Raw genomic sequence first — 57671 nt, 5'->3', positions numbered from 1 at the left:
GGCCGCACCACTTCTACCGGCACGCCCCACATGAAGATGGAAAAAACCGACCATAGCCGGTTGATTTTCGGGATTATCCAGCGCCACGACGGCACCTTGCTGGCCACCCATTGTATCGGAAACGTTACCAGAAACGGAAAGATAAACCACCAGGTAGCCCAGGCAGTATAAATCCCCCGGCCGATAAAACGAAGAAGTTGGCGCATGACTGCAAAGGTAGGTTATGAGAGTAAGAAGGCAGAAAGCACCTTTGCCCTTACCCCCTCTTATCCTCATACCCTATTTTCCTCTCCCTGCCAGCACCTTTTCCGCCTTCAGCAGCCCCGCCACGCTCACGCCATCAGTAATGCGGTCGTCCATCACCATTTGCACGGCTTCGGCCAGCGGCAGCTTCCAGAGGCGCAGGTCTTCGGTTTCTTCGGGCTCGGTGTCGCCGGCTTCCAGGTCTTCGGCCAGGAATACAAAGCCCTCTTCGTCAGTTACCGAGTTGGATGTGTGCAGGCGGGCAATGCGCGTCCAGCGGCGGGCACTCAGGCCGGTTTCTTCCTTGAGCTCGCGCTGGGCCGATTCCAGAATGTCGAGTTCTACCAGACCGCCGCCCATTGGAATTTCCCAGCTGTATTCGTTAAGGGGGTAGCGGTACTGGCCCACCAGCCAGGTATTTCCCTCGGCATCGATGGGTACGATACCCAAGGCTTTGTTTTTCATCGTTACCACGCCGTAGATGCCGCGTCCGCCGGCAGGGTTCAGCACCTGGTCTTCGCGCACCGAAATCCAGGGGTTGTGGTATTTCACCTCCGAGCTGAGCGTTTGCCAGGGGTTGTAAGTTTCATCGAAATCGGACGTGCGGGGGTTTACCATATAAATGTTGCAGCGGGCTAAAAGGCCACGCAGCATACAAAAATACAGGTGGGCAGGGGCGCAATTGTGCTCCATTAGCCGTTTTATCAGCTCCATCCGTCGTCTTTCTGGCCTTGTTGGACGGGAGAAACCATTAATTAGTCCAAAACTTATTGGTATGTTTCGCCGCAGTCGAGTAATTTTGAGACATAAGTAAACCCCGCACGGGCTGGAAATGTGGAAAGGAAGGACCTCTCGTGCGGCGGCGTTCTGGGTAGCAGCGGTGGGGTAGACACCTCTGCGACCAGAGCCGCCACTTTAAGGTCGTTGTCTTCGGATGACGGCCTTTTCTGTTTTTGGGCCGATTGACACGAGCTGCGGGCCGCCGTCCTAACCCTGCTTTGGGCTCCCGCGTACCACGGAGTATTCCGGCCGTTTATTTCCCGGCCGTCCCTTCCACACCATGGCACAGTCCAAAGCCAACACTCCCGACAACGAACACGACCCGCTCTTCAACCTCAAGCACGCCCAGGCCGAGGCTGAGCTGGAGCAGCACACTCAGGGTCTCGGCCCCGTCACCAACGAATACGTGAGCACCGACGAAGACGCCGAACTCGACGAAGGCCCGCGCGACAGCCAGGGCCAGCGCCGCGGCGAAACCGACCCCAGCGACGAAGGCAGCACCGCCGGCCGCCATTAGGGCCAATGAACAAGCAGGAATGAACAATGGGCAATGCAAAGGCTGATTCTACCTTTGCATTGCCCATTGTTCATTCCTAGTTGTTCATTGCCCATTGTTAATTGCCTCCCACACCGGCCAGCCCCTCGAAGCCGGCCTCGATGAAGCCGGGCGCGGCTGTCTGGCCGGGCCGGTTTTCGCGGCGGCCGTCATTCTGCCGCCCGATTTTGCCCCGCGCTTTCTCAACGACTCCAAAAAACTCAGTGAGCGGCGGCGCGACACCTTACGTCAGGAAATCTGCGACGAAGCCATCGCCTGGGCCGTCGCCGAGGCCTCGCCGGCCGAAATTGCTGCCATCAACATCGCCCAGGCCAGCTACCTGGCCATGCACCGTGCCGTGGAAGCTCTGAAAATCAAACCAACTCACTTGGTAGTCGACGGCAACCGCTTCCGCCCACTCGCGGGTTTCGAGCACACCTGCATCGTGCGTGGCGATGGCGTTTACCGCAACATTGCCGCCGCCTCCATCCTCGCCAAGACCTTCCGCGACGAGCACATGCGCCAGCTGGCCGCTGCGCACCCGCACTACGGCTGGGAGCAGAATGCGGGCTACCCCACGGCCGTGCACCGCGCCGCCATCCGCGAGCACGGTCCCTGCGAGCACCACCGCATGGGCTTCCGGCTGCTGTAAAGCAGCAATCAGTCCTTCATCTTAATCAAGTCCAGAAACAAGCTGAAACCATCGACGCTGGTACCGCCTTCGCCGAAGCTTTCAAAGCTCAGGGGCTTGATGATGTAGCCGCTCACGGCGAGCTGCTGGGCCTTGAGACGGTCCGACTCCAGGTCGGAAGTGGTCATGATAAATATGTTCAGGCCTACAAACTCAGGGTCGGAGCGCAGAACTTCCAGCAGTTCCAGGCCATTCATGCGGGGCATGTTGATGTCGAGCATCACGAGGCTGGGCTTGGCAATTTTGGGCTCGCCGCCTTCGCCACGCAACAGCTTGAGGGCTTCGCGGCCGTTGCGGGCATGAATGAGTGGTACGTTGATGTTCTGGCGACGCAACTCACGCTGCACGTTCATGACATCCATTTGGTCGTCTTCGACCAGCAGGATGCTGGGTGCGGAATGGTCTGAGGGCATAGAGAAAGGTAAAGAGCGGCGGTATCAGGCCGCAAGAAAGCATATATCAGGCAGACGAACCCGCTGGCCCGGCCGCCACCGCGTGCCCGTTAGTAGCAACCGTCTTCTGCACCAACGGTTTTTTGGGCCAGGTAAAGATGAATTTAGCCCCCTGTCCCTCGGCCGATTTCACGCCGATGGTGCCACCCTGCCGCTCCACTATTTTTTTCACGATGGCCAGTCCCACGCCCGTACTCTCGAACGTATCGCGCTCCACCAGGGTCTGGAAAATCACAAAAATCCGCTCGTGGTATTCGGGGTCGATGCCGGGACCATCATCAGCTACCGAAAACAAATAGTAGTCGCCCGCATCGTCGCAGCCGATGCGAACGGTGCCGGTTTCGGGGTGGTCGTGGTATTTGATGGCATTGCTTATCAGGTTGGTGAATACCTGCTGCAGCTGCACGACATTGGTATTGAGCGTCGGCAAAAAGAAGGGTAATTCCACCTCAAAGCCCGGCGGCGGGTTGAGCGAATCGATAATTTCGCGTAGCAGAGTGCGTACAAACACCGTTTCGTTGGCCTGCTCCACCCGGCCCACCCGCGCCAGCTCCAGAATGCCGGTGATGAGGTTTTCCATGCGGTGCACCCGCTGCCGCATCATCCCCAGAAACTCCTGAATAGTAGGCGAAAGCTGTTCGCGCCCAATATCTTCCTCAATCCAGCGCGAGGCGCTTTCAATACCCCGCAGCGGCGCTTTGAGGTCATGCGATACCACGTAGGCGAACTGGTCGAGTTCGCGGTTGCGGTTCTCGAGTTGGGCAATGTTGTTGCCCACAGTGCGGGCCATCACGTTCAGGGCGGTGGTCAGCTCGCTTACTTCGTCTTCTTCAGTGTCTTCTATCTGAGTCTCGTAGTCGCCACCAGCCAAGCGGCGGGCCAGTTCCAGCATGCCACTCAGGCGGCGGGCCAGCAGCCGCACAATATATACGGCCCACAGCAAACCCAATATCAGCGCTGTGCCGGCCACTGCTGCCGATAGCCACTGTGCCTGCTGAATGCTGCTGTTCAGCTTCTCGCGCAACTGCTGGCGGTTAGCAGTTTCACGCTTGTCGAAGGTGCCCAGCAGCCGGCGCACATTGTCCATCACCTGCTTCCCGGCTAGGCCCTCGGCCAGGCGGCGGTGCGGCATACCCTCAAAACCAGCCTGGCGCGGAATGCGCTGACGGGCCGTGCGCTTTTCACTGATTAGCAGGTGCGAATAATTAGACCACTGTTGAAACATGCGCTGGCTTTTCTCCACCAGCTCCACTTGCTCCGCATCGTCGGCCACTAAGCTCCGCAATTCGGCAAAACCGCCAACCAAATCCCGCTCACCATTGTAATAAGGTTCCAGTGCCTGCTCATTGCCGATAAGCAGGTAGCCGCGGAAACCCGTTTCCATATCAATCACCCCGCGCAGCAGCGCATTACCCTGGTGCGATACCTGCTGTGAAGATTCTACCGCCAGTGAATTGCGCAGTACCTGCCCGGCCAGTTGATAATAGATAGCCACTACCACCGCAAACAAAGCAAGCAGCAGCACGAATCCAGCAAATAGCTTGGTTGTAAGGTTTATTTTCATCTGAATAGTAGCGCTTAGGCACGCCACCGCTAGGCATCGGTACGCAGCCGCCTCTCAATGGTTCGAAACGACTATGTATCAGCTTGAGCCTGCCAGCAATATTAGGGAGCTGTTGCGCCAGCTAAGGAAGAATTGGGTACTTTCGCGTTTTACGCTGGCTGCAGCCTTGCGAGGCTCTACCACTTTTTCACTGCCAGCTTCATTTTTCTCTCACCCATGACCCAAGACCAGATTAAGGACTTGAAGGGCCGCGCCGAGGCCCTGAGGAGGTATCTTTGACTACGATACCCGCAAAGAACAAGTAACGGCCGCCGAAGCCGAAACCCTCTCCCCTACTTTCTGGGACGACTCGAAGGCTGCCGAAGCCAAACTCAAGGAAATCAAAGGCATTAAAACCTGGACTGACGACTACGAGGCTGTGCAGCAGGCCGTGGGCGACGTCGAGGTGCTGTTTGATTTCTACAAGGAAGGCGAAGCCAGTGAAGCCGAAATCCAGGCCGAGTACGATGCCACCCAGGCCAAGGTAGAGGCTCTGGAATTCAAGCGCATGCTCTCGGATGAGGAAGACCAGCTCGCGGCCATCGTCGAGATAAACCCCGGCGCCGGCGGCACCGAAAGTCAGGATTGGGCCGAAATGCTCATGCGCATGTACATCATGTGGGGCGAAAGCCACGGCTTCACGGTGCGGCAGGTGAGCTACCAGCCCGGCGAGGGTGCGGGCATCAAGTCGGCCTCGCTCGAAATCGACGGTCCGTTTGCCTATGGCTACCTCAAAAGCGAAATCGGCGTGCACCGGCTCGTGCGCATGTCACCCTTCGACAGCAGCGGGCGGCGGCATACCTCGTTTGCCTCGGTGTTTGCCTATCCGGTGGTCGATGACACGATTAACATTGAAATCAACCCCGCCGACATCAGCTGGGATACCTTCCGGGCCGGCGGCGCGGGTGGGCAGAACGTGAACAAGGTGGAAACTGCCGTGCGCCTCACGCACGCGCCCTCCGGCATCATCATCGCCGTCCAGATTGAGCGGAGCCAGCTCATGAACAAGGAGCACGCCCTGCGGATGCTCAAGTCGCGCCTCTATCAGATTGAAATGGACAAGCGTCATGCCGAGCGCGACAAAGTGGAAGCCACCAAAAAGCGCATCGATTTCGGCTCGCAGATTCGCAACTACGTACTGCATCCCTACAAGCTTATTAAGGACCTGCGCACTGGTATCGAGCGCACCGATGTGCAAAATGTGCTGGATGGCGACCTTGACGAGTACATCAAGGGCTTTTTGATGCAGAACTAGGGACGCGATGTATTTTTTGTTTACTTTTCGGTTGTTTCACTGAAAAAGGCGTACGGGTTGACCTCCGCTTGCGGCCACCAAAAGTTGTTCTTTTTTGAACTGTACAACTTTTCTTTTTTCCTTTTTAAGGATTATTCAATTTTGTCGGCTTGCATAATAACTGAATCGGCTTTTTTGCCCTATACTTGCCACCTTCATCTAATTCTCCACTACTTTTTCCCATTTTCACTCACCAAATTTTTTTTCTAATGAAAAAATCCCTATTCATGATTCTGTTTCTGATTACGGTGCTGTTGCAGCAGGCCGTAGCGCAGGACAGAACCGTATCGGGCCGGGTACTAGACCGGACCACTAACGAAGGGTTGCCCGGGGCAACCATTCTGGTAAGAGGCACCAGCATCGGCACGGCAGCCGGGGCCGATGGTTCGTTTTCGCTCACCGTACCGGCGACGGCTACTGAGCTGGATGTTCGCTCGGTAGGATACACTAGTATCGTCCAAGCCATTACTGATGGGGTAATGACCATTGCGCTGGCCACTGATTCGCGTCAGTTGAACGAGGTAGTCGTTACCGGTTACGGTGGCTCGCAGGATGTGAAAGACATCACAGGTTCCATTGGACAGGTAAAGGAAGAAAAGCTGCTACTCCAACCGGTGCAGAGCTTCGACCAGGCCCTGACCGGCCGCGTGGCCGGGGTGCAGATTAACACCTCGGGCGGCGCACTGGCCGACCAGACCGCCATCCGTATCCGTGGGGCCAACTCCATCAGCGGCAGCTCACAACCGCTCGTCGTAGTAGACGGTGTGCCGATTAACACCCGCGACAATGCCAACGTTTTCAACAGCGGCAACGGTACGCGCTATAATCCTCTAGCTGACATCAACCCTAATGACATTCAGAGCGTGGAAGTGCTGAAGGATGCTTCGGCTGCCGCCATCTACGGTTCGCGCGCTGCCAGCGGCGTACTGCTCATCACCACCAAGCGGGGCCGCAACGGCCAGAACCGCATCAACTTCAACTCTTACATTGGTTTCCAGAACCCGGTACGTACGCCGGATTTACTTGGTGCCGATGATTTCATTGCCATCAACAATGAAAAGGCTGCCAACTCCCGTGCCGGTGGCAACAGCGGCGGGGTTGGTAACACGGCTATTCCGGCTACTATTGCCGGCTACCCCGACCTGAATGGCGACGGCCAGCCCGACCGGGTAGAAACCGATTGGACCAAGGAGATTTTCCGCACCGGTTCGATGCAGAACTACCAGCTCTCGATGTCGGGTGGTAACGATAAAGCCACCTACTACGGTGCCGGCGACTGGACTGACCAGAAAGGCATTATCAGCAACAACCGTCTGCGTCGGGGCTCGTTCCGACTCAACCTGGACGTAACCCCCAAAACCTGGCTGAAAAGCGGCATCAGCGCCAGCTATGCGCGCGCCCTGAACAACGGGGTACTGACGGACGGCTACCTTGCAGGTGCCACCGTATCCGGCTACAATGCTCCACCGAACGTACCGGTGTACAATGCCAACGGCTCGTATTACCTGAACACCGCTGGCAACCTGGGCAATGGAGGCAACAATATTTCTTACATCCTCAACAACTACAACCACCCTCGTGCGGTACTCGACCTGCAGCGCAACGACAACACCTCGCAGCGCACCATCGCCAACGGGTATCTGACCGCGCTGCCGCTGCCAGGCCTGAGCCTGACTTCGCGCTATGGCATCGACTACATGCGCAACTTCGAGCACCAGTACAGCAGCCCAGTAATTTCGGGTCTGGGCCGGGCTTTCGGGCCGGGCACCGGCTTGGTGCAGGACAACGACCTAGAGCGTACGCAGTGGAACTGGCAGAACTACGCCAACTACGATAAGACCTTCGGCGAAAGCCACAACGTCAACCTGACGGTTGGTCTGGAATACCAAGAGGAGCAAGAGCGTCAGACCTACACGCCTGCTGCTGACTTCGCCGACCCCAAATTCAAGGAAATTCTGGACGGCCTGTTTGCTTCCGAGCTGTCGGGCGGCGGTACGCGCTTTGCCCGGGGCTTTGCCTCGTACTTCGCCCGGGCCAACTATAACTTCGCCAACCGCTACTACGCCTCGTTCACCATCCGTCGCGATGGCTCGTCGGTATTTGGTACCGACAATCAGTACGGCATCTTCCCCGGCGGCTCCATCGGCTGGCGTATTTCGGAAGAAAGCTTCCTGAAAAACCTCAACACGGCTAACCGTCTGTCGGACCTGAAGCTGCGCGCCAGCTACGGCCAAGTAGGTAACTCTAATCTGGGTGGCAACGCCTCGAATGGTTACGGCGCGTACGCTTCCGGCACCCTGATTGGCGGTGGCCAATACGCCAATGTTAACGGTTTCAGCCTAAGCCAGGTGGGCAACTCCGGCCTGGAATGGGAAACGTCGAAGAAGCTTGACGTCGGCCTTGATGTGGCGTTTTTCAACAACCGCATCTCGATGACCGTTGACTACTTCAACAACCAAATCAGCGGCCTGCTGCTGGCAGCTCCTACCCTGCGCTTCCTAGGCTTGCCCAACTCGTCGGTTAACCGCAACGTGGGTGAGATGTACAACCGCGGTGTCGAGCTCAGCATCAACACCCAGACCCTGCGTCTGGAGAACGGCTTCCAGTGGAACACCAACTTCAACGCCACCTGGATTCGCAACCGGGTAACGGCCCTGGCTACGCCCAACGATATCATCGCCGGGGTGCAGCGCGCCAGCGTCGACCGTCCGCTGTCGGTTTACTACCTGCCTGAGTGGGCTGGGGTTAACCCAGCTAACGGCAACGCCCAATTCTATGCCGCCGATGGCAGCATCAAGCAGTATGACGCCGCCTACTCCGCCAATGGCACCACTACGGCTGGTCGCTGGCTGAACGCAGCTGGCGAGCCGACCACGGCCATCGGCACGGCCGATTACAAATATCAGGGCGACAAATCCGGCTATCCAACCTGGTTTGGTGGCTTCGACAACACCTTCTCCTTCAAAGGTGTTGAGTTGGGCATCTTCATGCAGTACAGCGGTGGCAACTACATCTACAACTCGACGCGCGCAGGCCTGATGACCAATTACCTCAACAACAACATTGAGGAAATTAAGGACCGCTGGACCGCTCCCGGCCAGAACACTGACGTTCCGAAACTGGTGTTGCGCGACAACGTATCGACTCAGGCTTCGACGCGCTGGCTGGAAAAAGGCGACTTCCTGCGTCTGCGTCAGGTAAGCCTCGGTTACAACCTACCCCAGGCGCTGAGCAGCCGCCTGGGCCTCTACAGCCTCCGCATCTACGGCTTGGTACAGAACCTGTATACCTTCACGGGCTACAAAGGCACCGACCCGGAAGTAAACTCGAACCGTAACTCGGTAACCGACGCCCTCGGCTACGGTGCCAGCAGCATTGGCTATGGCATCGACAACCGCTCGGTACCGCAGCCGCGCAGCTTTACTTTCGGCATCAACGTAGGTATTTAACTTAGACAACAACTTCATCATGTCAACCTATTCTTCTAACCTACTGAAGCGGCTTTTACTGGGCACGATGCTGCTTGGCAGCATCTCGGCCTGTGAAGTCATTACTCAGGACCCCCCGATTGCCCTAACGCCCGACCAAGCGTTTGGTGATGCTGACCGCATTGGCAAATCGGCTGTCGGCATGTACGACGGGCTACAGAATCTGGAATTTCTGGGTGGTCGCGCCCTCATCTATGGTGACGTTCGCAGCGACGACACTGCGCTGTCGCCTTATTTCAACACGGTGGCCGACCCGGCTGCGCTTCTGGCCAACAACGCCTATGCCCGTGACGCCTGGACAGGAGGTTACCGTACCATTTTCGGGGTAAACTACTTCCTAGACCGTCTGGCGGAGAACACCGGCAAGACCACGGCAGCTCTGGAAGCCCAGTATATCGCTGAAGGCAAGTACATCCGCGCCCTCACGTACTTCCACCTATTGAACCTGTATGCACAGCCGTATAATTTTACGGCCAATGCTTCTCACCCTGGCCTTCCCATGCCGCTGAAGGCATCTGCCGATGTAGTGCAGGCCTTTGCGCCTGAGCAGCAACTGGCTCGCTCTTCGGTAGCAGAGGTATACACCCAAATCATCAAAGACCTGACGGAGTCGATTGCGGGCCTGCCCGAAACCTCTACCGACGACTTTGCCCGGGTTGGCCGCGCTACCAAAGACGCCTCACGGGCCCTGCTGTCACGGGTATACCTATACCAAGGTAACTATACCGCCGCCGCGGCTAGTGCTGCCGAGATTATCAATGGTGGTCGCCACTCGCTTGAAGCCAGCCCCGCTACGCCATTCACCGATGGCTCGTACAACAGCAACACAGAGTCTATTTTCTCGGTGGCGCACAATACGGCTGACAACCCCAATACGAACAACGCCCTAGGCCAACACTATGGCCCTGACAACCGAGCCGATATTTGGGTAACTCCCTACGCCCGCATTGACGCCAGCCTGTTTCCAGCAACCGACCTTCGCCGCACGGAACTGCTGACTTCAGAGGGCAATATCCCAGCGGCAACCGAGCGGGTATATACCTTGAAGTACTCTAACTCTTCGTTCGACTACGCTCCCATTTCGCGTTATGCCGAAGTGTTGCTCAACCGCGCCGAAGCGCTGGCGCAGCTCGATGCCGGTGTAAGCGGTGATGCCATCACGCTGCTTAACCAAGTACGTGACCGCTCAAACCCTACTGCTGCTCCAGCTTATGCCGCAACGGATTTTGCGGATAAACAAGCGTTGATTGATGCTATCCTGCTTGAGCGCCGTCTTGAATTGGCTTTTGAAGGCCATCGCTACTACGACTTGCTGCGTTACCGCCGGAACCCGCCGCGGGTAAATTACGGCGAAGACAAGGCTGTTTTCCCCATCCCGCTGATTGACCTACAGCAAGACCCTAACCTGGTTCCAAACCCTGGTTATTAAGCTGTTTGCCAACTAAAAAAAATCCCCGTCCGAAAAATCGAACGGGGATTTTTTTAGTTTACCATAAATACATATTTCAAATTACTTATTATACATACCTAGAATACCCTTGGCAAACTGAATAACTGGCATTAAAAAGCATTCTCCGATGCTGGATTTAAAATCATGCCCGACGACTCGCCTCGCAAGCGCTGTAACAACGCCCTGGGTGAAATTTAATTTATCCTACTCGTGTGCATTTTCCCGGTGAAAAGCATCTGTTAAAGTGTCTGCTACTTCTAGCCCAGGCTAGCTGCTGCCGGGTTTTTACAATTTTTGCCGTAATTTGGCCGACGGGTCACGCCTACATTAGGAGCGCCATTTGCCATTTCCACCCATTTTAAGTTCTTTTTTCAATCACCCATCTTTAAATTTCAATGAAAAGACCCCTACTGTTGAGTCTGCTGCTGATGCTGGCTCTAGTCGGACGCGTCTGGGCCCAGAACCGTACGGTTTCGGGCCGCGTCATCGACAAATCAACGAATGAAGGCTTGCCCGGTGTAAGCGTTATTGTGAAGGGTACCACCAATGGTACTGCTACCAACGCCGACGGCCAGTATTCGCTTGCTGTACCAGCTGATGCGGCTACGCTGCAATTCAAGTATCTGGGCTACGTGACTGTAGAGCGTCCCATCGGCGGCTCGAATACGATTGACGCTGGCTTGGACGTTGATACCAAGCAGCTGAATGAGGTAGTAGTAACTGCCCTCGGGGTACCGCGCGAGAAGCGCGCACTGGGCTACGCTACATCGGAAATTAAATCGGACCAAGTGGTTCAGAAGTCAGAGCCTGACGTTCTGCGCGCTATTTCGGGTAAAGTTCCGGGGGTTGCTATCACCAGTTCGAGTGGCATTCCCGGTTCTTCGTCGCGTATCACCATCCGTGGTAACTCATCGCTGCTGGGCAATAACCAGCCGCTATTTGTTGTGGATGGCGTGCCATACGACAACTCGCAGACGGACTCGGAGAGTTCACTGGTACGGGGCGCTGGTTATTCCAGTCGTACTGCCGATATCGACCCCAACAACATTGCTGACATCCAAATTCTGAAAGGTGCTGCTGCTGCTGCTCTTTATGGTTCGCGAGCTGCCGGCGGGGTAGTAGTGATTACGACCAAAACCGGCAGCGGCCAGCGCGGAGCCAAAGGTGTGCAGATTGGCTATAGCACTGGCTATGCTTTCGAAAAGATTGCTGCTCTACCCGAATACCAGAACTCGTACGGTAACGGCGCCAACTTCACTGGCCCGTATGTTGCTAACGGCTCGTGGGGACCACGGTTCGGCAGTGCCCAAGCTCCTACGGTATTGCCTCACCCACAGGCAGGCAACGTTAATCTGGGTATTCCGATTACGGCTACTATTCCGTACCAAGCTTACCCGAATAACGTAAAAGACTTCTTCAACACAGGTCACGTATTCGAAAACTCTGTCTCGCTGACTGGCACGGGTGACAATGCAACGTTCTCGACCATTATTTCGCGCGCTGATAACCGCGGCATTATTCCAAACTCGTTTTTCACCCGTAACAACGTGAGTGCCGGGGGTTCGGGCAAGTTCAACAAATTCACCGTTTCGGGTTCAGTAGGTTACACTAACTCTGCCCAGCAGGGCCCCCAACTGGGTGCTAACAATGCTGTAGGCAACGCAACTGCTTTCGCTCGTACGCTCTTCCTGCCGCGTAACCTTGACCTACAGGGACTGCCTTATATCGACCCGGTCACCAAGCAATCCTATTTTGCCTGGCTTAGCGCCAACAACCCGGTGGATAACCCCATCTGGAGCACCGAAAACAACACCTACGTATCGCGGGTAGACCGCGTGACGGGTAGCGCCAGCCTTAGTTACGCTTTCAAAGATTGGCTGACCCTGAGCTACACTGGTGGTATCAATACGTATACGGATAACCGTCGTACGACGGTACGTCCAGGCTCTATCGGCTATGGTGGCGTTGGTAACGTACTGGAGGACAACATACAAAACACCGAATTGGAGCAGACACTGCTCTTGACATTCAACAAAAACCTGACTGAAGATATCAGCCTGCGCGCCTCGATTGGTCAGAACATTAACCAGCGCCAGCAAAGCTGGCTCGCATACCAAGGTAGCGGCATCGTGGTATTCGGCATCGATAACATCGAAAACACGACCGACAAAAACACCAACGGCTACGATTACTTTAAACGCCGCCTGATGGGTGTGCTGGGCGACCTGACGATAGGTTACCAAGACTGGGCTTTCGTTACGGCCACGGCCCGTAACGACTGGTCGTCGACGTTGAATAAGGGTGGAGTAGTTGGGCAAAGTGGCCGCTCGTTCTTCTACCCGAGCATTAGCGGTTCGATAGTTGTCAACGAAGCCCTGAAGCTCGATGCCCCTTGGCTGTCGCTAGCTAAGGCCCGCGTCGCCTATGCACGCGTAGGTCGCGATGCGCCCCCCTACACGGCTGGTCCGACGCGTTACATTATCAACCCGGCCTTCGGCAACCCCAGCCAGAAGCTGGGTAACGAGTTCCCTTTTGACAATGGTCAAACTAGTACTGCTGTTACTGGCCTCGGCCTTTACAACTCCATTGGCAACCCTGCGCTGACGCCGGAATTCACGAATGAGCTGGAAGTTGGCACCGACCTCAACTTTTTCAAGAACCGCATCTCGATTAGCGCTTCGTATTACGACCGTCGCTCGACCGACCAGATTGCTACGGTGTCTCTGCCCTACTCCACGGGCTTCGGTGGCCTGACGACTAACTTCGGCGAGGTATCTAACAAAGGCTTCGAAGTAGCTTTCAACGCCATTCCCGTAGACACGCGCGGTTTCCGCTGGAGCAGCACTGCTAACTTCACCCGCAACAAAAACAAAGTCGAAAGCCTGACGGCTGGTCTCGACCAGCTTTCTTTCGGCTCGGGCTTCTTGGGTGGTATTCAATCTATCCTGAAGCCTGGACAGGATTATGGCGTATTCTATGGCACGCGTGCCGCCCGTTATACTGCTCCTGATGGTAAAACCTACCGTCTCATCAACCCGACTGATGGCCGTATGATTGAGGACCCAAACCCGACCATCATTGGCAACCCGAATCCCAAATTCCTGCTGAGCTTCATTAACCAGTTCACCTACAAAAATTTCACCCTGAATACGCTGATTGACTGGCGCCAGGGCGGTGATTTGTATTCCACCACGATACAGTCGTACTTGGGCCGTGGCGTAACCAAGGACACTGAAGACCGTGAACGTCTGGTTATCATGGATGGCATTATCGGCGACCCGACGACCCGCCTGCCAGTGCTGACCGACCAGAACAACCCCAGCAGCTTCGTGCAAAACTCAACGGCCATTTCGTTGAACGATTACTACTTCGGTGTTGGTTCTGCAGCTGTTAACTCGGTTGATGAAGTGTCGGTGTATGATGCTACAACTATTCGTCTGCGCGAAATCACGCTGGGCTATGACCTGCCTAAGAACCTGCTCAACAAGACTCCTTTCGGCTTGATTAACATTTCGCTGTCAGCTCGCAACCTGTACTGGTATTCGCCCAACATTCCGAAGTATACCAACTTTGACCCCGAAACCAGCACCTTTGGCGCCAGCAACCAGCAAGGCTTCGAATACACCAATGCTCCAACGACCCGTCGATATGGTGTAAACCTCCGTGTTAACTTCTAATCCTGCATCTTCGCTTTCCATGAAATTTCGTCATATTCCTCCTTATCTGGCAGCGCTGGGCTTATTAATGGCTGCCCCAGGTTGCAAAGACTTCTACGACGTTAACGTCGACCCGATTCACCCTACTGCAGCGGAGCCGCAACAATTGCTACCCGTTGTTCAGCTAGCAATGTCCACTCACTTGGGTTTCAACATCCAGGGCTTGGGGCAACCGGCCGCAGCTTTGGTGCAGCAACTGTCTAATGGCCGTGGTACTGGTGCTTATCAGCAGGAGTCCGACTCATTCCAATCGTCTTGGAATGGTTTGTACTCCGACATGCTGGCCAACAACGAGCAGCTAATTACGCAGGCGACGGCCGCTGAGCAGTGGGGCTATGTGGGCATTGCCAAAATTCAGAAGGCCTACGTGTTCAGCCAACTGGTTGACGCCTTTGGCAGCGTCCCATACTCGCAAGCGCTAAAAGGCGTGGCCAACCGTGCTCCCCGCTTTGACCGCGATGCTGACATCTACAACGGCGAAGCGTCGTTGGGCATCCAAAGTCTTTTCAGTCTGATTGATGAAGGCATTGCTGACCTAGACCGTCCTAATGCTAGCGTGCCGTCATCTACTGGTGGCGACATCATTTACAAAGGCAATAAGCAGAACTGGCAGGCCTTGGGCCGGTCGCTGAAGCTGAAGCTCTACAACCAGATTCGGAAAACGACCGATGTCAGTGCTTCTGTACGTACGCTACTCGGCCAGCAACTGCTGACTTCTAACTCCGATTTCGAGTTGAAGTACGGGACTTCGACGCAGCCGGAAAATCGTCATATCGGCTTCCTTTCTGACTACGTAAATAGTGGTCGCGAAAATCAAATCGGGCGGTACTTCTATCTGTTGATGAAGTACGGTAATGGGTTTGAATATGCAGCTCCTGTTGCAACTCCTTATGCTGACCCGCGGATTCCGTATTACTTCTACCGCCAAAGCAACCCCAGCTACAGCACGTCCCTGTACGACTACCAGGATAGAAACAATCCTAGCTTCGTCACGACTCGCTTAGGCAGCCGTGGTCCGGCAGCGAGTGCTGGCAACGCGGGTGACCGTACCCTGCCGGGCTTGTACCCTTATGCTGGGCGCTACGATGATGGGAAGTTTGGTCTTGCCACAGGCACTTCGGCCTCAGGGGCAGGCACTCAGCGCTTCATCACCTATTTCACTCAGAAATTTACCGAGGCTGAGTTGCAGCTGATGGTATTGAATAATGAGTCTGCCGCTCAGACCGCTTATCTGGAAGGTGTTAAAGCGGCGTTTGCTAAAGTCAACGCTTTGGCTACTGGAACGGGAGCCCCTTCATTCACTCAGAATGACTCGGTTAGTGCTGAGTTGTTTGGTGGTAGCTACACACGCACCCGCAATGGCACGACGACGACGACAACGCGCACTGGTTACTATAACGACCTGTTTACCACACGTAATGGCCAAGCCACGACGCAGGAGCAGAAGCTACAGGCTATTATGGAGCAGAAGTATATCGCCAGCTTCGGCATGACACTGGACGTGTACACTGACTTCCGCCGGACGCACTATCCATTGCTGCCCGTACCGGAAACCTCGCAGGCAAACACTGCGCTGGGGCTGTTCGATGACCAGGACGGTCAAACTGTCGGCACGGGCCAGCCTTTCCCGCGCCGCCTTTTCTACCCGCTGGACGACCTGATTTCTAACACCAATCCGGACGCTCCGAAGGCACAGGTTCCGTATTCGCTGACCGACAACAATTACCGTATCTTCTGGGACCGCTAGTCCATGTCCATGCTCAATACCGCAAATTCCATGAAAAAAGCACTCATCGGGCTGTTGCTACTTGCATCGGCCTCGGCTGCGTTTACCTCCTGCAAAGACGAGGACAAAGACCCCCAGCCTTCGGTAGTTAGCGTACCTTTGTTCTTTCCTACGCTCACCACTGACAGTGACACGGTACTGAACCTTCAGCGTACCCGCGCCAGTGATAACGCGCTGGCTAACTTGCCTAACCCCACACGGCCTCAGATTAAATTCACGATTAACATCACTGACCAGCGTGACGTGAAAATCAAGGCCGTGCAGGTGTACAAAAGCTACCGGGCAACCTCTGGCGCTTCATTAGGGCCTCGTATTCTGGCTGGTGAGTACCCTACTTTCCCCACTACGGTTGAATACAACAGCCAGGAAATCCTGACAGGGCTGCTCAGTTATACCCCCCCTACCCCCCCGGATACAGTGGGAACTGTTCGTCCTATCAAGGGTGCTACGGCTAGCGCTAACAATACTGTTTTCTCTGGTAGCACTATCCTGTTTACGTTCGAGTACGTGCTGGAAGATGGCCGCCACATCATCTTGACTCCAGTGAATAAAATCAACGCGAGGCTTCAGGGCTCGACTGACCCGTTCAAAACTTACGAGGTAGTGACGGGTACGCAGACTAATGCTCCTTACGCACTACCCATCGTAGTCCGCAACTAGGCAGGGTATGATGAATAAAAAGCCCCAGCGGTGCTGGGGCTTTTTTTATGTTTTGGGGTCGGTCGACTCACAAAATATATTGACTCAAATCGCGGTTTTTCACCATGTCGCTGAGCCGCTCGTCTACCAGCTCGGCGGTGATTTGCAGGTGAGCGTGGGGACCGATTTTGTCGGGCACGTCGAAGAGCAAATCGTTGAGCAGGCGGCTCATGACGGTGTGCAGGCGGCGGGCACCGATGTTCTCGATTTCACTATTTACCTCGAAGGCAATTTCGGCGACGCGGTCGAGGGCGGCGGGGTCGAAGGTGAGCTCCACATCTTCGGCTTGCAGCAGGGCCTGGTATTGCTTGGTGAGGGCGTTTTTGGGGTCCTGCAGGATGCGAACGAAGTCGGCCTTGGTGAGGCTCTGGAGCTCGACGCGGATGGGGAAGCGGCCCTGGAGTTCGGGTATGAGGTCGCTGGGCTTGGCGACGTGGAAGGCGCCGGCGGCGATGAAGAGGATGTGGTCGGTGTTGACGATGCCGTACTTGGTGTTGACGGCGGAGCCTTCGACGATGGGGAGCAGGTCGCGCTGCACGCCCTGGCGGCTCACGTCGGGGCCGCTGCTCTTGCCGCTGCCGCTGGTGGCTACTTTATCGATTTCATCGATGAAGATGATGCCGGCGTTTTCGGCCTGGCGGATGGCTTCGTCCCTGACGTCGTCCATGTCGATGAGCTTGGCGGCTTCTTCGTCCAATAAGAGGCGGCGGGCTTCGGCCACAGTGACTTTGCGCTTGCGGCTGCGCTTGGGCATCATGTTGCCGAGCATGTCCTGCAGGCCGGAGAGTGAGGCCTCGTCCATGCCGCCAGGGGCACCCATGATGCCGACGCTGGGGCCGGGTTGCTGCACATTGATTTCGATTTTGCGCTCGTCCATTTCGCCGTTGCGGATTTTCTCGCGGAACCGCTCGCGGGTGCGCTCGTTGAGCTCGTGGTCGGCGGTGGGCACTTCGTCCCCTCCCCCACCGCCGAAGCCGACGCCGGGCTTACTGCCGGCCGGCGCGGTGATGGGCGGGATGAGGGCGTCGAGAATGATTTCTTCGACGGCCTGGGCGGCTTGGGCTTTGACGGCTTCCTGGCGGCGGGCTTTGACGCGGTTGACGCTTTGCTCGGCGAGGTCGCGGACCATGCTTTCGACGTCGCGGCCGACATAGCCGACTTCGGTGAACTTGCTGGCTTCGACTTTGACGAAGGGGGCGTCGGCGAGGTGGGCGAGGCGGCGGGCAATTTCGGTTTTGCCCACGCCGGTGGCCCCAATCATGAGGATATTGTTGGGCACGATTTCGGCCTGCATGGCGGCGGGAGCGTGCAGGCGGCGCCAGCGGTTGCGCAGGGCGATGGCCACGTAGCGCTTGGCTTCGTGCTGGCCGATGATGTATTTGTCAAGCTCGGCCACGATTTGGGCCGGGGTGAGGAAGGAGTCGTTGAGCATTCGGGGATGGGATGGTAAGAAGAACGTCATCCTGAGCTGACCGAAGGGAAGCGAAAGGACCTCGCCCGCTTCTCTGTGGTGGTGACTTTAATCGTTAAAACGAAAAGAAATTACCATCCCAACGAAGCGGGCGAGGTCCTTTCGCTTCCCTTCGGTCAGCTCAGGATGACGTTTTGTTTTGACGTTCTAATTTGACGCAGGTTGCTCGGCTTTCTTTTTAAAGAGCGAATCGAGGTTGCGCGCCAGCGTGAAATACTCGCTGGAGCCGGCGGCTTGCAATACGGCGTGGGTGTAATCGAGCTGGAAGCCGGCGATTTTGAGCATGGCGCCGAAGCTGAGGCCGGCGCTGCCGCTGGTGTTGACCAGGGCGAGCTCGCGGCGCTGGAGGTGGTTGTAGCCCACGCGCAGGTGGAGGTTTTGGCCCAGAAGGAGGGCGGCGCTGGCGGTGAAATGGCGGGCGAGGTTGTCACCGAAGCTGCGCTTCTGTTTGATTTCCTCGTTGTTTTCATCGAGGGAGCCGCGAGCGTTGGGGTCGATGTACTGGATGTCCCACTGCTGGAGGTGGTGGGCGGTGAGGGAGAAGCGCACCGGCATATGGGCGGGCTTGATGGTGGCGCCGAGCTGCACGTCGAGGGGCAGGTCGCCGCGGGAGGTGCCGGGGTAGGGCGAGAACTGGTAGCCGGCGTTTTTCACGGCCAGGCCCACGGTAAAGTCTTCGGTGGGGTGCTTGTAGACGACGCCGGCATCGACGACGCCGGCGGTGGAGCGGCTGCCAGCAATGCTCGACATGGCAAACTTGAGGGTGGCGCCGTAGGTGAATTTGCCTTTGGTGTAGGCGTCGGTGACGCTGAGGGTGTACTCGTTGGGGTTGAAGGTGCCGAGGCTGTTGCCGGCGGGGTCGTAGCTTTCGAGGTCGCCGTAGCTGAAGTAGTTGACGCCGATGCCGAGGCGGCCGAGCTTCTGGGTGTTGAAGACATAGGCGGCGGTGCTTTGGCGCATCTGGCTGACGTAGGCGATGTAGCTGATGGCCAAGCGGCCGTCCATGTCGGCGTTGACGAGGGCGGGGTTGGCGAAGAGCATTAGCGGGTCGTCGTTGCGGTTCGACACGTTAGTGCCGCCGAGGGCGGCCTGCTGGGCGCTGGCGGGCAAATCGAGGAAGGGGAACACCTTGCTGCCGCCCAGCTGCTGCGCGGCGGCGGGCAGCGTCGTCATCATTGCCAGTGAAAAACCCAGGCCGAGAATCCGGTGTGCGAAAAGCTGCTTCATACGGTTAAAGATACGGCCGGGCGGCCGCTTGTTCGGGCTCAGAACGGCGGAAGGGGCGTTTTCGTGCGCGGCGGAAGCCCTGATTTGCTCGACTGCCTCACGAGGGTGCTCGACGGCGTCTCGGATATGCTGGACGGTCCCTCGGACGTGCTGGACAACGTCTCGGGCTTGCTGGACGGTCCCTCGGAGGTGATGGACAATATCTCGGACATGCTAGACTGCTCCTCGGACATGCTGGACAGCCCCACGAGGGCGCTCGACTACGCCACGTGCGTGCTCGACGGCCTCGCGGGGCTGCTGGACAGAATTTCGACAGACCTACTGCACCTCCACGCTGGGGCCCACGGCAGGCGCGGGCTCGTCGCGCACGGGGAGCTTCTGGGGGTGGGGCACTAGTTCATCCAACAAAGCCACGCGCAGCACGTCGTCCACTCTATCAGCATAGTGGATGGTGAGGCCTTTGAGGTAGTCGGGCTCGATTTCCTCGATATCCTTGCGGTTTTTGGGGCAGAGGATGATGTCGGTCATGCCGGCGCGGCGGGCGGCGAGGAGCTTTTCCTTGATGCCGCCGACGGGCAGGACTTTGCCGCGCAGGGTGATTTCGCCGGTCATGGCCAGCTTGGCGCGCACGCGGCGCTGGGTGTAGGCCGAGGCGATGCTGGTGAAGATGGCGATGCCGGCGCTGGGGCCGTCCTTGGGCACGGCGCCCTCGGGGAAGTGAATGTGGAGGTCGTACTGCTCGAAGAGGCGGAAGTCGATGCCGATTTCATCGGCCCGCGAGCGCAGGTAGCTGAGGGCGGTGATGGCGGATTCCTTCATCACGTCGCCGAGCTGGCCGGAGAGGGTGAGCTTGCCGCGGCCCCGGCTGAGCAGGCTTTCGACGAAGAGAATGTCGCCGCCCACAGAGGTCCAGGCCAGACCGGTGACGACGCCGGCGGTGTCGTTGTCCTGGTACTGGTCGCGGTCGAAGATGGGGGCGCCCAGGATTTTACGCACTTCGGTGGGCTCCATGGTGGCGGGCAGGTCTTCCTTGCTGGCTTTGCGGCGGGCGAGGTTGCGGGTGAGGGCCGCGAGCTTACGCTCGAGGTTGCGGACGCCGCTTTCGCGGGTGTAGTCGTCGGCCACGCGGTGCAGGGCGGGGTCGGTGATTTTGACTTCCGTTTCGCCCAGGCCGTGCTCGCGGAGCTGCTTGGGCCAGAGGTGCTTTTTGGCAATCTGGACTTTCTCCTCCTGGGTGTAGCCGGTGAGGTCAATGATTTCCATGCGGTCGCGCAAGGCGGGCTGGATGGTATCGAGCGAGTTGGCGGTGGCGATGAAGAGGACTTTGCTCAAGTCGTATTCGACTTCGAGGTAGTTGTCCACGAAGGTGGAGTTCTGCTCCGGGTCGAGCACTTCGAGCAGGGCCGAGCTGGGGTCGCCGCGGAAGTCGGAGCTCACCTTGTCGATTTCGTCGAGGATGATGACGGGGTTGGAGGCGCCGGCTTTTTTGATTTGGGCGATGATGCGGCCGGGCATGGCGCCGACGTAGGTTTTGCGGTGGCCGCGGATTTCGGCCTCGTCGCGCACGCCGCCGAGGCTCATGCGCACGTATTTGCGGCCCAGGGCGGTGGCGATGCTACGGCCGAGGCTGGTTTTGCCCACGCCGGGGGGGCCGTAGAGGCAGAGAATGGGCGCCTTGAGGTCCTGCTTGAGCTTGAGCACGGCCAGGTACTCAATGATGCGCTCCTTGACCTTTTCGATGCCGAAGTGGTCGGCGTCGAGGATTTTTTTGGTTTGCTTGAGGTTGAATTTGTCCTTGGTGTACTCGCCCCAGGGCAGGTCGAGCAGGAACTCGACGTAGTTCATGCTCACGGCGAAATCGGGGGCCATGGGGCTGGTGCGGGCCAGCTTTTCCATCTCCTTTTTGAAGTGCAGGGCCACGGCCTCGGGCCACTGCTTGGTGAGGGCGCGGGCGCGGAGGCGGTCGACGTCCTGCTCGGGGCCGTCGTGGCCGAGCTCATCCTGCAGGGTTTTGAGCTGCTGGCGCAGGAAGTATTCGCGCTGCTGGGCGTCGATGCCGGTGTGGGTTTTGGCCCGGATGTCGTGCTTGATTTCCAGCAATTCAGCTTGGCTGAGCAGGGCTTCGAGGAGCTGGTGGGCTTGCTGGACGGGGTCGGCCTGTTCGAGCAGCTTCTGCTTGGCGGGCACGTCGAGCTGCACGTTGGACGAGAGGAAGTGCGTCAGAAAGGCCGGCGACTGTATGCCGTCGAGCATGGCGCGGGCTTCGACGGGGATTTCGGGGCTTAGCTCCAGGACTTTCGTGGCGGCCTCGCGCAGGGCCTGCAGCAGACCGAACTCGCCGGGCACGTCGGGGTTGAGGGAGTTTTCCTCGAAGTAGCGGACGCGGGCGGTGAGCTGCGGCTCGTAGCTCAATTCTTCTTCGAGCTGGAAGCGCACCTGGCCCTGGAGGATGATGGTGATGTGGCCGTCGGGCTGTTCGAGGAGCTTGAGGATGCGGGCGAGGGTGCCCACGGGGTATAATTCCTCGAGGTTCGGCTCGCTGATGTCGGGCGAGAGCTGGGCCACTACGCCGAGCAATTTGTCGGCGGCGTGGACTTTGCGCACCAGCTTGATGCTCTTTTTGCGGGTGACGGTGACGGGCAGCACCACGCCGGGAAAGAGGACGGTGTTGCGCACCGGCAGCAGCGGCAGCGTGGCAGGCGCGTCGTCGCCGCTGAGCAGGTGGTCGGGGTCGGCGGCCATGATGGCAATGGCTTCGGGCTGAGCGGAGTCGCCCAAAAGGTGAGCCGGGCGAACCGCCGAGCGGGAAGAAACAGACAGATGAGGCATAAGAGAGGGTAAGCCAGAAACGGCCGGGCGGGTGCCATAGTGGCAGCCAGCCGCTGGTCGGAATACGGAAACGCCGTGCGTTCGCCGGATAATGCTACGGCGACAAGGGCCGTGCCACTCGTTGCAATCCGCCAAAGCGGCGGCCTGCAACGAGTAGCGCGGGTTTAAAGATACGCGCTGGCCTGATTTTTGGGATTTACAGCAGTAAAGAGCGGTAAATTTGCCATCCTAAACGCTTTCTTTCCTACTGCGGCGGCTAAAATTGCAAATTTGTTGGCAACTTGCAGCCTTATTACCTACTTCACTTCGTTTTATGCTCACCGGGTCACGTTGCCGCTTGCTGCTGTTGCCACTGCTGATGCTGCTGGGAATGGCTACGGCGCCCACCGCCCAGGCCCAGCGCCGCCCCGTGAAGCGCACGCCGGCAGCCGCTTCGCCCTCGGCCGATACGACCAGCGGCGGGGCCTCGGCCTCCCCTACCCTCAAGGTAAATAAGGCGGCCAGCAAGCCCGCCATAGCCCCGGGCACTTATAAAGTACAGGGTCTCAACCAGCGCATCGTGCGCAAGCTGCGCCTGCGGCCGGATGGCACGCCGGATTTTGTGTACATCAACCGGCGGCCGTATTTCGAGGATAAAAAGAGCCTCAAGCTCATCGCCAAAGCCGAGAAGCGCCAGAACTACCGCGAAGCCCGCGTGCTGCTGGAGAAGTACGTGGCGCAATTCGGCATCGAGAATTTCTACCGCAATACCAATCTGCTGTGGCACCTTGGCCAGCTCTTCGAGCGCGATAGCAACCAGGTGGAGAAGGCCAAAGCCTATTACCGCCTGGCCCTCAAGCACCACCGCACCGATATCAAGAAGGTACAGCTGTACTACGACTCGCTGGAGCAGAAGGACACCGACCTGTACGTGCCGCTGAAAACGTACTATGAGTTGGTGGAGTACCGCAAGAATCTCAACACCTTCCACCCGCCCAAGGGCGTGTACACGAGCATGGGCGACGCCGTGAACAGCAAGGCGCCTGACTACGGCCCGGCGCTGGCCGGCAACGACTCGGTGATGCTGTTCAGCAGCAAGCGCAAGCGCCGCGGCGTGACGTCGCAGGTGGATGAGGACTTGTACATGTCGCGCCGCGAGGGCGTCAGCTGGGCCGATGCCGTGCCGCTGCCAAAGCCCATCAACTCGCCTTATAATGAGGGCTCGGCCTGCCTGAGCAAGGACGGGCGAACCATCATTTTTGCCCGCTGCGAGTGCCCCGGCTGCGGTGGCAACTGCGACCTTTACACCGCCAGCATGGGCAAAGACGGCAAGTGGGGCGCGCCCAAAAGCCTCGGTCCCACCGTCAATTCGCCGGCCTGGGATTCGCAGCCCACCTTCTCCCAAACCGGCGACACGCTGTACTTCGCCTCCGACCGGCTGGGCGGCTTCGGGCTGAGCGACATTTACTTTACCCGCAAGCTGAAAAACGGGCAGTGGAGCCCGGCCGAAAACCTGGGACCCATCGTGAACACCCGCGAGAGTGAGGTAAGCCCGTTTTATCACCCACTTTACCACGTGCTGTATTTCAGCTCGCGGGGGCAGCTGCTGAACTTTGGTGACTTCGACATTTACAAAACCTACCGCGTGCTGGGCCGCTGGCAGGAGCCCAAAAACATTGGTCCGCTGGTGAATGGCAAAGGTTCGGAGTACTACTTCACCATCGACCGCGAAAGTAAAAACCTGTACTACGCCCGCTCGGAAGCCACCGAGATGCAGAATCTGGACCTCTTCTCCTTTCCATTGCCGATGGAGGCCCAGCCGCTGGCCACTACCAAGGTGGAGGGTACGCTGATTGACTCCGTGTCGCAGAAGCCGCTGAATGGCATCGTCAGCATCATCGATACCGACAACGGGATTGAGGTAGCCAGCAAGTACATCCGGCCCGACGGCACGTTTGATTTTGAGCTGATTGAGGGCTCGCACTACGCGCTGATGATTCAGAGCCCGGACTTCTTCTCGGTTGATAAGCAGTTTGCGCTGAAGGGCGACACGGTGATGACGCTGCTCACGAACAGCATCGACTATAAGCTGCCGCTGATTTTCAAGAACATTGAGTTTGAAGCAGGGAAGTCGACTATTCTGACGGCCATGCAACCGACGCTTGACCGCATTGCACTGTTTCTCGTCGACCATCCCACATTCCGCCTCAGCATTGCGGGCCACACCGACAGCAGCGGCGACCCCGACGTGAATGAGAAGCTCTCGCAGGACCGCGCCGAGGAAATCCGACGCTACATTGAGCGTAAGGGCAAGCTGGGTAACAGTCGCATCGAGAGCTTCGGCTACGGCTCCACCAAACCGCTTAAGGATGAAATGAGTGAGGCCGATGCCAAAGTAAACCGCCGGGTTGAGTTCAAGCTCATCAAGCCCGATGATGACAAAGCCGCCCCCGCCGGCGGCGGCGCCGATGGCGGCGGTGAGTGGAAGTAGCGGCGCTGCTACAAGAAGTCCCACCACACCTCGCGATGCGCCGGGCCGCCTAGTGCGTAAGGCTCGCCGATGCGGGGCACCGTCACGGTTAGGCCGAGTTTGTCAGCCTGGGGCAACAGCAGTTTAATGGGCTCATTCCACGGATGGTAGCCAAGCGTAAACTTGGCCCAATGCACTGGCAATAAAGTATGCGCGCGCAGGTCAATAGCGGCCTGCGCAGTTTCGTGCGGCAGGGTGTGGATGGTCTGCCAGAGCTCGTTGTACTGCCCGTTTTCGAGGATGGCCAAATCGAACGGCCCATACTGCTCGCCGATGGCCTTGAAATGGCTGCCGTAGCCACTGTCGCCGCCGATGAACAGGCGCACGCCCGCCACGTCCAGCACGTAGGAGGTCCACAGCGTTTGCTGCGGCGCCAGGCTGCGGCCCGACATGTGCTGCGCGGGCGTAGCCGTGAGCTGGACGCCGGGCACGGGCGTGGCGTGGTCGCCCCAGTTTAGCTCGGTTAGCCGCCCGGCAGCCCAGCCCCAGTGGCGGAAATGGGCCGCCACGCCTAGCGGCAGCACCACGTGCCGCACCCGGCCGCGCAGCTGGTTGATGGTGGCGTAGTCGAGGTGGTCGTAGTGGTCGTGAGTGATAATAAGCACGTCAATCGGCGGCAGGTCGGCCACCTGGTAATCATTGGCGCCGGCAAACGCCCGCACCGAGCCCGGAATGGGCGAGGCATTGCCGCTGAAAACGGGGTCAACCAGTAAGTTGAGTTCGCCGGCCTTGATGAGGTAGGACGAATGACCGAACCAGATGACTGTGGGTTGTTCGAAAGCTGGGCTCCGTAAATCGGTGCGTACCGAAGGGATGGGTTGCGAGGGCCGCACCGACTTGGGGCGGCGCCAGAAGCCCAGCATCAACTCGCGCACCGACATATCGCCCACCCGGTATGCCACCCCGCCCAGGTTCTGGAATTTGCGGTTGTGATAGTTAGCAAGGCTTGCAAACTGGGCCAGTTGCTCGGGCGCGGGGCTTTTACCCAGGATTTTCATAGAATGCGAACGCAGATTTTGTGGCCCCGCAGACGCGCCGGGCCGCCCGATATTTTACCCGCCGCTACTGCACCGCCAGCACGCTTAGCTTCTTGCCATTGAATACGGTTTCCTCCCCGGCTCGCAGTCCCTTGAGGGCCAGCGCCACCGGCGCGGCCGCCGATACGGCAAAGTACTCCTGCCCCTCCACCACCAGCTTCCCGGCGCTGATGCCGAGGTAAAACCAGCCCATACTGGTGTGCACCAGCGCGCCGGGGCGCACGGTGTCGCAGGCTGCGTCAGGGCTGATGCGCAGCAGCTCGGCCTGCAATTGCTGGGCCTGCTGCAGCTGGGCGGCGTTGCGGTCGCGCTCGGCGTTGGCCATTTCGCGGCCGGTTTCATACTTGTCGCCGGCGCTGCTCTTGGTTTCAGAGCTCGAGGATTCCTGGGCGGCCTGCATGGCGGTGCGGGCGGCGGCCATGCGCTGCTCGACAAAGGCGAGGCAGGCAGCGTGGAGAGCGGGTTTGATTAGCTGGTCTGGGCTTGCCATGTGATTTCGGGTGAGATATCGGGTTGCCAATTCACCAGCATATGTCCCAGTTGGTTAAGCGAACCCGCTTCGGCAGTTATTGAAAACTCAAGTTTGACTCTGTGCGGATTGGCAGCATTATTATCGGTGATGACGCGCAATGCGGTATGGCCTTGCCAGTCATAGCAGTAAGCTTCGAAGCGTATTGAATTGTGATACATGCCATAAAAACCGGCATCAAATACCAGAACTTCATCCACATTCCTGGGAAAGATAATAAGCTGCTTCCCAAAATCTTTCCAAGCAGCGTCGTGCATATAAAGATGCACCTGTGTCTCTAGACTCTGGCTTGCGATAGTGACGTCAATAGTACCGTCTCCTTCATAATCTAGATTAGCAGCAAACACCACCGTTCCTGTTACCATTTGATTTTAAGCCGTTAATGACTCCATTGTTACTTTCACTTTCTCTACCCACTGCGCATCCTCCGGCCGCACCACCAGCACCCGAAAGCCATGCCGCTCGCCTTCCAGCCATACGCCTTCCGCGTCATCAATCAATAAGTCAATACCGAAGCTCGGCGGGTGCTTGGAGCAGCGGGCCTGCGCTTCGCGGCCGTGCCGCTGCTGGTTAACGATGCCATCGAGCCGGATGCCGTGCAGCCAGAACAGCCGCCGAATATGCCAGGCGCTGCGGTGCGAAGTAGTGTACACCCACACTTCCCAACCCTGCTGGCGGCAGTGCGCGGCTGCTTCTACAATGCCTTGACGCAGGCCTTCAGGGCGCAATAACCAAGCCCAGAATTTGCGGTGGGGAAGTGCCAGCGGAAATTCATAGCCGCAGCGAATGAGCGTATTATCGAGGTCGAAGGCGATGCGCATGCGTAAGAGGCTACTGCAACAAACCCTCAGCCAGCGCCCGGTCGTTGCTCAGGCGCGGCACCTTATTCTGCCCACCCAGCTTGCCTTGGCTTTTCATGTAGCGCTGAAATGCGCCGGCTGGCAGCGCCGTGAGCTGCAACGAAACCAGAATACTACCCTGCCGCAAGTCGTTGTAATAAGTATTGCGGCGGCGCAGCGCCCCGTCCAGTTTCTCGCCAAACGCCGCTACATCCTGCGGCGGGCGGCCAAACTCCACCAGCCACTCGTGGCGCGAGGGCGTCGCCGGGTCGCTGCTCACCAGTGGGGCCACGGTGAATTCGGTGACCTCCACTCCCGGAAACTGCGTCATCACTTCGCGTAGCGCCTGCTCCACTTCTTCGCCGATAACATGCTCGCCAAAAGCCGATAAAAAGTGCTTGATGCGCCCCGTCACCACCACCCGGTGCGGGTGCAAGTCGACGAAGCGCACGGTATCGCCCAGCGAATAGGCCCAAAGGCCGGCGTTGCTGGTCAGCACGATGGCGTAGTTCTTATCTAGCTCCACGTCGGCGATGCTGAGGCGGGGAGGGTTTTCGTCAAAAAACCGCTCAGCGGGAATGAATTCGAAGAAAATGCCGCTACTGAGCAGCAGCAGCAGGCCGGGGTTGCCGGGCTGGTCCTGGAAGGCCAGGAAGCCCTCGGAGGCGGGGAAGGTTTCGAGGCTATCGACGGGGCGGCCGATGCTTTCGAAGAGCTTGGCGCGGTAGGGCCCGAAGTTGACGCCGCCGTACACGAACAGGTTGAAATTCGGGAAGATGTCCTTGATGGGCCGGCCGGTAATAGCAATGAGCTTGTCGAAATACATCTGCACCCAGGGCGGAATGCCCGAAATCAGCCGCAGGTCTTCGGGCAGGGTTTCTTCCACAATATGGTCGAGCTTGGTTTCCCAGTCTTCGATGATGTTGGTCTGAAACGTGGGCAGTTGGTTACGGCGCAGGTAGCCGGGCACGTGGTGGTTGGCAATGCCGGAGAGGCGGCCGGTATGGATGCCGTGGTGGGTTTCCAGGGCCGGCGAGCCCGACAGGAAAATCAGCTTGCCATCCAGAAACTCACTGCGGCCGGTGCGCTGCACGTAGTGCAAAAGCGCATCCTTAGCGCCATTGATGTGGTTGGGAATGCTGGCTTTGGTGATGGGAATGTACTTGGTGCCGGAGGTGGTGCCGCTGGTTTTGGCTAGGTACAGCGGGCGGCCGGGCCAGAGCACGTCGGCTTCGCCGGCCTGGGTGCGGTCGAAGTACGATTTCAGGCCTTCGTAGTCGCGCACGGGCACCTGCCGGGCCAGGTCGGCGGGGGTTTGGATGCGGCCCAGCTCGTGCGCCCGGCCGAAGGCGGTGCCAGCGGCGGTGGCTGTGAGTTGGCGGAGCAGCGCCAGCTGCGTGGCTTCGGGGCGGCGCTGCCACTGCTGGTAGCGGCTCACGACGTAGGCCGCCAGCGGGCGGCTAAGGGCAGATTTTATTCCCATTCGATTGGCAAAAGCAGCCGTTCATCGGCGCATAAAGGTACCTTCGCCCTACGAAACCGGCCCTGGCCTAAACCAAATGGCCCGGGTCACGTTTCGATTTCCACCATCTATCCCAACCACAACACCCCCATGATTAACCAACGTGGCAAAGCCGTCTGGAACGGCGACATCAAAGGCAGCGGCGTCATCAGCACCCAAAGCGGCACCGTCGAGGCGCCTTATTCCGTAGGCACCCGCTTCGAAGGCCAGAAGGGCACCAACCCCGAGGAGCTCATCGGGGCGGCCCACGCCGGCTGCTACACCATGTTCCTGACCAGCATGCTCACCAAAGCCGGCTACCAGACGGAGCAAATCAATACCGAATCGAAAGTAACCCTTGATACCAGCGGCGACGTTCCCAAAGTAGTTAAAATCCATATCACTACCGAGGGCAAAGTGAGTGGCATCTCGGCTGATGAATTTCAGAAGCAAGCCGAAAACGCCAAAGAAAACTGCCCCATCTCGGTCCTGCTCAGCGCCGTGCCCGAGATGACGCTGGAAGCGAAACTTTCGTAGAGTTATGAGTTAAAAATCATGAGTTATGAGTTGGTATCGGTTCGTCCGGCCAACTCATAACTCATAATTTTTAACTCATAACTCGTCCTTACCTTTGTCCCATGCCTGCACCCACTACCCGCATTCGCCTTCGCCCGGCCAACTCTTCCCGCGTCAACTTCTGGGGTCAACTGGCCATCGGCACCGGCTGGATTTTATACGCCCTGTTCTCAATGGAGCGCGACAGTGATACCTTACATGGCCCGCTCTGGTACACGCACTGGCTGGTGTTGCTCTTCGGCGTTATCTACCTGGGCTACGTACTGATTCACAACGCACCAGTTTTCGGCACCCAGAGCTACCTGGAATTTACGCCCGGCTACATCGTGCATAAAGCCGGCCTGTTCCGCCCCAAGCAGGTGTTTCCCACCGAAAATATGTCGGCGCTGGAGCTCGACCCGCAGCTGCTGCGCGTGCGCCAGAAAGACGGCGAAATCTATTCGCTTAGCCGCCGGCAGGTGAAGGGCAAGCGCCGCAAAGCCCAGTTCCGGGCCAAGCTGCAGGAGTTTGCCGCCCAGCACGGCGTGGAGCTGAAAGACAGCTCCAACCCCGCGAAATAAAAAAGAAAGCCGGCTTAGCAGCCGGCTTTCTTTTTTATTCTACTTCTTTATTCTACTTCGCGAATTTCTTCCGTAGCTCGTCCACCTGCTCGCGGAATTTCTTATCCGAATCCACCAAGTCCGACACCGTTTGCACCGAGTGCATTACGGTGGTGTGGTCGCGACCACCAAAGTGGAAGCCAATGGTTTTCAGCGTGTGGCTGGTGTGGTGCTTGGCGAAGTACATAGCCACCTGCCGGGCCGTCACGACTTCTTTCTTGCGGGTTTTGTCCTTCAGCAAATCTACGGAAATGCCGAAATATGCCGCCACGGTCTTCTGGATAAAGTCGAGGTTTACCTCGGCCTCTACTTCTTCGATGATGTGGCGCAGGGCCTGTTTCACCATCTCCAGGTCAATGTCGCGGCGCGAGAGGCTACTCTGGGCCACTAGCGAGGCAATGACGCCTTCGAGCTCGCGCACGTTGGTATGCACGGAGTTAGCCAGGTAATCTACCACGTGGGGCGGCGGAATGTCGATGCCGTCCTGGTCCATCTTGTTGCGGATGATGGCCACGCGGGTTTCGAAATCGGGGCTTTGCACGTCGGCCGTCAGGCCCCATTTGAAGCGGTTCAGCAGCCGGTCTTCCAGGCCCTGCAGGTCTTTGGGCGGCCGGTCGGAGGTCATCACAATCTGCTTACCCGACTGGTGCAAGTGATTGAAGATGTGGAAGAACATCTCCTGCGTCTTGCCCTTGTTGGCCAGAAACTGGACGTCGTCCAGAATCAGCGCATCGACCTGCAGGTAGAAGTTGGCAAACTCCTGCACGGCGGTACGCTGCACGCTGTCGATGAACTGGTTGGTAAACTTTTCGGCCGATACGTAGAGGACAAAACGCTCCGGCGCCGTGGCCTTGATGTGGTTGCCGATGGCCTGCACGAGGTGCGTTTTGCCCAAGCCCACACCGCCGTACACCATCAGGGGGTTAAAGGAAGTAGTGCCGGGCTTGTTAGCTACCGCAAGGCCGGCCGAGCGGGCCAGCCGGTTGCAGTCGCCTTCAATGTAGTTATCAAAGGTATAGGAGCCGTTGAGCTGCGAAGGCACGAGGTTGCCATCCATGGGCTTCACCGACTCGAAGGGGTTGCGGGGCACCGCAAACGTGGTTTGCGCGCCCGGCGCGGCGCGGCGCGTGTCGGCCGAGGAGACGTAGCGGGCGGCTGCGGCCCGGCCACTGCCGGCCAGCGGGTTGCCCATGGGAGCCGACGGCGGCGTGGGGTGCGCCACGGCGGGCGTATCGTGCGGGTCGGGGGCGGCGGCCTTGCGGGTGGTGGGCAGGTGCAGGGTGCGGGGGCGGGCCTGCTCATTGCCCTGGTCTACCACTACACTGTATTCGAGGCGGCCTTCGCGGCCGAGTTCCTGGTAGAGGGCGCGGCGCAGCTCGTCCACGTAATGCTCCTCCAGCCAGTCGTAGAAATACGCGCTGGGCACCTGAATGGTGAGCACGTTACCCTTGAGCTCAACCGGGATGATGGGCCGGAACCAGGTCTTGAAGCTCTGCTCGCCGATTTCTGCCGCGATGGTGCGCAAGCAACCAGCCCAAACCGTGCGAAAATCCTTGAGCATGATGGCGATACAACAACCACCGGCAACCCGCCGGGAGCAAAAACACGATAGAATACGCCGGTGAACGACCGGCCGTTTGGTTTTGGGGGGTACAAAATTGTGGAAAACTCCGCAGTAAAAAAAGTCCCCCGGCTATTGTTTTTGTCCTGCTTTTAACAGGCCCTTAACATACGTCGCGCACGGGCACCACGGCCGCCCCGGCTAGGCCCGGGCGCTTGCTGCCGGGCGCAAATTCGTAGTCGAGCCGCCCCAGGTTGATGCCCGACCAGCCTACTTGGTTAATCAGGGTTTTGTGCCCGCCGGGGCCTTCGATGGCTTCCGGCTTTTCCAGAAAGGTATGGGTGTGCCCGCCTAGAATCAGGTCGATGCCGGCAACCTCGGCGGCCAGCTTCAGGTCGTGGATTTTGTTGGGCGAGTTGTCGAACTTGTAGCCCAGGTGCGAAAGGCAGATGACGAGGTCGCAGCGCTCGGGGCCGCGCAGCTGCGTCACCATCTTCCGGGCCGTTTCTACTGGGTCGAGGTACACAGTTTCGCCGAAGTTGCGCTCGCTCACCAGGCCCGCCAACTCAATGCCCAAGCCGAAAACGCCGATGCGGACGCCCTGCTTCTCAAACACTTTGTAGGGTTGAAAGCGGCCCGCAAGCGCGGTTTTCGAGAAGTCGTAGTTGGCAATCAGGAACGGGAAATTGGCGTGGGGCAGCTGGCGCTGCAGGCCTTCGAGGCCGTTGTCAAAATCGTGGTTGCCGAGCGTGGTGGCGTCGTAGCCCATCTGGCTCATGAGCTTGTATTCCAGTTCGCCACCGAAGAAATTGAAGTACGGCGTGCCCTGAAACACGTCGCCGGAGTCGAGCAGCAACACGTTAGCTTCCTTGGCCCGGATTTCCTTGATGAGAGCCGCCCGGCGGGCCGCGCCGCCCATGCCGGCCCACTGCCCACTGCCCTCGGGGAAAGGCTCGATGCGCGAATGTACATCGTTGGTGTGCAGAATGGTAAGCTTGATGGGCGCTTTAGCTACACCGGCTACGGCGGCGGTGGTGGCGAGGCTGCCGAGGGCGGTGAGGCCGGCGGTACCCAGCACGGAATTACGGAGGAAGCTGCGACGATTCATTTCTTGAGTTATGAGTTTTGAATTATAAGTTATGAATCATAAGACTGAGCAAGCGTACCGTTTAACAACAGCTAACAGCTTCACCCCAACTCATAATTCATAACTTATAACTCATAATTATTCAATTGGCCTTCACCCGGCCATCAACCTTCCCTTCTACGGGCTTGCCTTCCTTGGTGAGCAGGCGGATGTGGTCGGCAATGGCATTGCGGAGCAGGATGTTGGTGTGGCGGGGCGTGATAGACTTGAAGAACACCATGTTGTCGCCGCCGCTGGCGAGGTAGTCGGAAATGGCAATGGGCCAGAGCCGCTCCTGGTTGACGTCGAACAGCTGGTCGCCGATTTTGATGTCTTTGGGCATGCCGTCGAAGGTGACGGTGTAGGTGGCGCCGGAAATACCCATTTTGATGCGGGCGGCGTAGTCGAAGAGCTGCTGCACAACGGGGCCGGGCGCGTCGAGCACCACGATTTCATTTTCGAAGGGCATGAGCTCGAAGATGTTGCCCATCGTGACGGGGCCGGCGGGCAGGGCCGAGCGCAGGCCGCCGTTGGTCATCACGCCCAGCGCGACGGGCTGGCCCAGGGCCTGGCTGGCGCGGGTGCGCTGCAGGTCGGCCACGAAATTGCCGAGCGGCGACTCGCCGGGGTTTTTGCGGATTTCGGTGGGGGCCTGGCCCAGCACCTCGGTCATCTGGGCCGTCACTTTGTCGTGGTAGGGCGCGATGAGGGCGGCAATGACGGGGTCCTCGGCCTGGGTTTTACTAACCCCTTGGCTGGTAGTCGGTACAAAGTGGGCCGTGGCCGTGTAGGGCGCGCGCTGGCAGGCCGTGGCCAGGACCAGCAGCACGAGTAGCGCGCCCCGGCGATAGCGCAATGAATCAAACAGGACCATGCTTAGGGTAGGTGACGAGTTATTATTTAAACAAGGTGTATCCCAAAAGGCCTTGCACAGTCGTGTTGTTCGTACTGACACGCCCATTCGTGACGAAGTCGGAGATAAGACCTTTAGTCTGCTCATAGCGCAGCTGCGCGGTAAAATGATGACCGGATGCCTGATGAAGCTGCACGCCTAGTCCGACCAGCCACCCTCCTTCGTATTCAGTACCGGGCTTGAACAACGGTTTCGTTTCGGGGGGATAATTATAGGGCGCGGCGTAGTAGGTGACATATTCATTGCGGTGTTGCTTTAGCACCAGCTTAAAAGTGCCGCCAGCTTCTACGAAGGGGCGCAAACGTCCCCGGCCAACTTCGTAACGCAGCACCAGGGGTGTGCGCAGCGTACTGATTTCGTAGGCCATTGTGTAGCGGGCATCGCTGGGCGGGCTGCCCGGGCGGGCGGTTTCGGCCCCGGTGTAGCTGCTGCGTTGATACAGCACGCCCACATATCCCCAGAGGCGCGGGCTCAGCCGGCGGGAATTATACCCCAACTGCAGCCCGGCAATGGGTGATGCCGCCGCCCGCAGTGAGGTGTTCAGATAAGCAATTGTCGAGATGTGGCTCAATTGCAGCTGCTGGCTCATGCCAATTCCGGCCACCACATCGAGCCGGGTAGATACATTACGTTCTGACAGTTGAGCAACCGCAGTAGCCGGAGCCACACAGGCGTTGTATTGCTGCACGATACGGGTGAAGGCATCTTCGCTGAAACCAAGTTTCGGCACTTTGGCCGTCACGGCCGGGCAATCGGCAAAGGCCACCGTCAGCGTTTGCTGATATTGCTTGATTACCTGTGTAAATGCCTGGCCATTTACTTCTACCCGGCGCTGCAGCTGGACTAGCTCCGCCAGCGGCTTGCTCATGCTGGGAAAAGGCGGCTGCAGCTGTAGAAAGAAATGGCCCTTGCCCTCGTTATCCAGCCCGTAGAGCAGCGACGCCTTGCCCGCCACCAGCACTTCCATGAAGCGCAGCACAGTTACCGAATCGGTTTCGGTGCGGGCCAGGCGGGCCCGCCGAAACGCCGGGCCCGCGCTCAGGCCGTAGCCTAGTAGCTGGTTGGGCTCAAAAGAGGTAGCTGGTGCCGTCGGGCTGGTCCGAAACACACATTCGCGCTGAGCCCGCTGCTTGCCCTGCTGCCGCACCTGCCCCCGGGCGGTGTCGCCGGCGGGGCGAATGAGGTAGCCGGGCTGGAAATCGTCCTGGGCCTGGGCTTGGGCCGGCCGGCCCAACAGCAGTAACACAAAGCCTAGCATGCCCAGGTGTAGTTTATTCGGCATTGTATGGATTAGTGGCGGGATAATTCGAACCACGAAGATAAGACAGCCGCTGCGGCCGGGTGTCGGGCGGTGGCTGGCCGGGTTCCCGGCCCCGGCGGTATCTTTCGGTCCGTTTTGTTCCCGCCTCATGTCTGATACGTCTGCCGCTGCGCCCGTTTCCTTTTCCGAATTTCCGGCCGTGACCACGGCCGAGTGGCAGGCCCGCCTCACTCGCGACCTCAAGGGCCAGGACCCCGCCACGCTGCGCTGGCCCCTGCCCGACGGCTTCGCGCTGGAGCCCTTTTACCACCGGGAGGCCCTGGCCACGCTGCCCCACGAGCCCCAACCCCTGGGCCACCCGCTCACGCCCTGGCTCAACGTGCCCACCCTGCACGTGCCCGCCGACACCGACGGCCACCCCCAAATAGCCCAGGCCGCCGAGGCCCTGCTGAAAGGCGCCGACGGCATTCATTTCGAGCTGGCTACCACCGGCAGCTTCGACGTGGCGTACCTGGCGGCCACGCTGCCGCTGGCCAGCACCTTCGTTGCCTACACCGTCACCGAGGGGCCCGACAAGCTCCTGACCAGCCTCATCACCAACGCGCCCGGCACGGCCCTGCGCGGCTTTCTGCGCTTCTGCCCCAGCGGCGAGCCCGAGGGCGCCGAAGGCTCGCTCTACCAAAGCACCCTGCGGCGCTGCGTGGTGCTCACCCGCGCCATGCCCGACTTCCGGGCCCTGGCCATCAACGGCGCCTACTTTGGCAACCGCGGCTCCACCCCTACCCAGCAGGTGGCCTTTAGCCTGAACACGGCCGCCGCGCTGCTCAGCGAGCTGCCGAATGCGGAAGTGTCGCTGGAAGAAGTAGCCCGGACGATGCACGTGCACCTGGCCATTCTGCCCATCTACTTCCAGCAGATTGCCAAGCTGCGGGCCTTCCGCCGGCTGTGGGCCACGCTGCTGCACGCCTTCGGGCTGCCGACCGAGGTGGCCCGGGAGCTGCGCCTGCACGCCGTCACTTCTACCTGGACGCTCACCACCCTCGACCCGCACACCAACCTGCTGCGCCACACCACCGAGGCCATGAGCGCCGTGCTCGGCGGGGCCGACTCCTTGAGCGTGGCCCCCTTCGATGCGCTGTTTGCCGAGCCCAACGACTTCTCGGCCCGGCTGGCGCGCAACCTCTCCATCATGCTGCGCGAGGAAAGCCACCTGGGCCAGGTGCAGGACCCGGCCGCTGGCTCCTACTACATCGAAACCTTCACCGACCAGCTGGCCCGCGAGGCCTGGACCACCTTCCAGCGCCTGGAGGCGGCCGGCGGCCTGCCTAAGGTGCGCGGCCAGATGCTGGAGGAAATCCGCGAAACGGCCAACGCCACATTTCGCCGCATTGCCAGCGGCCAGCAGGTGGTGGTGGGCACCAACAAATTCCAGAACCGCGACGAGCACTTCAGCTTCCACCCCAAGAAGCTGCTGCGCTCGGCCACCTTCGACACCACCCGGGCGGCTTACCCCACCGAGGTGCTGCGCCTGGCCACGGCCATGCACTTCGAGCGCCGCGAGCGCAAGAGCAAGCGCGCCGCCGTGGTGCTGCTGGGCGCCAATACCAACCAGATTATCCTCGACAATTTCCTGCGCACCCTGAATCAGGAGGAGCAGCCCGAAATTGCCGCCAGCCACCCGGCCGGCACGCTGTCGCTGCTGTTTTCCTCGCCCGAGGAGGCCACGCTGATGTACGCCACGCCCGAGCAGTTCCGCAAGTTTGCCCGCTTCATCTTCCAGATTCCGAACGACAAGCAGCACTTCATTCCGCCGGTGCTGCTCACCTCCGACCTCGCCACCATGCAGGAGGCCGTGCGGGTATTCGGCTTTCAGGAAATGAAGGTGCAGGGGTATTCGACGGAGGAAGTTTTGGCCCGTTTACAAGGAAGGTAACCGGAGAAAACAGAACGTCATCCTGAGCGACGAAGGAGCGAAAGGACCTCGCCCGCGCCGGTTGCAGCACTAATTAATTACTACCCCAACGAAGCGGGCGAGGTCCTTTCGCCTCCCTTCGGTCGGCTCAGGATGACGTTCTTTTCTGACCGCCTCCGCCCCCTTTCCCATGCGTCCCGACTTCTCCACCATCCCCTACAACGCCGCCCACCCCGCCGCCCCGGCGGCGGCCACCACGGCGCCCACCCTTACCCCCGAGGGCATCGACCTGAAGCCTACCTACACGGCTGCCGATGTGGCCAACCTCGACCACCTGGGCTTCGGCGCGGGGCAGGCGCCCTACCTGCGCGGGCCCTACGCCAGCATGTACGTGCAGAATCCCTGGACCATCCGGCAGTACGCGGGCTTCAGCACGGCCGAGGAATCGAACGCCTTTTACCGGCGCAACCTGGCGGGCGGGCAGAAGGGCCTGAGCGTGGCCTTTGACCTGGCCACCCACCGGGGCTACGACTCGGACCATCCCCGCGTGGTGGGCGACGTGGGCAAGGCCGGCGTGGCCATCGACTCGGTGGAGGACATGAAAATCCTCTTCGACCAGATTCCTCTGGACCAGATGTCGGTGTCGATGACCATGAACGGGGCGGTGCTGCCGGTGCTGGCCTTTTACATCGTGGCGGCCGAGGAGCAGGGCGTGGGGCCCGAGAAACTGGCGGGCACCATTCAGAACGACATTCTGAAGGAGTTCATGGTGCGCAACACCTACATCTACCCGCCCCTGCCGAGCATGCGCATCATCGCCGATATTTTCAGCTACACGGCGGCACACATGCCCAAGTTCAACTCGATTTCTATCTCGGGCTACCACATGCAGGAGGCCGGCGCCACCGCCGACCTGGAGCTGGCCTACACCTTGGCCGACGGCCTCGAATACGTGCGCGCCGGCCTGGCGGCGGGCATGAAAATCGATGAGTTCGCCCCGCGCCTGTCGTTTTTCTGGGCCATCGGCATGAACCACTTCATGGAAATTGCCAAGCTGCGCGCCGGCCGCCTGCTGTGGGCCAAGCTCATTCAGCAGTTCAACCCCGCCAACCCTAAGAGCCTGGCCCTGCGCACGCACTGCCAGACTTCGGGCTACTCCCTCACCGAGCAGGACCCCTTCAACAACGTGGCCCGCACGGCCATTGAGGCGCTGGCGGCCGCGCTGGGCGGCACCCAAAGCCTGCACACCAACGCCCTCGACGAGGCCATTGCCCTGCCTACCGACTTCTCGGCCCGCATTGCCCGCAACACCCAGCTCTACCTCCAGCACGAAACCGACATCACCCGCGTGGTGGACCCCTGGGGCGGCTCCTACTACGTCGAAACCCTCACCCACGAGCTGGCTAACAAGGCGTGGGCCCTCATCCAGGAGGTGGAGGAGTTGGGCGGCATGGCCAAGGCCATCGAAACCGGCCTGCCCAAGCTGCGCATCGAGGAGGCTGCCGCCCGCAAGCAGGCCCGCATCGACTCGGGCAAGGAAATCATCGTGGGCGTAAATAAATACCGCCCCTCCGAAGAGCAGGAAATTGAGGTGCTCGACATCGACAACGATGCCGTGCGCGAAAGCCAGGTGGCGCGGCTGAAGCAGATTCGGGCCACGCGCGATGAGGCGGCGGTGCAGGCGGCCCTCAAAGCCCTCACCGAAGCCGCCGGGGAGAATTATGAGTTAAAAGTTATGAGTTATGAGTTGGAAGGAGCAGCCGCCAGCGCCTCACCCGAGCCAACTCATAACTCAAAACTCATAACTCATAACTTACTCGCCCTGGCCGTCACCGCCGCCCGCCACCGCGCCACCCTGGGCGAAATCTCCGATGCCCTCGAAGCCGTGTATGGCCGCCACCAGGCCACCACGCGCACCGTCTCGGGCGTGTATAGCAGCGAAATGGACTACGACCAGGAATTTGCCAACGCCCGCGCTGCCGCCGAGGACTTCGCGGCCCGCGAAGGCCGCCGCCCCCGCATGATGGTGGCCAAAATGGGCCAGGACGGCCACGACCGCGGCGCCAAAATCATCGCCACCAGCTTCGCCGACGTGGGCTTCGACGTGGACATTGCCCCCCTCTTCCAAACCCCCGCCGAAGTAGCCCGCCAGGCCGCCGAAAACGACGTGCACGTGGTGGGCGTGAGCAGCCTCGCCGCCGGCCACAAAACCCTGCTGCCCCAGCTCCTGGCCGAGCTCCGGGAGCTGGGCCGCCCCGATATTCTGGTCATCGCCGGCGGGGTGATTCCGGCCCAGGACTACCAGTTTCTGTACGAGGCCGGGGTGGCCGGCGTGTACGGCCCCGGCACGGTGATAGCGCGGGCGGCGCAGGAGATACTGGGGAAGCTGGGGGAGTAGTTAATGGGGACCAAAATGCAGTTGAGCACATCCTCTTTTCCGTTCGAAGTTTCAACCACCGACGACCAGGAACTGCCTTACCAGTTGCTAGCCAAGTTTGACGAGCCGGCGCTAGCCGCATACCGTGCCCTTTCTGACAAGTACAGCCGAGAAGACTACCGGGTGTCATTGGTCGATGCAACCGTTCTCATCATTGAAGACCGAGCCGCCGAACTGCTAGGCAGCTTGGAATTTGACGAGGAAGGCTATTGGCTGGATATGTATGTTGAAACTGAAGCGGCGCTTCAGCTTTTTATCTCGGCCATCTGCCCCGTTTTTCAAGACCCTGCGCTGCTTGAAACATACATTCGGCGGGTAGCAGATGGATACAAATACTAGCTCGACACCTTCGACAAGCGGCCCGCCCCACCCGGCGGGCCGCTTGCGTTTTAACTTGGCGGTGAAATAGCCTTCTCTTCGCCCGCCGCCATGTCGCTCTTCACCACCCTCGACCACCTCAAAGCCGACCTCGACGCCCTGCGCCCCCTCGCGCCGGAGCAGGAGCAGCGGGTGCTGCAAAAGTTTCGGCTGGAATGGAACTACAACTCCAACGCCATCGAGGGCAACTCGCTGACGCTGGGCGAAACCCGCTCGCTGCTGCTGCACGGCCTCACGGCGGCCGGCAAGCCCATGCGCGACCACCTCGACATCAAGGGGCACAACGAGGCCGTGCTGTGGCTCGAAGATTTCGTGCGCGACGACCGGCCGTTGACGGAGCAATTCATTCGGGGCATGCACGAGGTGCTGCTGGGCGAAGCCTACTATGCGCCTGCCCAAACCGCCACCGGCCAATCGACCCGCAAGATGATTGTGCCCGGCCAATACAAGCAGCAGCCCAACAACGTGCTCACCGCTACCGGCGAGATGTTTTACTTCGCCAGCCCCGAGGAAACTCCGGCGCGCATGATGGACCTCGTGGACTGGTACCGGCAGGAAGAAGCCGCTCCTACGATGCACCCCGTGGCCCTGGCCGCTGAGTTTCATTACCGCTTCGTGCGCATTCACCCCTTCGACGATGGCAACGGCCGCATGTCGCGCCTGCTGATGAATCTTATTCTCATGCGCCACGGCTACCCGATGACCGTCATCCAGGCCACCGACCGCAACCGCTACCTCGCCGCCCTCGCCGCCGCCGATGCCGGCGACCCCGAGCCTTTCCTGCGCTTCATCATCGAAAACGTGGAAGCCGGCCTGCGGCTGATGATTCGCGCCGCCAAAGGCGAATCCATTGACGAGCCCGACGACCTGGACAAGAAGCTGGCGCTACTGAAAAAGCAGGTGTTGATGCGGGAGGACGTAGTCACAATGACTTGGAACACGGAAACGCAGACTATTATATGGGACAAGCTAATAGAATTTTGGCTTACAGACCTAATGTCTGAATTGGTAAGGTTTGATGAGCTCTTTTTGAGAACAGAGATACTATTTTCATATCCTGACCTTACGCCTAAAAGAATAACACATAATGATACACCAACAGAAAAACGCTTTATTTCTAATGCAAATCGAAAGTTTGACGGGGCTATAACCATTGCGAAGGAAGCAATGTCAACTGAACCTAAGCAATTACTCACTGAATGCAGGTTTTCTGTTTATTGGTTAGAATTCAGAATACTTGAAAAGATGTTCAATTTCCACATCTCGCTTGAACTTGAATTTGACAGACACGGATTTGATGCCTTTTACAATATCGTGCAAACAGGTGTTCGTAACCCCAATAGTGCTAACAGAAAAAATTTACTTAATAGCTTGTACAAGCCCGAATACGACCTTGCCTACATCAAAGCCCTCAACCACCAGCTCGCCACCAAAGTCTACGACTTCATCGCCGCCAAGGTAGCCGAAGCCGACTCCCCCCCCAGCTAAGCCCCCGGCCCGCCCCACCCGGCGGGCCGGTTGCCTTCCGCCCCCCGCCCCCGCCGCTTCTAGGGCGGTTGGCGCCGCCTCTACCCCTCTTCCCGCCATCTCTCCGCCCCTTAACGCCATCTCTAAGCTCGTTAACGCTGGCGGGAAGAAGCGTAGAGATGGCGTTAAGGGGCGTAGAGATGGCGTTAACGAGCTTAGAGATGGCGTTAACAGACGTAGAGACGGCGCTAACGGGCGGAGAGACGACGGGAAGAGGGGTAGAGATGGGCAGGGTTTGGAGAGTTGGGAAATAAGCGCTACTATTGCTGCTGTATTTTCTCACCCAAACCCCTTACGCTCATGGCAGATGAACAACCCCTGAACCGAATTTACGGCGGTTCTGACGACGATATGCGGCAGCGCCAGCGCACCATGCGCCAGCACTACCTCGACAATGCGGACACGTTCGCCTCTTTCAACCCCGAAGTCTTCACCGACGACTACGCCGCCAAATGGGAAGCCGCCCAGGAAGCCGCCGAAACGGCCGACTCGGCCACGGTGCGCGCCGGCACCCTCAAGGAGGATACCCAGGAGGTAAAGGCCGAGATGGAAAAGGCCCGCAAGCTGGTGCAGCGCCTGTTTTACACCGTGGGCCAGGCCTGGCCAAAGAATGTGGGCCGCCTGAACCAGTACGGCAAAAACCGCTACGAGCGCGACCGCGACAGCCACGACGGCATGATAACCCTGCTCGACCTGGCCCACGACGCCGCCAGCCGCCCCGCCGATGCGCTGCAACTAGCCAAGTACGGCTGGAAGGACACCGACACCAAAGACCTCGACGCCCAGGGCGAGGCCCTCACCACCGCCAACACCACCCAGGAAAGCCAGAAAGGCACCGGCGTGGAGCAGGGCCAGGGCTACATCGGCCAGCAGAATGCCCTCTACCGCTTCGGCCAGCAGGCCAGCCTGGGCTCCAAGACGCTGTTTGCCGACGACTTTGCCAAGCGCCAGCTCTTCGACCTGAGCCCGCCCGACGGCGACGACGACGAAGACCACGAGCTCACCGTGCAGCCCGGCCGGCAGAAAAGCGTGCTCTTCACCACGCCCCTCGATGGCGTGGCCGGCCTGCGCCTGCTGCTGAGCAAGCCCCGGCCCGGCATGCAGGCCGAAGTGGGCCGCGTGCGCCAGGCCGACCAAACGCCCTCCGAGGTGGTGGCCCTGGTGCCCGAGCAGCGCAGCCGCGACGTGCTGGCCGCCGACCTCGGCCCCGCCGGCCAGTACCTGGTGGTGCGCAACACCGGCGCGCACCCCGTGCGCGTGGTGCTGCGGGTGCTGGAAGACTAAGCCTGCGGTAGGCAATGGCGTGGTCGTACGAATTCCCCGCAGGGGTTCGTACGACCACTTTGTCGTTAGAGCCGCTTGTTCAACGTCAGAGTGGTCGTACGAACCCCTGCGGGGAATTCGTACGACCACCCCGTGTTACTCCTTCACGAAGCGCCGCACCTGCCGGCCGGTGGGCGTGTGCAGCACCGCCAGGTAGCTGCCGGCCGGCAGCCCGGCCAGGGGCAGCGTGGTGGTGGCGGTGGCCAGCGTGTGCTGCGCCACGGGGCGGCCCAGGGCATCGCAGAGGGTGAGGCTGGCCCCGGCGGGGCCGCTGATGGTGAGCGGCCCGCTGGCGCGGGTGGGAAAGACCTCGAACGCGGCGGCCGCCGCCGGGGTGGCGGCCAGGGGCCGGCCGCTGGCGTTGGGCGTGAGGGTGAGCTCGGAGAAGGCCAGGCGGCCGCCCTGGGTGGCGCTGGTGCTCACGTCCTGCACGTAGGCGCCGGCGGCGAAGCGCACGGGCAGGGTTTTCCAGGGCGTGGGCACCAGCACCGACCAGCTCACGGTGCCGGCGGCCGAGGGCGGCGGCAGGCTGGGGTCGGGGGTGGCATCGGCGCAGCTGGCGGCCACGTAGATGCGGTTGCCGTCGGTGCGCAGCTTGTAGACCAGCTTTTTGGTGAGGGCCACGTTGGTAAACAGCGTTTGCTGCACCGTGCCGGTGTTGCCGCTGGTGGTGCCCTTCACCACGATGAATAGTTGGCCGTTGCGGACGTGCAGCATCACGAAGGGGGCGCTGCTGTAGTCGGTCACGACGCCGTTTTCGGTCACCTTGCCGCCGTGAATCTGGCCGATGATGATGTCGCCGGTGCTGGGCGGATACTGCAGCACCTGGGCGCGGGCAAAGAGCGTACCGCCGCGGTTGATGCGCCAGCCGCCATTCTCCAGCAGCTCGGTGCGCGGGTGGTCGGAGCCCGCGCCGGGCGAGGTGGTGGCCCCGTTGCTGGGGCACCAGAACTGCACGGTGGGCGTGGTGCCGGCCACGGTTTTGAAATACGAGGTGTGGGCATAGCCCGCCACCAGCTGGCTATTGCCGATGCTGATGGCCGCGCCGGTGGTGCCGCCGTTGCTATCCACGGGCAGCGTGAGCTTCCAGCTGCTCAGGTCGAGCACCTGATGGGGCGTTTGGGCAGGCGCCAGCGTGGCGCCCGCCAGGCCGAGGGCCAGGAGGGTAAGGGTTTTCATGCGCGCATGAACGGAGGTTGGGTGGGAAAAAAGCAAGGGTATCGGCCGCAAGTGTACACCCCGGCGCCCCTCGTTGTCAAGCCAATGCCCTAATGTTATGCCTTGATTTTCAAGACAACGTTACCGGTAACGTTATCTTGGGAAAAATAAAGTTGGAGGGGGTGGGTGCCCTGTCATGCTGAACGCAGTGAAGCATCTTATCAGGTTCGAACGAAATCGTTGAGGCGTGAGCGGATGCTTCACTGCGTTCAGCATGACAGGCGTTTTCATATCTTGCCCCATTACTTCCCTTTGCGTCGCGCCATGTTCCTCCTCGCCCAAGTCCTCATTGGCCTCGTCATCCTCATTCACGGCTACATCGTGTGGCTGGAGATGTTTGCCTGGACCACCCACGGCCCCCAGGTCTTCCGCTCGCTGCGGCCCGAATTGTTTCCGCCCACCAAAACCCTGGCCGGCAACCAGGGGCTGTATAATGGCTTTCTGGTGGCCGGGCTGGTGTGGGCTTTGCTGATTGCGGACCCCGCGTGGCAGCGCCACGTGGCCACGTTTTTCCTGGGCTGCGTGGCGGTGGCGGGGCTGTATGGGGCGGCCACGGCGGGCCGGCGCATTTTGCTGGTGCAGACGGTGCCGGCGGCGCTGGCGCTGGCGGCCGTGTGGTTGAGTATGCGCTAAGCGGGCCGGCGGGGTTATTTTTGGGCTGTGAACCCCTCCCCTGTCCAGTATTTCCGCAACGCGGCGGCCGTTATTTCCTACGCGCCCGCTGGCTACATCCGCCTCGAATGGCAGCCCGTGGCCAGCACCGCCACCGAGCTGCGCGCCATCTACGAGCACGTGGTGCGGGCCATGCAGCACCACCACGCCACGGCCCTGATGACCATCCATCACCAGCGCCCGCCCATGCCGCCCGAGGTGCAAGCCTGGCTGGCCGAGGAATGGCTGCCCCGCGCCGTGCGCGAGGTGGGCTACGGCCGCTGCGCCATCGTGGAGGCCGCCACGCCCCTGAGCCGCCTGGCCGCCCGCGCCGTGGGCGCCAACGTGACCGGCCGGCTCAACTACCAGTATTTCGACTCCGAAACGGCCGCCGATGCCTGGCTGCGCGGCTGATTACGTTCTTTGTTCTACTTCTCCTTTTCCCCAATGCGTACTTCTACCCTGCTGCTCGTCAGCCTCGGCGGGCTGCTCACGGCCTGCACCCCCGTTGCCAAGCTGGTGTTCGGCATCAAAAACCCCCGCCCCGAAACCCCGGCTACGGCCACGGCCTTTGTGCAGCAGGAGCTGCACGTGCCCACCGAGCGCACGTTTCTGGCCACCACGGCCCTGTATGCCACCCCCGGCAGCGACTCGCTGCTCTACCCCGCCCCCGGCGAGGCCCCCGGGGCCAAAGCGCCGGGCAGCGGCCGGCTTTACATCCCCATCCTGATGGCCTTCGATGGCGACGGGCGAGGCATCCGGGCCACCTTCACCGGGCAGTGCGCCACCGGCCACCCCAACCGCGTGCGCGCCGGCCTCGAGCAGTTGCCCGCCTCCTTCACGCCGGGTCTGAACCTGGCGCCGCCCGCGCTGGGCGCCTACAAGCTCAACGCCGATTTCAACTCCGTGGCCCCCTATTTCACCCGCGCCGACGGCCAGCCGCTGCGCTTCGAAACCGTGCGCAACGGCAGCCAGGCCTACATCGGCGTGTTCGGGGCCAAGTTTATGCCCAAAATAACCCAGAAGCTGCTGCGCCAGGCCGAGGAAACCGCCCGCCTGCGGCCCGACCTGCGCGTGACCATTCTGTATTTCAACTGCGACTTCACGCCCGAGTCCTACGCCGTGGCCGACAGCAAGAAGAAACCGAAATAGCCCGCCGCCGGGAACACCGGGCCAGTTAGCGGTTACGGTAGCTCACTGTTGATTCTAACCCGCATGAGCTACCCCCACGCCGTTACCCTCGCCATCTCCGACGGCACCCAGGCCCAGGCCTACACCGCTTTCCCCGACACGCCCAAGGCCCCGCGCCCGGGCATCATCTTGCTGCAGGAAGCCTTTGGCGTGAACCCGCACATCCGCAGCGTGGCCGACCGGCTGGCCCGGGCCGGCTACGTCGTCATCGCCCCCGAGCTGTACCACCGCACCGCCGCCCCCGGCCAGGAGTGGGCCTACAGCGACATTGCCAGCGCCATGCCCCATATGCAGGCCGCCACCGAAGAAAACCTCACCGCCGACCTGCAGGCCGCTCACGCCTGGCTGCTGGCCCAGGACACGGTGCTGAAAGATAAAATCGGCGCCATCGGCTTCTGCCTGGGTGGCCGGGTGGCGTTTCTGGCCAATGCCGTGCTGCCGCTGGCCGCCGCCGTGAGCTATTACGGCGGCCGCACCCACACGCTGGCCGACCGCGCCAAGGACCTGCACGCGCCGCACCTCTTCTTCTGGGGCGGGCTCGATACGCACATTCCCACCGAGCAGCGCGCGGAGGTGATTGCCGCCGTCGAGGCGGCCGGCAAGCCCTACATCAACACGGTTATTTCCTACGCCGAGCACGGGTTTAACTGCGATGCCCGGGCCAGCTACCACCCCGAAGCAGCGGCCGAGGCCTGGGCGCTGACGCTGGCGTTTCTGGGGCAGAAGCTGGGGTAGTGTTAGGTGTTAGGTGTTAGGTGTTAGGTGTTAGGTGTTAGGTGTTAGGTGTTAGGTGTTAGGTGTTAGGTGTTAGGGAACGTACGAGCCCCAATACCAAAAACCTAACACCCAAAACATATCCTGCCAATCATTTTTTTTGCCTTGTTTTTATGGACCTCCAACTCACCAACAAACTGGCCCTCGTCACGGGCTCCACGGCCGGCATCGGGCTGGCCATTGCCCGGCGCCTGGCTGCCGAGGGCGCCCGCGTCATCATCACCGGCCGCACCGAGGCCCGTCTGGCCGAGGCCAGGGCCGCCATTCTCCAGGAAACCCCGCAGGCTGAAGTGCGCGGCGTGGCCGTCGATTTCGGCCAGGCCGACGAAGTGACGAACTTGCTGAAAGAGGTGCCCCGCGTCGATATCCTCGTCAACAACGTGGGCATCTTCGAGCCCAAGCCCTTCGCCGAAATCCCCGACGAAGACTGGCTGCGCTTCTTCGAGGTGAACGTGCTGAGCGGCGTGCGCCTCGCCCGCCAGTATTTCCCGCTGATGCTGGCCCAGAACTGGGGCCGAATTCTGTTTATTTCGAGCGAATCGGCACTGCAGATTCCGCAGGAGATGATTCACTACGGCACCACCAAAACCGCCCAATTGGCCGTGGCCCGCGGCCTGGCCGAGCTTACGGCCGGCACCGCCGTCACCGTCAACTCGGTGCTGCCCGGCCCCACGGCCTCCGAGGGCGTCGAGGAGTTCCTCAAAAAGCTGGCCGGCGACGGCAAAACCCGCGAGGAAGCCGAGGCCGACTTTTTCGCCCACGCCCGGCCGTCGTCGCTGCTCAAGCGCTTCATCACGCCCGAAGAAATTGCCAACATGGTGGCATATTTGAGCAGCCCGCTGGCGGCCGCCACCAACGGCGCTTCGGTGCTGGTAGATGGCGGGGTGGTGCGGAGTATTTAAATCAGCAGAACGCAGGTAAAAAGAACGTCATCCTTTCGCCTTCGGCTCAGGATGACGTTCTTTTTACCTGCGTTCTGATTTTATCGTTCGGCTACTCCCCTTCCGGCGGGGCGCCGCCCAGCAGGGCCCAGGCTTCCTCGTTGCCCTGCTGGCCGGCCAGGTGCAGGGCCGTCAGGCGGCGGTTATCCATGATGGACTTGTCGGCGCCGGCTTCCACGAGCAGCTTCACGAGTTCGTTGCGCCCGAAAAGGGTGGCAAACATCAGCGCCGTGCCGCCGTTGCCGTTCTGCAGGTTCAGGTCGGCGCCGTGGGCGATGAGCAGGCGGGCCAGCTCAGCGTAGCCTTTGAAGCTGACGCCCATCAGGGCCGAGTTGCCGGTGCTGTCCTGGATGTTGGGGTCGGCCCCGGCGGCGAGCAGAAACTGGGCGGCATCCTGGTGGTCGTCGTAGGTGGCGAGGATGAGAGGCGTGAAGCCTTTCGGGTTCTGGGTATTGAGGTCGAGGCCGCTGGCGAGCAGTTCGCGCAGGGCGGGCACATCGCCGCGGCGGGCGGCGTCGAAGAGCAGGTCGGTAGGCTGGGCGGAGGTGAAGGACATGTAGTCGAATTAGGGATTTATGAGCGAATAAGAGCTAGCGTTGAACGTCATACTCATCTGACGTTCTTTCTGGTCAATACCACAGCAGGATAACCAGCGCCACCACGGCTAGCAGCACGGCCGCGGCGGCCGTGTTGATGTACGTTTCGGCCGGTCGCCCGGGCCATGACCCGATGGCCGTCACGAGCAGCAGCAACAGCGGCAGCGGCGCAAAGTTGCCGTAAATATTGCCCCCGCTGGGCTGGAAGGGCTCGGCATCGGTGGGCACCTGCACCCGGCGCACCACGCCCAGCAAGGGCGTTTGCCAGACGGTGATGACCTCCCGCAGCTGCACACGGTGGCCGATGGCCCCCACCAGCTCAAACTGCGTGTGCCGCGTCACGATGCGCATGGTGGGGTGCGGGTCGTTGCGGTAGGCCGACACAGCGGTGGCCTGCTTGCGCACTACCAGCTCGCCAGGCAGCTGCCGCAGCGGCAGGGCCCAGTCGAGGAACAGCAGCAGGCAGCCGGCCAGCAGGGCCAGGTTGATGCTGCGGGCTACGCGGGCGTAGCGTAGCAGGCGGCGTTCCTGCGCTTCGCGGGCCAGCTGCTGAGGGTCGGGCTCTTCGCGCAGCAGCTGGTCGTAGGCCAGGCGGCGGCGGGGGTTGAGCAGGATTTGCTGGGCGGTTTCGAGTTCTTCGAGGCGGGTTTGGGCGTGGCGGTCGCGGCGCACGAGGCGCAGCAGGCGGGCGCGCTGCCGCTGATAGGCCGCCCCGATTTCGGTGGGCGAGGCGGTGGGCGGAAGGCCCAGGAAACGATAGTAATTCTGCATGAGTAACTGCCGAATGAGTGCTGCAAAATAACGCCGCGCGGCTATTTTCCGTGCGCCAGCTCGTGGCGCACCCGGCTCAAACTCTCGGGCGTGATGCCGAGGTAGGCCGCAATGAGCCGCTGCGGCAGCCGCCGGGCCAGTGTGGGGTAGGTAGCCAGGAAATCGAGGTAGCGGGTGCGGGCCGGGGCACTCAGCAGCAGCACCAGCCGCTGCTGCATGGCGTGGATGCGGTTCTGGAGGGCATCGAGGGCCACCTGGGGGTTGCGCAAACTGGGCAGCTGGGGCAACTGGTAATAAAGCTGGTCGAAAAGCAGCACCTCGGAATCCTCCACGGCATCGATGGCGAACAGGGCGGGCGTGTGGTGCGTGAGGCTGTGCTGGTCGGCCACCCACCACTGCTCGGGGGCAAACTGCAGGACGTGCTCCCGGCCTTGGGCATCGACCACGAAAGCCCGCAGGCAGCCCTGCGCCACGAAGGCGCCGTGCCGGGCCACCTCGCCGGCCGGGTGTAGCAGCTCGCCCCGCCGCAGCCGGCGCGGGCGGAACAGCTGCCGCAGGGCCGCGCACTCGGCTTCGCTCAAAGTCACGAGGGGGCGGAAAAAAGCTTCGAGGGCGGCGTAGGGGTCGGTAGTCATGCGGCGGGGGAATTTCTTACCATACATCAAGGTACGGGCGCGAATGTTGAGGGAACTTTGTAGAGTGGCCGGACGCCCCCCTGCGGGGAATTCGCCCGACCACTCCCCCGACCCATGCACCGCCGCCATTTCCTCACCGCCCTGCCCCTCCTTGCTATGAATCTCTCCCAGCTCCACGCTCAGGCCACTGCCTACGCCCGCACGGCCCCCATGCCGGTCCTTTTCATCGGCCACGGCTCGCCGATGAATGCCCTGGAGGATAATCCCTTCACCCGCATGCTGCGCCAGCTGGGCACCGAGCTGCGCCAGCACCAGCAGCCCAACGCCATCCTCGTGGTATCGGCGCACTGGCTCACGCGGGGCACCTTCGTCACCACCAATCAGCAGCCCAAAACCATCCACGATTTCGGCGGCTTCCCGCAGGCGCTGTTCGATATGCGGTACCCGGCGCCGGGCTCGCCGGCCCTGGCGCAGTCCATCCTGGAGCACGTGCACGACGTGCACGGCGCCGCCGACTGGGGCCTCGACCACGGCACCTGGACGGTGCTGCACCACCTCTACCCCGCGGCCAATATCCCCGTTGTGCAGCTCAGCCTTGACTACGCGAAGCCCCTGGCCTGGCACTTCGACTTTGCCCGGCAGCTGCAGTTCCTGCGCGAGCGCGGCGTACTCATCATCGGCAGCGGCAACTTGGTGCACAACCTGCGCCTGAGCATGCCCAAGCTCATGGCCGGCGACGACTCGCCCTACGCCTGGGCTACCGAGTTCGACGAGTGGATTAAGGCCAGGCTCCTCAACGGCGATTACCGCGCCCTCACCGACTACGCCGCCACCGGCCCCGCCGGCCCCCTCGCCGTGCCCACCCCCGACCACTACCTGCCCGCCCTCTACCCCCTGGGCCTGGCTGGGAAGAATGAGCCCATCAAGCAGCTCTTCGAGGAGGTGAACTACGGCGGGCTGAGCATGCGCACGTTTATGATTGGGTAGGCCGGCTACGCTTCGGCAATACAGCGCCTCACAGCCGAATACTTCCGTCCAAGCGCTATTATTTTCGGCGGCCGGCCCCTGGGGGCCGGCCGCCGAGCTTGTTTACGGGGTGAACGGCGTTTGACGCGCCTGCAAGGCCATTCGGCCAGTAAAACCCGCCACTCGCCGACGAAAACGCACCACTCGCCGGTTGTGGCGCACCGTTAGCGAGCGGCCGGGGGTTGCCAGCGCGGCCCCCGAAGTAATTTCGTGAAGGTCGGTTTTGCCTTTCTCCTGCCCGCTTACGCCTTGGACCCTGCTCTACTCCCTGCCAACGACACCGAACGCCTGCACACGCTGGCCAAGTTTCAGCTGCTCGACGCCCGCTCCGAACGGATTCTGGACGAGGTAGTAACCATCGCTGCGCGCCTCTTCCGGGTGTCGAACGCCATGCTGTCGATAATCGAGGAAAACACGGTGCTGCTCAAGGCACCCTACAACCTGCCCATGCGCATTGAGCGCATTCCGCGCCACCAAAGCTTATGCGCGGCCACCATCCTGGAAGAAGGCCCCGTGGTGTTCGAAGACTTACAAGTGAAAAGCAGCCCGCTCATTGATACCTCACTGATTGCCGAGCTCGGCCTGCACTTCTACGCCGGCCAGAACCTGCGCTCGATGGAAGGCCACAACCTGGGCTCGCTCTGCATCCTGGACGGCCCACCGCGCCAGTTTTCGCCCGCCGAGCGCACCCTGCTCACGCACCTCGGCGGCGTGGTGATGGCGCTGCTGGAGCTGCGCCGCGTGCTCGGCCTCACCGCCGATTCGTCGTTTAAGCTCTGGCAGCCCATCTACGACATCATCGGCACGCTGCTGCGCCGCCTCGAAAACGTGGCCGACCTGGCCGCCACCCTCGACGCCCCCGGCCCCTATTCCCTGCCCGACCACCTGGCGCGGGATGCCTCGGGGCTGGCGCACATCGTGGAAATCCACGTGCGGGCGGCGGTGGCGCGGGTGTAGGACAAGGCAAAAACAGCACGTCATCCTGAGCCGCAGGCGAAAGGACCTCGCCCGCTTCGTTGGGGTAGTAATTAATTACTGCCGCACGAGGCACGGGCGAGGTCCTTTCGCTGCGCTCAGGATGACGTTCTTGTTATTCCCCTACTCCTTCAGCAGCCGCTGGCTGAAGGTGCCAGCGGTGCCCTGCACCCGCACCAGGTAGGTGCCGGTAGCGAGGCCACTCACATCCAGGGAGTGCAATTGGCCGGCGGCCAGCGCGGGGCTAAGCACGGTGCGGCCGGTGGCATCGAGCACCAGCACCTGGTAGGTGCCGGCGGGCAGCTCGCGCAGGTCAAGCGTGGTGCTGCGAGTGGCGGGGCTGGGATATAGCGCGATGGCGGGCACCACGGCTTCGGGGTTGAAGCGCACGGCCTGCACTGGCGAGTAGCTGGCGCTGCCATCGGTATCGACCTGGCGCAGGCGGTAGTAGAGCACGGCGCCCAGGCGGGCGGCGCGGGCATCGGTGAGGGCGTAGGCCGTGGGGCTGGCTTTGCTGCCCTGGCCTTTCACTTCGGCGATTTTCTCGAAACGGCGGCCGTCGAGGCTGCGCTCCACGTCGAAGTGGTCGTTGTTTTTCTCCGACGCGGTGCGCCAGCTCAGCTGGGCATCGAGGTTGCGCACGGCCTGGGCGGTGAAGGCGGTGAGCTCCACCGGCAGCGGGGCGGGCGTGGTGACGGTGTAGATGGCCAGCACCGAGGGCGCCCCGGTGAGGTCGAACAGACCGTAGGTAACCACGGCCGACATGTTGCTGACGTAAGGCAGCGAGGGCACGAAGGTCACGTTGCCGTTCAGCGCCGCATCGACCGTGAACGTGCCGCGGGCCACCGTGAAGCTGAGCTGCTGGCCGGGCGTGGCGGGGTCGAGGTCGAGCGTGGTGGGGTCGAGGCCGTTCACATCAGTGTCGTTGGCCAGGATGTTGGTGGTGATGCTGCTGCCCACGGGCGTGGTGGCGGCATCGGCCACCGTGAGCGGGCCCACCCGCACCGTGATGGTGACGGCATTGGACGAGGCGCCCACGGCATCCTGCACGGTGTAGGTGATGATGCTGGTATCGGTGTAGTTGGTGAAGGGCGTGAAGGTCACGTTGCCGCTATTGTCCACGGTGTAGGTGCCTTCGCCGGCCACGGTGCGGGTGGCGTCGCGGGCCACGGTGCTGGGGTCGAGGTCGAGGGTACTGCCCACCAGGGCCGCTTCGGGGTCCGAGTCGTTGCTGAGCACGTTGAAGCTGAGGCTACTGTTGGGGCGCATGGCCACGTTGTCGGCCACGGCGGTGGGGGCCACGTTCTGGGTCGTTACCGTGATGGTGGCGACGGTAGAAGCAGCGCCCGTCTGGTCGAGCAGCACGTAGCTGATGGTGGCCACCCGGCCGCTGGCGAAAGGCGCGGCCGGCGTGAAGGTCACGGTGCCGTTGTTGCTACCGGGCAGCGCGAAGGTGCCGTAGGTGACGCCGCCCACCACCACGGTGCGGGTGGTCTGGCGGCCGGCCGTGGCCGGGTCGAGGTCGATGGTCGTCAGGTCGAGGCCGTTCGAGTCGATGTCGTTACCCACCAGGTCGAGGGTCACGGCGGTGTTCGAGGGCGTGGTGGCGGCGTCGTTCACCGTGAGCGGGCCCACGCGCACCGTGATGGTGCCGGGCGAGGTGCTGGTCTGGCCGCTGTTGTCGTTGATGAGGTATTGCAGGGTGGCCGTGCCGGTGTAGTTGAGCACCGGCGTGAAGGTCACGAGGCCGGCATTATCCACCGTCCAGGAGCCTTCGCCGAAGACCGTGCGGCTGGTTTCGCGCGGGGCGGTGGCCGGGTTCAAATCCACGCTGGCCACGTCGATGGCGCCGTCGGGGTCCACGTCATTGGTGGTCACGTTGAAGCTCACGGCGGTGTTGGCGGGCGTCTGGGCGGCGTCGGCGTTGGCCGTGGGCGGCGTGTTGGTCGAGGTCACGGTGAGCATGGCCACGCTGGAGGGCGCGCCGGTCACGTCGTTCACGGTGTAGCTCACGGTGCTCACCAGGCCGCCGGTGAAGGGCGCGATGGGCGTGAACGTGACCACGCCGGCGTTGCTCACGGTGAAGGTGCCGCCGGTGCCGGGCATGGTGGTCTGGCGGCCGGCGGTGGCCGGGTCGAGGTCCACTGTCGCGGCATCGAGGCCGTTCACGTCGGTGTCGTTGTTGAGCACGCTCACGCTCACGGCGGCGTTGGAGGCGCGGCTGGCGCCGTCGCCCACCGTCAGCGGGCCCACGTTCACGGTGATGGTGGCCGTGTTCGAGACGCGGGCCGTGGCATCCTGTACGTTGTAGGTGATGGAGCTGGAGCCGGTGAAGTTGGCCGCCGGGGCGAAGCTAATCAGCCCGTTGTTGGCCGCGTTCAGCGTAAACACGCCCTGGCCGGTCACGGTGAGAGTGGTCTGGCGGCCGTTCACGGCCGGGTTAAGGTCAGTGGTGGCGTTGTTGATGGTCGACTCGTTGTCGGTATCGTTGGCCGTGATGTTGAAGCTGACGCTGGTATTCGGCGGCGTCACGGCCACATCGTTCACGGCCACCGGGGCGGCGTTGGTGGTGGTCAGCGTCACGGTGCCGGCGTTCGAGATGGCGCCCAGCACGTCGTTCACGGTGTAGGTGAGCGTGGTAGTGCCGTTCAGATAGCCCGACACCGGCACGAAGGTCACGTTGCCGGCATTATCCACCGTAAAGGTGCCGCGGCCGCTCACGCTGAAGCTGGTCTGGCGGCCGGCCGTGGCCGGGTCCAGGTCCACCGTCGCCAGGTTGAGGCCATCCACGTCGATATCATTGGCCGTGATGCTGAAGGTGGGCGAGGTGCTGTAGGCAAAGCTCACGGCATCGGCAATGGCGCGGGGGCCCACCACCACGTTGATAGCGGCCACGATGGAAGGCGCGCCGGTGTTGTCGTTCACAATGTAGGTGTTCGACGACGTACCCGTAAAGTTCGATGATGGCGTGAAGGTCACGCGGCCGGCCGTATTTACCGAGTACGTGCCCTGCCCGCTGATGAAGCGACTGGTCTGGCGGCCGCTGGTGGTCAGGTCGAGGTCCACCGAGTTGGCGTTGATGCCGTCCACGTCCGAGTCGTTGGTTAGAATGGTGATGTTGCGGGCCGTATTGGGCAGCACGAAGGCGGCATCGTCGGCCGTCAGCGGGCCCAAATCCACCCGAATGCTGGCCTGGTTCGACGTGACGCCGGCCGCGTCGTTCACGGTGTAGGATATGATGGTGCTGCCGGTGAAGCCGGTTACCGGCGTAAACGTTACCACGCCCAGCGCGCTCACGGCGAAGTCGCCCTGGCCCGCCATGGTCAGCGTGTTCTGGATGCCGGCGGTAGCGGGGTCAAGGTCTACCGAGGCCACGTTGATGGTCGTATTGCCGTCGGCGTCAGTATCGTTGGTGGTCACGTTGAACGAGGTAGCGGCGTTGGGCGCGGCGCGGCGCGTGTCGGCCACGGCCACCGGCGCATTGCTGATGAGCGTGAGCGTGTAAGTAGCCACGTTGCTCAGCGCCGGACCTGGGTACGTGGCGCTCAGCGCGCCGGCGTTGTCGGTCAGCACGTAGCTCACGGTAGTCACGCCCAGCGTAGTGGCGCCCGCCAGCGGGGTAAAGGTGACGACGCCGGCATCGTTAGCGGCAAACGTACCTACCTGCGTGGCGCCAATAAAAGCCGGCATCGATACCTGGCGGCCGGCCGTGGCCGGGTCGAGGTCGAGCGTGGTGGGGCGCAGGCCCTGGCTGTCGTTGTCGTTGGCCGTTACGGTGAAGGTGCGCGATACATTGTAGCGCACCGAGGCCGCGTCGTTCACGGCAGTCGGCCCCACATTGATGGAGATGATGCCGCTGCTGGCCGGGAAATTCGGGTTGGAGGTGTAGCCCGACGCATCCTGCACCGTGTAGCCGATGGTCGTCACGCTGGTGTAGTTGCTGATGGGCGTGTAGGTCAGGTTGCCCAGGTTGTCCACCACGAAGTCGCCGCGGCCGGCCACGGTCAGCGTCGTCTGCTGGCCGGGGGTGGCGGGGTCCAGGTCCACGGTCCCGGGCACGATGGTGGCGTTGCCGTCGGCATCGGTGTCGTTGGCGATGATGTTGAAGGTGATGGGCGTGTTCGAGGGCGTGGTGCGCAAGTCGTTGTTCGCCACCGGGGCCGAAGCCGCCAGGATGGTAAACGTGAGCACGCCCGTGCTGGAAATGGCGCCGGTGTTATCAACTACCGTGTAGTTCAGCGTGGCAGTGCTGGAGCCCGCCGGCACCGAAGCCGCCGGCGTGAAGGTCACCACGCCCGCCGCATCCACGGTAAACGTGCCGCGGTTGTTCACCGCGAAGCTGTTCTGGCGGCCGGTGGTGCCGGGGTTCAAATCCACGGTGGCTTCGTCGAGGCCGTCCACGTCCACGTCATTGGCCAGAATAGCCACCACGGTGGGCACGTTGCGCGGACCATTGGCGGCGTCGGCCACGGCATTCGGGCCCACGTGTACCGTGATGGTGGCGGCGTTGGAAGTGCGCGGGCCGGGCGTGGCCAGGTTGTCATCTACCGTGTAGGTAATGACGCTGTTACCCGTGAAGCCCGCCACCGGCGTGAAGCGCACCGAGCCCGCCGGAATGGTGGGCGTGCCCGACACGGCAAACGTGCCCTCGCCCGCCACCGTGAAGGTGGTCTGGCGCCCGGCCGTGGCCGGGTCGAGGTCGATGCTGGCGGTGTTGATAGTCGCGCCGCCGGTGGGCTGGATATCGTTGCTGGTCACGTTAAAAGTAACGGCCGTGAGGTAAGGCGTGAAGGCCTCGTCGTCCACGGCAATCGGGGCACCGTTGTCGGTGATATTCACCGTGATGGTAGCCACGTTGGAAGTAGCCCCGGTCAGGTCATTAATGGTGTAGGTGATGGTGGCCGTGCCCGTCGCCGTGGGCGAGCTGGGCGTGAAGGTGACCACGCCGGTGCTGGCATTGAGGCTGAAAGTGCCCAGGCCCACCACTACGTTGCTCTGCTGCAGGCCCGGCGTGGCGGGGTCCAGGTCCACGGTCGTCAGGTCGAGGCCGTTGGCGTCCACGTCGTTGCCGGGCGCGTTCACACTCACGGCCACGCCGGGCAGCGTCTGGCTGGTATTGTCGGTGGCGCGCGGGCCCACGCGCACCGTCAGGGTGGCGATGTTCGACAGACCGCCGATGGCATCGCGCACCCGGTAGTTGATGGTGGAGGTACCGGTGTAGTTGGTCGAGGGGATGAAGCGCACCGTGCCGGCGGGCTGGCCCACGGTCGTGAAGGTGCCCTGGCCGGTCACGCTGCGGCTGGTCTGGGTGCCGCTGGTGGCGGGGTCTAGGTCGATGGTTGTGCCGTCAATGGTGCCGTCGGGGTCCGAGTCGTTGGCCGTGACGGGGATGAACACGGCCGTGTTGGGCGGCGTCTGGGCGTCGTCGGCCACGGCCACGGGCGCCTGGTTCAGCACCACCGTCACCACGAAAGCGCCCACCGTCGAAGGTGCGCCGGTGGCGTCGTTCACAGTGTATTCTACGCTGCTCGTGCCCACGAAAGCCGCTACCGGCGTGAAGGTTACGTTGCCGGAGCTACTCACGGTGTACGTACCCTGCCCGGCCACCGTGAAGGTAGTCTGGCGGCCCGCCGTAGCGGGGTCCAGGTCAACTGAGTTCACGGCCAGACCGTTGGCGTCGGTGTCGTTGGTCGTCACGTTGAACACCACCGCTACGTTCTGGAAAGTAGTCGCGGCATCGTCGGCCGTCTGCGGGCCCACCCGGGCCGTGAGCGTGCCCACGCCGGAGGTGGCGCCGGTGGCGTCGAGCACCGTGTAGCTGGTGGTGCTGGTGCCGGTGTAGCCCGCCACGGGTGTAAAGGTGACGGTGCCGCTGGCATCGACCGAGTAAGCGCCGGCAGCCACGCTCAGCGTGGTCTGGGTGCCGGCCGTGGCCGGGTCCAGGTCCACCGAGGTGGCGTCGATACCGTTGGCGTCCACGTCGTTGGCCAGCACGTTCACCGAAGCCGAGCTGCCGGGCACGATGTTAAAGGCGTCGGCCGCAGTCAGCGGGCCCACGCGCACGGCGATGGTGGCGACGTTCGAAACGCCGGTGCTGTTGTCTTCAATGGTGTAGGTAGCGGTAGCCGTACCAGTGTAGCCGGCCACGGGCACGAAGGTCACGTTGCCCGCATTGTCGGCCGTGAAAGTACCTACGCCGCTGATGGTGCGGGTAATCTGGCGGCCGGTGGTGGCGGGGTCCAGGTCGAGGGTGTTCAGCACGAGCGTGCCGTCCGAGTCGGTATCGTTGGCCGTCACCGAGAAGGTCACGCTGGTGGCGGGCGGGGTCTGGGCGTCGTCGGCCTGGGCCACGGGTACCACGTTGGGCGTCAACACCGTCACGGCGAGCGAACCCACGGCCGAAGTGGCGCCCGTCAGGTCGCGCACGGTGTAGCTCAGCGTACTGGTGCCGAGGTAGCCGGGCTCCGGCGTGAAGGTGACGCTGCCGGTATTATCCACGGCGAAGGCGCCCTGGCCGGCGATGCTGTAGCTGGTCTGGATGCCGGCCGTGGCCGGGTCGAGGTCCACGCTGGTGATGTCGAGGCCGTCCTCGTCCACGTCG

At 61.1% G+C, this 57671-nt stretch carries 44 protein-coding genes (2 of these 44 cut by a window edge); 23 read left to right on the top strand and 21 right to left on the bottom strand.

Annotated elements, in window-relative coordinates; all coding sequences use genetic code 11:
• On the bottom strand, nt 1–206 hold the 5' portion of the coding sequence (locus Q5H93_RS17975) for a lysophospholipid acyltransferase family protein (protein ID WP_305008017.1). It extends 595 nt beyond the left edge of the window; 206 of the gene's 801 nt are visible here — the first part of the coding sequence; it begins with the start codon at nt 204–206; the stop codon falls past the left edge of the window.
• Between the two features lie 73 nt (nt 207–279).
• The gene (locus Q5H93_RS17970; protein WP_305008016.1) at nt 280–861 is read right to left on the bottom strand and encodes an NUDIX domain-containing protein; all 582 of its coding nucleotides are present in this window, start codon (nt 859–861) and stop codon (nt 280–282) included.
• A gap of 442 nt (nt 862–1303) precedes the next feature.
• Here Q5H93_RS17970 and Q5H93_RS17965 point away from each other — a divergent pair, with 442 nt between their 5' ends.
• Entirely contained in the window at nt 1304–1540 is a 237-nt protein-coding gene (locus Q5H93_RS17965) for a hypothetical protein (RefSeq protein WP_305008015.1), read from the top strand.
• Between the two features lie 94 nt (nt 1541–1634).
• Entirely contained in the window at nt 1635–2210 is a 576-nt protein-coding gene (rnhB, locus tag Q5H93_RS17960; RefSeq protein WP_305008013.1) for a ribonuclease HII, read from the top strand.
• Nucleotides 2211–2218: 8 nt separating this feature from the next.
• On the opposite strand, the gene Q5H93_RS17955 is transcribed toward rnhB, so the two are convergent.
• Together Q5H93_RS17955 and Q5H93_RS17950 are read right to left on the bottom strand one after the other, a co-directional pair.
• On the bottom strand, nt 2219–2662 hold the full coding sequence (locus Q5H93_RS17955) for a response regulator (RefSeq protein ID WP_305008012.1): 444 nt from the start codon (nt 2660–2662) through the stop codon (nt 2219–2221).
• A gap of 46 nt (nt 2663–2708) precedes the next feature.
• The gene (locus Q5H93_RS17950) at nt 2709–4226 is read right to left on the bottom strand and encodes a sensor histidine kinase (RefSeq protein WP_305008011.1); all 1518 of its coding nucleotides are present in this window, start codon (nt 4224–4226) and stop codon (nt 2709–2711) included.
• A gap of 255 nt (nt 4227–4481) precedes the next feature.
• Here Q5H93_RS17950 and prfB point away from each other — a divergent pair.
• The 6 genes from prfB (at nt 4482) to Q5H93_RS17920 (ending at nt 16698) form a co-directional block, all read left to right on the top strand.
• Nucleotides 4482–5559 (top strand): peptide chain release factor 2 gene (gene prfB / locus Q5H93_RS17945; RefSeq protein ID WP_305008010.1). Its coding sequence is split into 2 segments (ribosomal slippage): nt 4482–4532 and nt 4534–5559, totalling 1077 coding nucleotides; the frame shifts between segments, so codons are not numbered across the junction.
• A gap of 248 nt (nt 5560–5807) precedes the next feature.
• Complete coding sequence (locus Q5H93_RS17940; RefSeq protein WP_305008009.1) at nt 5808–9047, top strand: SusC/RagA family TonB-linked outer membrane protein; 3240 nt, start codon at nt 5808–5810, stop codon at nt 9045–9047.
• Nucleotides 9048–9066: 19 nt separating this feature from the next.
• Nucleotides 9067–10515, top strand: a complete 1449-nt coding sequence (locus tag Q5H93_RS17935; protein WP_305008008.1) for a RagB/SusD family nutrient uptake outer membrane protein — start codon at nt 9067–9069, stop codon at nt 10513–10515.
• A gap of 416 nt (nt 10516–10931) precedes the next feature.
• Nucleotides 10932–14213, top strand: coding sequence for a SusC/RagA family TonB-linked outer membrane protein (locus tag Q5H93_RS17930; protein WP_305008007.1), 3282 nt, complete (start codon nt 10932–10934; stop codon nt 14211–14213).
• Between the two features lie 19 nt (nt 14214–14232).
• Entirely contained in the window at nt 14233–15999 is a 1767-nt protein-coding gene (locus Q5H93_RS17925) for a SusD/RagB family nutrient-binding outer membrane lipoprotein (RefSeq protein WP_305008006.1), read from the top strand.
• Nucleotides 16000–16029: 30 nt separating this feature from the next.
• The gene (locus Q5H93_RS17920; protein ID WP_305008005.1) at nt 16030–16698 is read left to right on the top strand and encodes a hypothetical protein; all 669 of its coding nucleotides are present in this window, start codon (nt 16030–16032) and stop codon (nt 16696–16698) included.
• Nucleotides 16699–16765: 67 nt separating this feature from the next.
• Here Q5H93_RS17920 and hslU read toward each other — a convergent pair whose 3' ends face one another.
• The 3 genes from hslU to lon all read right to left on the bottom strand — a co-directional run bounded on the left by hslU (nt 16766) and on the right by lon (nt 22177).
• Nucleotides 16766–18169, bottom strand: a complete 1404-nt coding sequence (hslU, locus tag Q5H93_RS17915) for an ATP-dependent protease ATPase subunit HslU (protein ID WP_305008004.1) — start codon at nt 18167–18169, stop codon at nt 16766–16768.
• 186 nt (nt 18170–18355) lie between these two features.
• A complete protein-coding gene (porQ, locus tag Q5H93_RS17910) occupies nt 18356–19435 on the bottom strand; it encodes a type IX secretion system protein PorQ (RefSeq protein WP_305008003.1) in 1080 nt (359 codons plus the stop codon).
• A gap of 318 nt (nt 19436–19753) precedes the next feature.
• Entirely contained in the window at nt 19754–22177 is a 2424-nt protein-coding gene (gene lon, locus Q5H93_RS17905) for an endopeptidase La (RefSeq protein ID WP_305008028.1), read from the bottom strand.
• Nucleotides 22178–22577: 400 nt separating this feature from the next.
• Here lon and Q5H93_RS17900 point away from each other — a divergent pair, with 400 nt between their 5' ends.
• A complete protein-coding gene (locus Q5H93_RS17900) occupies nt 22578–24734 on the top strand; it encodes an OmpA family protein (protein ID WP_305008002.1) in 2157 nt (718 codons plus the stop codon).
• A gap of 8 nt (nt 24735–24742) precedes the next feature.
• On the opposite strand, the gene Q5H93_RS17895 is transcribed toward Q5H93_RS17900, so the two are convergent.
• The 5 genes from Q5H93_RS17895 to Q5H93_RS17875 all read right to left on the bottom strand — a co-directional run bounded on the left by Q5H93_RS17895 (nt 24743) and on the right by Q5H93_RS17875 (nt 28661).
• Nucleotides 24743–25771 carry an MBL fold metallo-hydrolase gene (locus Q5H93_RS17895; RefSeq protein ID WP_305008000.1) on the bottom strand — a complete coding sequence of 343 codons (1029 nt, stop codon included), beginning with the start codon at nt 25769–25771 and terminating at the stop codon, nt 24743–24745.
• Between the two features lie 64 nt (nt 25772–25835).
• Nucleotides 25836–26300: a 3-oxoacyl-ACP synthase gene (locus Q5H93_RS17890; RefSeq protein ID WP_305007999.1), complete on the bottom strand. Its 465-nt coding sequence runs from the start codon at nt 26298–26300 to the stop codon at nt 25836–25838.
• Nucleotides 26279–26704 (bottom strand): hypothetical protein, encoded by a 426-nt coding sequence (locus Q5H93_RS17885; RefSeq protein ID WP_305007998.1) that lies wholly within the window; start codon nt 26702–26704, stop codon nt 26279–26281. The genes Q5H93_RS17890 and Q5H93_RS17885 overlap by 22 nt, the downstream gene beginning before the upstream one ends.
• A 6-nt stretch (nt 26705–26710) precedes the next feature.
• On the bottom strand, nt 26711–27160 hold the full coding sequence (locus tag Q5H93_RS17880; protein WP_305007997.1) for a hypothetical protein: 450 nt from the start codon (nt 27158–27160) through the stop codon (nt 26711–26713).
• A 10-nt stretch (nt 27161–27170) separates the two neighbouring features.
• Nucleotides 27171–28661, bottom strand: a complete 1491-nt coding sequence (locus Q5H93_RS17875; protein WP_305007996.1) for a GH3 auxin-responsive promoter family protein — start codon at nt 28659–28661, stop codon at nt 27171–27173.
• 129 nt (nt 28662–28790) lie between these two features.
• Between Q5H93_RS17875 and Q5H93_RS17870 the strand changes: the two genes are divergently transcribed.
• Nucleotides 28791–29216 (top strand): OsmC family peroxiredoxin, encoded by a 426-nt coding sequence (locus tag Q5H93_RS17870; RefSeq protein WP_305007995.1) that lies wholly within the window; start codon nt 28791–28793, stop codon nt 29214–29216.
• A 101-nt stretch (nt 29217–29317) separates the two neighbouring features.
• Nucleotides 29318–29815 carry a hypothetical protein gene (locus Q5H93_RS17865; protein WP_305007994.1) on the top strand — a complete coding sequence of 166 codons (498 nt, stop codon included), beginning with the start codon at nt 29318–29320 and terminating at the stop codon, nt 29813–29815.
• A 52-nt stretch (nt 29816–29867) separates the two neighbouring features.
• Here Q5H93_RS17865 and dnaA read toward each other — a convergent pair whose 3' ends face one another.
• The 4 genes from dnaA to Q5H93_RS17845 all read right to left on the bottom strand — a co-directional run bounded on the left by dnaA (nt 29868) and on the right by Q5H93_RS17845 (nt 34736).
• Nucleotides 29868–31415 carry a chromosomal replication initiator protein DnaA gene (dnaA, locus tag Q5H93_RS17860; protein ID WP_305007993.1) on the bottom strand — a complete coding sequence of 516 codons (1548 nt, stop codon included), beginning with the start codon at nt 31413–31415 and terminating at the stop codon, nt 29868–29870.
• A gap of 163 nt (nt 31416–31578) precedes the next feature.
• Nucleotides 31579–32523 (bottom strand): bifunctional metallophosphatase/5'-nucleotidase, encoded by a 945-nt coding sequence (locus tag Q5H93_RS17855; protein WP_305007992.1) that lies wholly within the window; start codon nt 32521–32523, stop codon nt 31579–31581.
• Between the two features lie 121 nt (nt 32524–32644).
• The gene (locus tag Q5H93_RS17850) at nt 32645–33415 is read right to left on the bottom strand and encodes a 5'-nucleotidase C-terminal domain-containing protein (protein ID WP_305007991.1); all 771 of its coding nucleotides are present in this window, start codon (nt 33413–33415) and stop codon (nt 32645–32647) included.
• Nucleotides 33416–33437: 22 nt separating this feature from the next.
• Nucleotides 33438–34736, bottom strand: a complete 1299-nt coding sequence (locus Q5H93_RS17845) for an outer membrane beta-barrel protein (protein WP_305007990.1) — start codon at nt 34734–34736, stop codon at nt 33438–33440.
• Nucleotides 34737–34863: 127 nt separating this feature from the next.
• Here Q5H93_RS17845 and Q5H93_RS17840 point away from each other — a divergent pair, with 127 nt between their 5' ends.
• From Q5H93_RS17840 to Q5H93_RS17820, 5 genes are all read left to right on the top strand, one after another.
• The gene (locus Q5H93_RS17840; protein ID WP_305007989.1) at nt 34864–36648 is read left to right on the top strand and encodes a methylmalonyl-CoA mutase family protein; all 1785 of its coding nucleotides are present in this window, start codon (nt 34864–34866) and stop codon (nt 36646–36648) included.
• A 169-nt stretch (nt 36649–36817) separates the two neighbouring features.
• Entirely contained in the window at nt 36818–39025 is a 2208-nt protein-coding gene (gene scpA, locus Q5H93_RS17835) for a methylmalonyl-CoA mutase (protein ID WP_305007988.1), read from the top strand.
• A gap of 15 nt (nt 39026–39040) precedes the next feature.
• Nucleotides 39041–39403, top strand: a complete 363-nt coding sequence (locus Q5H93_RS17830) for a hypothetical protein (protein WP_305007987.1) — start codon at nt 39041–39043, stop codon at nt 39401–39403.
• Between the two features lie 90 nt (nt 39404–39493).
• Nucleotides 39494–40930 (top strand): Fic family protein, encoded by a 1437-nt coding sequence (locus Q5H93_RS17825; protein ID WP_305007986.1) that lies wholly within the window; start codon nt 39494–39496, stop codon nt 40928–40930.
• Between the two features lie 339 nt (nt 40931–41269).
• Nucleotides 41270–42253, top strand: a complete 984-nt coding sequence (locus tag Q5H93_RS17820; RefSeq protein WP_305007985.1) for a hypothetical protein — start codon at nt 41270–41272, stop codon at nt 42251–42253.
• A gap of 135 nt (nt 42254–42388) precedes the next feature.
• On the opposite strand, the gene Q5H93_RS17815 is transcribed toward Q5H93_RS17820, so the two are convergent.
• Nucleotides 42389–43471 (bottom strand): polysaccharide lyase family 7 protein, encoded by a 1083-nt coding sequence (locus tag Q5H93_RS17815; protein WP_305007984.1) that lies wholly within the window; start codon nt 43469–43471, stop codon nt 42389–42391.
• 303 nt (nt 43472–43774) lie between these two features.
• Between Q5H93_RS17815 and Q5H93_RS17810 the strand changes: the two genes are divergently transcribed.
• The 5 genes from Q5H93_RS17810 to Q5H93_RS17790 all read left to right on the top strand — a co-directional run bounded on the left by Q5H93_RS17810 (nt 43775) and on the right by Q5H93_RS17790 (nt 47028).
• A complete protein-coding gene (locus Q5H93_RS17810; protein ID WP_305007983.1) occupies nt 43775–44143 on the top strand; it encodes a DUF1304 domain-containing protein in 369 nt (122 codons plus the stop codon).
• A 27-nt stretch (nt 44144–44170) separates the two neighbouring features.
• Complete coding sequence (locus Q5H93_RS17805; RefSeq protein WP_305007982.1) at nt 44171–44575, top strand: hypothetical protein; 405 nt, start codon at nt 44171–44173, stop codon at nt 44573–44575.
• Nucleotides 44576–44608: 33 nt separating this feature from the next.
• Nucleotides 44609–45313, top strand: coding sequence for a hypothetical protein (locus tag Q5H93_RS17800; protein WP_305007981.1), 705 nt, complete (start codon nt 44609–44611; stop codon nt 45311–45313).
• 63 nt (nt 45314–45376) lie between these two features.
• Nucleotides 45377–46087 (top strand): dienelactone hydrolase family protein, encoded by a 711-nt coding sequence (locus Q5H93_RS17795; RefSeq protein WP_305007980.1) that lies wholly within the window; start codon nt 45377–45379, stop codon nt 46085–46087.
• Between the two features lie 152 nt (nt 46088–46239).
• Nucleotides 46240–47028, top strand: coding sequence for an SDR family NAD(P)-dependent oxidoreductase (locus Q5H93_RS17790; protein WP_305007979.1), 789 nt, complete (start codon nt 46240–46242; stop codon nt 47026–47028).
• 91 nt (nt 47029–47119) lie between these two features.
• Here the strand turns inward: Q5H93_RS17790 and Q5H93_RS17785 are convergent, their stop codons facing one another.
• The 3 genes from Q5H93_RS17785 to Q5H93_RS17775 form a co-directional block, all read right to left on the bottom strand.
• Nucleotides 47120–47623 (bottom strand): ankyrin repeat domain-containing protein, encoded by a 504-nt coding sequence (locus Q5H93_RS17785; protein ID WP_305007977.1) that lies wholly within the window; start codon nt 47621–47623, stop codon nt 47120–47122.
• Nucleotides 47624–47696: 73 nt separating this feature from the next.
• Nucleotides 47697–48434 carry a DnaJ domain-containing protein gene (locus Q5H93_RS17780; RefSeq protein ID WP_305007976.1) on the bottom strand — a complete coding sequence of 246 codons (738 nt, stop codon included), beginning with the start codon at nt 48432–48434 and terminating at the stop codon, nt 47697–47699.
• A 41-nt stretch (nt 48435–48475) separates the two neighbouring features.
• Nucleotides 48476–49069: a Crp/Fnr family transcriptional regulator gene (locus tag Q5H93_RS17775; RefSeq protein ID WP_305007975.1), complete on the bottom strand. Its 594-nt coding sequence runs from the start codon at nt 49067–49069 to the stop codon at nt 48476–48478.
• 156 nt (nt 49070–49225) lie between these two features.
• Here Q5H93_RS17775 and ygiD point away from each other — a divergent pair, with 156 nt between their 5' ends.
• Together ygiD and Q5H93_RS17765 are read left to right on the top strand one after the other, a co-directional pair.
• On the top strand, nt 49226–50056 hold the full coding sequence (gene ygiD / locus Q5H93_RS17770; RefSeq protein WP_305007974.1) for a 4,5-DOPA-extradiol-dioxygenase: 831 nt from the start codon (nt 49226–49228) through the stop codon (nt 50054–50056).
• A gap of 288 nt (nt 50057–50344) precedes the next feature.
• Entirely contained in the window at nt 50345–51052 is a 708-nt protein-coding gene (locus tag Q5H93_RS17765; protein WP_305007973.1) for a GAF domain-containing protein, read from the top strand.
• Between the two features lie 141 nt (nt 51053–51193).
• Here the strand turns inward: Q5H93_RS17765 and Q5H93_RS17760 are convergent, their stop codons facing one another.
• On the bottom strand, nt 51194–57671 hold the 3' portion of the coding sequence (locus Q5H93_RS17760; RefSeq protein ID WP_305007972.1) for a cadherin-like domain-containing protein. The gene runs 2309 nt beyond the window's last position; only the last 6478 of its 8787 coding nucleotides appear in the window; its start codon lies beyond the right edge, outside the window; its stop codon occupies nt 51194–51196.

It is taken from the genome of Hymenobacter aranciens (genome assembly GCF_030580865.1).
In the GTDB taxonomy this organism is placed as follows: domain Bacteria; phylum Bacteroidota; class Bacteroidia; order Cytophagales; family Hymenobacteraceae; genus Hymenobacter; species Hymenobacter aranciens.
The sequence above is the reverse complement of the archived record's forward strand: the minus strand, read 5'-3'. Positions and strand labels throughout refer to the sequence as shown.

Coding starts and splice junctions, on each gene's coding strand:
- Q5H93_RS17885 (WP_305007998.1), bottom strand. CDS start 26,704: ATGGTAACAGGAACGGTGGTGTTTGCTGCTAATCTAGATTATGAAGGA.
- Q5H93_RS17830 (WP_305007987.1), top strand. CDS start 39,041: ATGCAGTTGAGCACATCCTCTTTTCCGTTCGAAGTTTCAACCACCGAC.
- Q5H93_RS17775 (WP_305007975.1), bottom strand. CDS start 49,069: ATGACTACCGACCCCTACGCCGCCCTCGAAGCTTTTTTCCGCCCCCTC.
- Q5H93_RS17955 (WP_305008012.1), bottom strand. CDS start 2,662: ATGCCCTCAGACCATTCCGCACCCAGCATCCTGCTGGTCGAAGACGAC.
- dnaA (WP_305007993.1), bottom strand. CDS start 31,415: ATGCTCAAGGATTTTCGCACGGTTTGGGCTGGTTGCTTGCGCACCATC.
- Q5H93_RS17850 (WP_305007991.1), bottom strand. CDS start 33,415: ATGGTCCTGTTTGATTCATTGCGCTATCGCCGGGGCGCGCTACTCGTG.
- ygiD (WP_305007974.1), top strand. CDS start 49,226: ATGAATCTCTCCCAGCTCCACGCTCAGGCCACTGCCTACGCCCGCACG.
- Q5H93_RS17875 (WP_305007996.1), bottom strand. CDS start 28,661: ATGGGAATAAAATCTGCCCTTAGCCGCCCGCTGGCGGCCTACGTCGTG.
- Q5H93_RS17815 (WP_305007984.1), bottom strand. CDS start 43,471: ATGAAAACCCTTACCCTCCTGGCCCTCGGCCTGGCGGGCGCCACGCTG.
- Q5H93_RS17865 (WP_305007994.1), top strand. CDS start 29,318: ATGCCTGCACCCACTACCCGCATTCGCCTTCGCCCGGCCAACTCTTCC.
- Q5H93_RS17965 (WP_305008015.1), top strand. CDS start 1,304: ATGGCACAGTCCAAAGCCAACACTCCCGACAACGAACACGACCCGCTC.
- Q5H93_RS17855 (WP_305007992.1), bottom strand. CDS start 32,523: ATGAATCGTCGCAGCTTCCTCCGTAATTCCGTGCTGGGTACCGCCGGC.
- porQ (WP_305008003.1), bottom strand. CDS start 19,435: ATGAAGCAGCTTTTCGCACACCGGATTCTCGGCCTGGGTTTTTCACTG.
- Q5H93_RS17810 (WP_305007983.1), top strand. CDS start 43,775: ATGTTCCTCCTCGCCCAAGTCCTCATTGGCCTCGTCATCCTCATTCAC.
- Q5H93_RS17920 (WP_305008005.1), top strand. CDS start 16,030: ATGAAAAAAGCACTCATCGGGCTGTTGCTACTTGCATCGGCCTCGGCT.
- lon (WP_305008028.1), bottom strand. CDS start 22,177: ATGGCCGCCGACCCCGACCACCTGCTCAGCGGCGACGACGCGCCTGCC.
- Q5H93_RS17795 (WP_305007980.1), top strand. CDS start 45,377: ATGAGCTACCCCCACGCCGTTACCCTCGCCATCTCCGACGGCACCCAG.
- Q5H93_RS17930 (WP_305008007.1), top strand. CDS start 10,932: ATGAAAAGACCCCTACTGTTGAGTCTGCTGCTGATGCTGGCTCTAGTC.
- Q5H93_RS17935 (WP_305008008.1), top strand. CDS start 9,067: ATGTCAACCTATTCTTCTAACCTACTGAAGCGGCTTTTACTGGGCACG.
- Q5H93_RS17940 (WP_305008009.1), top strand. CDS start 5,808: ATGAAAAAATCCCTATTCATGATTCTGTTTCTGATTACGGTGCTGTTG.
- Q5H93_RS17800 (WP_305007981.1), top strand. CDS start 44,609: ATGCGTACTTCTACCCTGCTGCTCGTCAGCCTCGGCGGGCTGCTCACG.
- Q5H93_RS17900 (WP_305008002.1), top strand. CDS start 22,578: ATGCTCACCGGGTCACGTTGCCGCTTGCTGCTGTTGCCACTGCTGATG.
- Q5H93_RS17845 (WP_305007990.1), bottom strand. CDS start 34,736: ATGCCGAATAAACTACACCTGGGCATGCTAGGCTTTGTGTTACTGCTG.
- Q5H93_RS17825 (WP_305007986.1), top strand. CDS start 39,494: ATGTCGCTCTTCACCACCCTCGACCACCTCAAAGCCGACCTCGACGCC.
- Q5H93_RS17970 (WP_305008016.1), bottom strand. CDS start 861: ATGGTAAACCCCCGCACGTCCGATTTCGATGAAACTTACAACCCCTGG.
- Q5H93_RS17880 (WP_305007997.1), bottom strand. CDS start 27,160: ATGCGCATCGCCTTCGACCTCGATAATACGCTCATTCGCTGCGGCTAT.
- scpA (WP_305007988.1), top strand. CDS start 36,818: ATGCGTCCCGACTTCTCCACCATCCCCTACAACGCCGCCCACCCCGCC.
- Q5H93_RS17890 (WP_305007999.1), bottom strand. CDS start 26,300: ATGGCAAGCCCAGACCAGCTAATCAAACCCGCTCTCCACGCTGCCTGC.
- Q5H93_RS17780 (WP_305007976.1), bottom strand. CDS start 48,434: ATGCAGAATTACTATCGTTTCCTGGGCCTTCCGCCCACCGCCTCGCCC.
- Q5H93_RS17925 (WP_305008006.1), top strand. CDS start 14,233: ATGAAATTTCGTCATATTCCTCCTTATCTGGCAGCGCTGGGCTTATTA.
- Q5H93_RS17785 (WP_305007977.1), bottom strand. CDS start 47,623: ATGTCCTTCACCTCCGCCCAGCCTACCGACCTGCTCTTCGACGCCGCC.
- Q5H93_RS17895 (WP_305008000.1), bottom strand. CDS start 25,771: ATGAAAATCCTGGGTAAAAGCCCCGCGCCCGAGCAACTGGCCCAGTTT.
- Q5H93_RS17790 (WP_305007979.1), top strand. CDS start 46,240: ATGGACCTCCAACTCACCAACAAACTGGCCCTCGTCACGGGCTCCACG.
- Q5H93_RS17840 (WP_305007989.1), top strand. CDS start 34,864: ATGTCTGATACGTCTGCCGCTGCGCCCGTTTCCTTTTCCGAATTTCCG.
- Q5H93_RS17820 (WP_305007985.1), top strand. CDS start 41,270: ATGGCAGATGAACAACCCCTGAACCGAATTTACGGCGGTTCTGACGAC.
- hslU (WP_305008004.1), bottom strand. CDS start 18,169: ATGCTCAACGACTCCTTCCTCACCCCGGCCCAAATCGTGGCCGAGCTT.
- Q5H93_RS17870 (WP_305007995.1), top strand. CDS start 28,791: ATGATTAACCAACGTGGCAAAGCCGTCTGGAACGGCGACATCAAAGGC.